General features: G+C 73.2%; 42 protein-coding genes and 2 pseudogenes. 8 read left to right on the top strand and 36 right to left on the bottom strand.

The features are described 5' to 3' along the window. Nucleotides 1-131 precede the first annotated feature (131 nt). A complete protein-coding gene (locus C3492_RS12365; protein WP_103811804.1) occupies nucleotides 132-1,856 on the bottom strand; it encodes an ATP-dependent DNA helicase RecQ in 1,725 nt (574 codons plus the stop codon). Nucleotides 1,857-2,044: 188 nt separating this feature from the next. After that, a complete protein-coding gene (locus C3492_RS12360; protein WP_374938339.1) occupies nucleotides 2,045-2,644 on the bottom strand; it encodes a hypothetical protein in 600 nt (199 codons plus the stop codon). 162 nt (nucleotides 2,645-2,806) lie between these two features. Here C3492_RS12360 and C3492_RS12355 point away from each other — a divergent pair. Further along, nucleotides 2,807-3,187, top strand: a pseudogene (locus tag C3492_RS12355) (MFS transporter); the annotation flags it as partial. A 161-nt stretch (nucleotides 3,188-3,348) separates the two neighbouring features. On the opposite strand, the gene C3492_RS12350 reads toward C3492_RS12355, so the two are convergent. Further along, nucleotides 3,349-4,818 carry an MFS transporter gene (locus C3492_RS12350; protein WP_181140329.1) on the bottom strand — a complete coding sequence of 490 codons (1,470 nt, stop codon included), beginning with the start codon at nucleotides 4,816-4,818 and terminating at the stop codon, nucleotides 3,349-3,351. Between the two features lie 179 nt (nucleotides 4,819-4,997). On the opposite strand from C3492_RS12350, the gene C3492_RS12345 reads away from it, so the two are divergent. Next, nucleotides 4,998-5,324 carry a helix-turn-helix transcriptional regulator gene (locus C3492_RS12345; protein ID WP_103811785.1) on the top strand — a complete coding sequence of 109 codons (327 nt, stop codon included), beginning with the start codon at nucleotides 4,998-5,000 and terminating at the stop codon, nucleotides 5,322-5,324. A gap of 26 nt (nucleotides 5,325-5,350) precedes the next feature. Here C3492_RS12345 and C3492_RS12340 read toward each other — a convergent pair whose 3' ends face one another. The 12 genes from C3492_RS12340 to C3492_RS12290 form a co-directional block, all read right to left on the bottom strand. Beyond that, entirely contained in the window at nucleotides 5,351-6,319 is a 969-nt protein-coding gene (locus tag C3492_RS12340; protein ID WP_258055649.1) for a Gfo/Idh/MocA family protein, read from the bottom strand. Nucleotides 6,320-6,330: 11 nt separating this feature from the next. Continuing rightward, complete coding sequence (locus C3492_RS12335) at nucleotides 6,331-6,831, bottom strand: flavin reductase family protein (protein ID WP_258055647.1); 501 nt, start codon at nucleotides 6,829-6,831, stop codon at nucleotides 6,331-6,333. Nucleotides 6,832-6,889: 58 nt separating this feature from the next. After that, nucleotides 6,890-7,801, bottom strand: coding sequence for a UTP--glucose-1-phosphate uridylyltransferase GalU (gene galU / locus C3492_RS12330; RefSeq protein WP_103811782.1), 912 nt, complete (start codon nucleotides 7,799-7,801; stop codon nucleotides 6,890-6,892). Then, nucleotides 7,798-9,309, bottom strand: a complete 1,512-nt coding sequence (locus C3492_RS12325; protein ID WP_103811781.1) for a trehalose-6-phosphate synthase — start codon at nucleotides 9,307-9,309, stop codon at nucleotides 7,798-7,800. The genes galU and C3492_RS12325 overlap by 4 nt, the downstream gene beginning before the upstream one ends. A gap of 88 nt (nucleotides 9,310-9,397) precedes the next feature. Next, nucleotides 9,398-10,459, bottom strand: coding sequence for a zinc-binding dehydrogenase (locus tag C3492_RS12320; RefSeq protein WP_229887068.1), 1,062 nt, complete (start codon nucleotides 10,457-10,459; stop codon nucleotides 9,398-9,400). 59 nt (nucleotides 10,460-10,518) lie between these two features. Next, a complete protein-coding gene (locus C3492_RS12315) occupies nucleotides 10,519-11,718 on the bottom strand; it encodes an acyl-CoA dehydrogenase family protein (protein ID WP_103811779.1) in 1,200 nt (399 codons plus the stop codon). 354 nt (nucleotides 11,719-12,072) lie between these two features. Then, nucleotides 12,073-12,219 carry an LxmA leader domain family RiPP gene (locus tag C3492_RS44570; protein ID WP_014675881.1) on the bottom strand — a complete coding sequence of 49 codons (147 nt, stop codon included), beginning with the start codon at nucleotides 12,217-12,219 and terminating at the stop codon, nucleotides 12,073-12,075. Nucleotides 12,220-12,357: 138 nt separating this feature from the next. Further along, complete coding sequence (locus C3492_RS12310; RefSeq protein WP_258055646.1) at nucleotides 12,358-13,389, bottom strand: T3SS effector HopA1 family protein; 1,032 nt, start codon at nucleotides 13,387-13,389, stop codon at nucleotides 12,358-12,360. Between the two features lie 265 nt (nucleotides 13,390-13,654). Continuing rightward, the gene (gene lxmK / locus C3492_RS12305; RefSeq protein WP_258055645.1) at nucleotides 13,655-14,806 is read right to left on the bottom strand and encodes a class V lanthionine synthetase subunit LxmK; all 1,152 of its coding nucleotides are present in this window, start codon (nucleotides 14,804-14,806) and stop codon (nucleotides 13,655-13,657) included. 7 nt (nucleotides 14,807-14,813) lie between these two features. After that, nucleotides 14,814-15,875 carry a ParB N-terminal domain-containing protein gene (locus C3492_RS12300; protein ID WP_103811778.1) on the bottom strand — a complete coding sequence of 354 codons (1,062 nt, stop codon included), beginning with the start codon at nucleotides 15,873-15,875 and terminating at the stop codon, nucleotides 14,814-14,816. A gap of 54 nt (nucleotides 15,876-15,929) precedes the next feature. After that, nucleotides 15,930-17,126: a transposase gene (locus C3492_RS12295; protein ID WP_258055644.1), complete on the bottom strand. Its 1,197-nt coding sequence runs from the start codon at nucleotides 17,124-17,126 to the stop codon at nucleotides 15,930-15,932. 151 nt (nucleotides 17,127-17,277) lie between these two features. Continuing rightward, on the bottom strand, nucleotides 17,278-18,252 hold the full coding sequence (locus C3492_RS12290) for an LLM class flavin-dependent oxidoreductase (protein WP_103811776.1): 975 nt from the start codon (nucleotides 18,250-18,252) through the stop codon (nucleotides 17,278-17,280). 267 nt (nucleotides 18,253-18,519) lie between these two features. Between C3492_RS12290 and C3492_RS12285 the strand changes: the two genes are divergently transcribed. Next, nucleotides 18,520-19,146, top strand: a complete 627-nt coding sequence (locus tag C3492_RS12285) for a TetR/AcrR family transcriptional regulator (protein ID WP_103811775.1) — start codon at nucleotides 18,520-18,522, stop codon at nucleotides 19,144-19,146. Here C3492_RS12285 and C3492_RS12280 read toward each other — a convergent pair. The 3 genes from C3492_RS12280 to C3492_RS12270 are packed head-to-tail and all read right to left on the bottom strand — an operon-like array spanning nucleotide 19,137 to nucleotide 22,451. Further along, a complete protein-coding gene (locus tag C3492_RS12280) occupies nucleotides 19,137-20,159 on the bottom strand; it encodes an HAD family phosphatase (protein WP_258055643.1) in 1,023 nt (340 codons plus the stop codon). The genes C3492_RS12285 and C3492_RS12280 overlap by 10 nt on opposite strands. Then, the gene (locus tag C3492_RS46635) at nucleotides 20,156-21,394 is read right to left on the bottom strand and encodes an oxidoreductase (RefSeq protein WP_308461141.1); all 1,239 of its coding nucleotides are present in this window, start codon (nucleotides 21,392-21,394) and stop codon (nucleotides 20,156-20,158) included. Before C3492_RS46635 ends, C3492_RS12280 begins: the two co-directional genes overlap by 4 nt. A 34-nt stretch (nucleotides 21,395-21,428) precedes the next feature. After that, nucleotides 21,429-22,451 carry a ScbA/BarX family gamma-butyrolactone biosynthesis protein gene (locus C3492_RS12270; protein WP_308461140.1) on the bottom strand — a complete coding sequence of 341 codons (1,023 nt, stop codon included), beginning with the start codon at nucleotides 22,449-22,451 and terminating at the stop codon, nucleotides 21,429-21,431. Nucleotides 22,452-22,594: 143 nt separating this feature from the next. Between C3492_RS12270 and C3492_RS12265 the strand changes: the two genes are divergently transcribed. Further along, a complete protein-coding gene (locus tag C3492_RS12265; RefSeq protein WP_103811772.1) occupies nucleotides 22,595-23,275 on the top strand; it encodes a ScbR family autoregulator-binding transcription factor in 681 nt (226 codons plus the stop codon). A gap of 69 nt (nucleotides 23,276-23,344) precedes the next feature. Here the strand turns inward: C3492_RS12265 and C3492_RS12260 are convergent, their stop codons facing one another. Next, nucleotides 23,345-23,938, bottom strand: a complete 594-nt coding sequence (locus C3492_RS12260) for an ABATE domain-containing protein (protein WP_103811771.1) — start codon at nucleotides 23,936-23,938, stop codon at nucleotides 23,345-23,347. 132 nt (nucleotides 23,939-24,070) lie between these two features. On the opposite strand from C3492_RS12260, the gene C3492_RS12255 reads away from it, so the two are divergent. After that, nucleotides 24,071-25,303 carry an MFS transporter gene (locus C3492_RS12255; protein WP_103811770.1) on the top strand — a complete coding sequence of 411 codons (1,233 nt, stop codon included), beginning with the start codon at nucleotides 24,071-24,073 and terminating at the stop codon, nucleotides 25,301-25,303. A 270-nt stretch (nucleotides 25,304-25,573) separates the two neighbouring features. Here the strand turns inward: C3492_RS12255 and C3492_RS45645 are convergent, their stop codons facing one another. The 8 genes from C3492_RS45645 to C3492_RS12205 form a co-directional block, all read right to left on the bottom strand. Continuing rightward, the gene (locus tag C3492_RS45645) at nucleotides 25,574-27,619 is read right to left on the bottom strand and encodes an SWIM zinc finger family protein (protein WP_258055642.1); all 2,046 of its coding nucleotides are present in this window, start codon (nucleotides 27,617-27,619) and stop codon (nucleotides 25,574-25,576) included. Nucleotides 27,620-28,436: 817 nt separating this feature from the next. Beyond that, on the bottom strand, nucleotides 28,437-31,292 hold the full coding sequence (locus tag C3492_RS12235) for a DEAD/DEAH box helicase (RefSeq protein WP_103811767.1): 2,856 nt from the start codon (nucleotides 31,290-31,292) through the stop codon (nucleotides 28,437-28,439). A 96-nt stretch (nucleotides 31,293-31,388) separates the two neighbouring features. Then, on the bottom strand, nucleotides 31,389-31,970 hold the full coding sequence (locus C3492_RS12230) for a sugar kinase (protein ID WP_103811766.1): 582 nt from the start codon (nucleotides 31,968-31,970) through the stop codon (nucleotides 31,389-31,391). Then, nucleotides 31,967-33,112, bottom strand: a complete 1,146-nt coding sequence (locus C3492_RS12225; RefSeq protein ID WP_014675863.1) for an ROK family glucokinase — start codon at nucleotides 33,110-33,112, stop codon at nucleotides 31,967-31,969. The genes C3492_RS12230 and C3492_RS12225 overlap by 4 nt, the downstream gene beginning before the upstream one ends. A 141-nt stretch (nucleotides 33,113-33,253) precedes the next feature. Beyond that, complete coding sequence (locus C3492_RS12220) at nucleotides 33,254-34,024, bottom strand: ATP-binding cassette domain-containing protein (protein WP_103811765.1); 771 nt, start codon at nucleotides 34,022-34,024, stop codon at nucleotides 33,254-33,256. Next, the gene (locus C3492_RS12215; protein ID WP_103811764.1) at nucleotides 34,021-35,064 is read right to left on the bottom strand and encodes an ABC transporter permease; all 1,044 of its coding nucleotides are present in this window, start codon (nucleotides 35,062-35,064) and stop codon (nucleotides 34,021-34,023) included. Before C3492_RS12215 ends, C3492_RS12220 begins: the two co-directional genes overlap by 4 nt. Further along, nucleotides 35,061-36,065, bottom strand: a complete 1,005-nt coding sequence (locus C3492_RS12210; RefSeq protein ID WP_103811763.1) for a sugar ABC transporter substrate-binding protein — start codon at nucleotides 36,063-36,065, stop codon at nucleotides 35,061-35,063. Before C3492_RS12210 ends, C3492_RS12215 begins: the two co-directional genes overlap by 4 nt. A gap of 163 nt (nucleotides 36,066-36,228) precedes the next feature. Beyond that, a complete protein-coding gene (locus C3492_RS12205; RefSeq protein WP_103811762.1) occupies nucleotides 36,229-36,966 on the bottom strand; it encodes a GntR family transcriptional regulator in 738 nt (245 codons plus the stop codon). Nucleotides 36,967-37,096: 130 nt separating this feature from the next. Between C3492_RS12205 and C3492_RS12200 the strand changes: the two genes are divergently transcribed. Beyond that, the gene (locus tag C3492_RS12200; protein WP_103811761.1) at nucleotides 37,097-38,113 is read left to right on the top strand and encodes a Gfo/Idh/MocA family oxidoreductase; all 1,017 of its coding nucleotides are present in this window, start codon (nucleotides 37,097-37,099) and stop codon (nucleotides 38,111-38,113) included. 217 nt (nucleotides 38,114-38,330) lie between these two features. Here C3492_RS12200 and C3492_RS12195 read toward each other — a convergent pair whose 3' ends face one another. The 4 genes from C3492_RS12195 to C3492_RS12180 all read right to left on the bottom strand — a co-directional run bounded on the left by C3492_RS12195 (nucleotide 38,331) and on the right by C3492_RS12180 (nucleotide 42,531). Further along, nucleotides 38,331-39,515, bottom strand: coding sequence for a cytochrome P450 (locus C3492_RS12195; RefSeq protein ID WP_181140328.1), 1,185 nt, complete (start codon nucleotides 39,513-39,515; stop codon nucleotides 38,331-38,333). A gap of 229 nt (nucleotides 39,516-39,744) precedes the next feature. Further along, nucleotides 39,745-40,323, bottom strand: coding sequence for a DinB family protein (locus C3492_RS12190; protein WP_103811759.1), 579 nt, complete (start codon nucleotides 40,321-40,323; stop codon nucleotides 39,745-39,747). 161 nt (nucleotides 40,324-40,484) lie between these two features. After that, the gene (locus C3492_RS12185; RefSeq protein ID WP_103811758.1) at nucleotides 40,485-41,168 is read right to left on the bottom strand and encodes a response regulator transcription factor; all 684 of its coding nucleotides are present in this window, start codon (nucleotides 41,166-41,168) and stop codon (nucleotides 40,485-40,487) included. Nucleotides 41,169-41,268: 100 nt separating this feature from the next. Continuing rightward, the gene (locus C3492_RS12180; RefSeq protein ID WP_258055641.1) at nucleotides 41,269-42,531 is read right to left on the bottom strand and encodes a sensor histidine kinase; all 1,263 of its coding nucleotides are present in this window, start codon (nucleotides 42,529-42,531) and stop codon (nucleotides 41,269-41,271) included. Between the two features lie 198 nt (nucleotides 42,532-42,729). Between C3492_RS12180 and C3492_RS12175 the strand changes: the two genes are divergently transcribed. Next, nucleotides 42,730-42,930 carry a hypothetical protein gene (locus C3492_RS12175; RefSeq protein WP_103811799.1) on the top strand — a complete coding sequence of 67 codons (201 nt, stop codon included), beginning with the start codon at nucleotides 42,730-42,732 and terminating at the stop codon, nucleotides 42,928-42,930. A gap of 105 nt (nucleotides 42,931-43,035) precedes the next feature. Next, nucleotides 43,036-43,422 carry a ribonuclease domain-containing protein gene (locus C3492_RS12170; protein WP_103811756.1) on the top strand — a complete coding sequence of 129 codons (387 nt, stop codon included), beginning with the start codon at nucleotides 43,036-43,038 and terminating at the stop codon, nucleotides 43,420-43,422. Between the two features lie 106 nt (nucleotides 43,423-43,528). Here C3492_RS12170 and C3492_RS12165 read toward each other — a convergent pair whose 3' ends face one another. From C3492_RS12165 to alc, 5 genes and pseudogenes are all read right to left on the bottom strand, one after another. Continuing rightward, the gene (locus C3492_RS12165; RefSeq protein ID WP_103811755.1) at nucleotides 43,529-45,904 is read right to left on the bottom strand and encodes an MFS transporter; all 2,376 of its coding nucleotides are present in this window, start codon (nucleotides 45,902-45,904) and stop codon (nucleotides 43,529-43,531) included. A 235-nt stretch (nucleotides 45,905-46,139) separates the two neighbouring features. Beyond that, nucleotides 46,140-46,837, bottom strand: a pseudogene (locus tag C3492_RS12160) (EamA family transporter). A 123-nt stretch (nucleotides 46,838-46,960) separates the two neighbouring features. After that, entirely contained in the window at nucleotides 46,961-47,602 is a 642-nt protein-coding gene (locus C3492_RS12155; RefSeq protein ID WP_103811754.1) for a dihydrofolate reductase family protein, read from the bottom strand. 136 nt (nucleotides 47,603-47,738) lie between these two features. Next, nucleotides 47,739-48,554 (bottom strand): AIM24 family protein, encoded by an 816-nt coding sequence (locus C3492_RS12150; RefSeq protein WP_103811753.1) that lies wholly within the window; start codon nucleotides 48,552-48,554, stop codon nucleotides 47,739-47,741. A gap of 163 nt (nucleotides 48,555-48,717) precedes the next feature. Further along, nucleotides 48,718-49,833 (bottom strand): allantoicase, encoded by a 1,116-nt coding sequence (gene alc / locus C3492_RS12145; protein ID WP_103811798.1) that lies wholly within the window; start codon nucleotides 49,831-49,833, stop codon nucleotides 48,718-48,720. Between the last annotated feature and the right edge of the window lie 29 nt (nucleotides 49,834-49,862).

Genomic DNA, 49,862 nt, shown 5'->3' with positions numbered 1-49,862 from the left:
GGCCACCACCGATGGGTTCCGGCCACTCGTGGACGCCCCCGGAGCGCGTGGTTCCCCCGTCCGGGCCACCCCGGTTGACAGCGTGACCGGCGGCCCGGGACTCCGGCCGGCTCCGGTCCCCGGCTCCGCTGTCAGGTCTCCGGCTGATCCTCGCCGGGCCGGCGCACGACGGTGAGCAGGTCGTCGTGGTCCGCCACGGCTTCCAGCGAGAGCGTGTGGTAGCCGGCTCGGTCGAACAGCACGGTGATGCGGTCCGGTTCCTCGCTGAGCACCGTGCCCTCGCCCCACTTCTCGTGCCGGACCTCGGTCCCGGTCGGGAAGGAGGCGGCGGTGGGGTGCGCGGGGCGCTGGTCGCGGCTCGCGCCGTGGTCGGCCTGGGCGGCGGCCCCTTCCTCGCAGGTGTCGCAGTTCCCGCACGGAGCCTCGTACGCCTCGCCGAAATAGCCGAGGAGGAAGTGCCGCCGGCAGCCGGTCGTCTCGGCGTAGGCCCGGGCCATGTCCACCCGCGACCGGTCCGTACGGCGGTGGGCCTCGGCCGCCCGTTCCGCTCGCTCCACCGCCCGGCCCGGTGACACGCCCTCGGCCGGGCGCACCGCACCGCCCTCCGCCGTGACGACCGCCCCGGCCTCCTGGAGGAGGTTGACCGCGGCGGTGACCCGGTTCCGGGACAGCCCCGTCTCCTTGCGCAGTTCCTCCAGGTCAAAGGGGTCCCCGCGACGCCGGTGGACTGCTTCGGCCACCCGGGACAGGACCGTGCGGCCGGGGGCCCTGCCCGCGAAATACGTCTGCATCCCGGTGTCCCGCGCCCGGTAGTGCAGCACCGCGAGCGCGGGCTGCCCGTCCCTGCCGCAGCGGCCGATCTCCTGGTAGTAGGCGTCCAGGGAGCCGGGCAGCGAGGCGTGCAGGACGTACCGCACGTTCTCCTTGTCGATGCCCATGCCGAACGCCGAGGTCGCCACGACGACGTCGGTCTCACCGGCCAGGAAGGCACGGTGGACGCGGTCGCGTTCGGCGGCGCGCAGTCCTGCGTGGTAGGCCTCGGCGGCCAGCCCGAGAGCGGCGAGTTCGCCCGCGTACCGCTCGCTGTCCTTCCGGGTCGCCGCGTAGACGATGCCGGGCTTGGGCTCGGCGGCGGCCCGCTCGACCACGGCCTGGCGACGCTCGTCCTCGTCGAGGAAGCGGCGGACCTCCAGCCGGATGTTCGGCCGGTCGAATCCGGTGACCATCAGCCGGGGCCGGCGCATGCCCAGGCGTTCGGTGATCTCCCGGCGCACGGGCGGGGCGGCGGTCGCGGTCAGGGCCAGCACGGGCGGTCTGCCCAGACGCTGCGCGGCCTGCTCCAGACGCAGGTAGTCGGGGCGGAAGTCGTGCCCCCACGAGGAGACGCACTGGGCCTCGTCCACCACGAACAGGGCCGGGCCCGCCCCGGCCAGGGTCTCCACGACGTCGTCCCGTGCGAGCTGCTCCGGGGCCAGATAGACGAGGCGGGCCCGGCCCGACCGTACGTCCTCCCAGGCCGCCTCGGTCTGCGCCGCACCCAGGTCCGAGTTGACCGCGACGGCACCCGGGGCGTCGTCGCCCTCGGGAAGACCCGCGATCTGGTCCCGCTGGAGCGCGAGCAACGGTGACACCACGACGACCGGGCCGGGCAGCAGCGCCGCCGGCACCTGGTAGACGGCCGACTTGCCGGAGCCCGTCGGCATGACGACCAGGGTGTCGTGGCCCTGCAGCACCCACTCCATGGCCGTCAGCTGCTCCGGCAGGAGGTGCTCCCAGCCGAAGACGTCCGCCGCCGTACGGCGCAGACGCCCGGCCCGGGCCCGGCCTTCCGTTTCCGGCCCCGCGTTCCTCACCATGCGCATCGCTCCCTGGGCTCCCTGGGCCCACCGGGTACCCGCCGGGCCTGGGCGAACCATCTCGTCAGGGCTGAGCGGGGCCGTCCGGGTGGGGGACGGCGACGGCGCACCGAGCGCGGGTCCGGGCGGCCCGGTCCGCCGGCCCGGCCAGGGTGGCGCGCGCACCTGCCGCTCCGCCTCGGTCGGGGTCAGCCGCTCACCGCGCTCGAACGCCTCCGCGAAGGCACGCGGACCCGGGCGTGGGCGGCGCCGAGGAGCAGGGCCGCGCAGGTGGCGCCGGACCGGCGTCCGTACAGGGCGGCCGTCCCGGCGAGCCCTTCCAGGGAGAGGGCGAGGGCGCGGGACTCGTCCAGGGAGCGGGCGATCCGCGGGCCGCGCAGGTGATGGGCGGCGGACCGGGCGGCATCGCCGCTGAGTTCGGCGAGGAAGCCGAGCTCGGCGTGCAGGAGGTGGTCACCGGCCGGAGAGGAGACGTCGGCGTGGGCGGCGCCGATGCGCAGCAGGTGCGTCTCGGCCGCGTCGATGTCGCCGGAGCGCCGCGCGCCGAGGGCAGGACCCATGTCGGCGTGGATCTCGCCGTACTTGTAGCCCTGTTCGACGGCGATCCGGCGGGCCTGCTCGTGCAGTTCGCGGGCGCGGTCGAAGTCGTGGGCGAACAGTGCCAGGCGGCCGAGCCCGGACAGCCGCGCCGACACCTCGGCCTCCAGGCACAACTCCCGGGCGATCTGGTGCCCTTCCTGCTGCCGGTGGGCCGCCCGCGCGTACTGCCCCTTGATCTCGGCGAGCACGGCGAGCGGCGAGACGGTCGGCAACTCACCCCAGCGGTCGCCCAGTTCGCGGAAGAGGGCACGGCTGCGCCGTCCGTCGCGGGCGACCGCGTCCAGGTCACCGCGGACCAGGGCGAGCGCCGCCCGCAGGCCGAGCGCGGCGGCGGTGCCCCACCGGTCGTCCGCCGCCTCGACATGGGGTTGACCATCGCCGGCACCCTGCTGCTGGCGGTGGCCGCGGCCGGGTTCGGGGTGCTGGGCGACGGTGGCGCGCCGGTGTACGTGGCCGCCGTGCTGTGGGGGCTCGGCTGGGGCGGGCTGCCTACCCTCTTGCAGACCGCCGTCGGCGACGCGGGCGGCGACCGGGCCGACGCGGCGCAGGCGATGCTGGTCACGCTCTGGAACGTGGCCATGGCCGGCGGCGGCGTGCTGGGAGGCGTCCTGCTGGACGCGGCCGGCAGCGGCTCGTTCCCCTGGACCCTGCTGGTGCTCCTGCTGCCCGTGCTCGCCGTGGTGCTCGCCGCGCGGGCCCATGGCTTCCCGTCCCGGCGGCGCGTGACGTGACCTTCGTACGGCGGTGACGGTGAGCGGCCTTCCGCGTGGACGACGGTACGGAGGGCTCGCGGAAAGGTGCCCCGGCGGCCGTGGCCGCCGGGGCACCTGAGCGTGTCGGCCGCCGTGCGCGTCCCGCGGGGGATGGTCGGACGCGTGGTGGCCGTGCGCGCTCACCGAACCGTGAGGACGGGATCCTCGACGGCCGCGGAGGCGGCCCGCGCCTTCTTGCCGGGCAGGCCGAGCGTGATGAGCAGGCCGATCACCATGCCGACCGCGGTGAGCAGGACGACGAGGAACTCGCCGTCGGCGGTGGCGGCCTTCAGGGCCTGGCCGGTCTTGCCCCCGGTGCCGGCGTCGGCGATGGCGGTGAGGACGGCCAGGCCGATGGCGTTGCCGATGTTGAGGGTCGTGGAGGCCATGCCGTTGGCGATGCCCTGCTCGTTGGCGGCGACTCCGGTGGAGGCGGCGATCCACATGGCGGTCCAGACGATGCCCTGGCCCACACCGGAGACGATCAGGCCGGGTACGGCCATCAGGTAGGTGGCGTCCGCGTCGAAGCCCCAGGCGAGGAGCGCGGTGCCCACGGCACCGACGAGGAAGCCGGCCAGCAGCGTGGGGCGGGTGCCCAGCCGGGTCGTCAGGCGCTCGCCTAGCTGGGTGCCGGTGGCGATGGCGACGGAGGGCACCAGGAAGGCGAGGCCGGTCTGGAGTGCGCTGAAGCCGTGGACGGACTGGAGCAGCACGGTCAGGAAGTACGGCAGGGTGCCGAAGGTGGCCATGTAGAGGAAGGTGACGGTGATGCCCACGCTGAGGCTGCGGTTGCGGAACAGACGGAACGGCATGAGCGGGTCCCGGCTGCGCGACTCGATGACGGCGAAGGCGATGAGGAAGACGACGGCGGCGACGAAGGAGCCGATGACCTCGGGCGCGGTCCAGCCGTTCTCCGGGCCCTCCACCAGGGCGAACACGAGCAGGGTGGCACCGGCGGTGACCGTGAGGGCACCGGGCAGGTCGAACCGGCGGCCCGCGGTGCGCGCCTCGTCGCGCGGGATGACGGTCAGTGCGGCGAGGGCGACGAGACCGGCCAGCGGCACGTTGACGAAGAAGACGGCGGGCCAGCCGAAGCTCTCGGTGAGGATGCCGCCCAGCAGCGCGCCGACGGTCAGACCGCTCGCGCCGGCCCCGCCCCACACGGCAAGTGCCCGGTTCCGCTTGGGCCCTTCCTCGAAGAGGGTGTTGATCAGGGACAGCGTGGACGGCAGCAGGAGCGCGCCGCCGATGCCCTGGACCGCTCGGGCGGCGATGATGACGGCCGGACTGCCGGCCAGCCCGCCGGCCAGGGACGACACGGCGTAGACGGTGAGTGCGAGGACGAAGATCCGGCGTCGCCCGAGCAGGTCCGCCGCCCGGCCGCCGAGCAGCAGGAAGCCGCCGGCGAAGACGACGTAGGCGCTGACGACCAGTTGCTGCGTCTGGCCGGGGAAGCCCAGGTCGTCGCCGATGTCGGGAAGGGCGACGAAGACGATGTTCAGGTCGAGCGAGAAGATCAGCTGCGCCAAGGCCAGCAGCGCCAGACTCCAGCCCAGTCGTCGCCCGTCCGGGCCCGCGTGGCCCGACTGCAGCGTGGGTGAAGTGGACATGAGAGGTCAGCCCCTTTGGGTCGTGGGCAGGGCAGCCCAACCAGTACGACTGTTCACATGCTTACGTACAATCGAACCGTCAGCAACCGGGGGGACGTGATCCAGCCATGACCCCGCGCGCCGGACAACGAGGGCCGCACGCCCAAGAGATGGTCATACTGTCGCGGTACAGTGGAACAATGATCGCCCACCACCCCGACCGTGATCAGATCCGCCTTGAGAACGTCCTCAGCGCCCTCGGCAACCCCATGCGCCTGACCGTTGTCCGCGTCCTCAGCGACGGCGAGGAGCACAACTGCGGCAGCATCCTGGACGGGGTCTCGAAGTCGTCGATGACCCACCACTGGCGCGTTCTGCGCGACGCCGGCGTCATCTGGCAGCGCCCCTCGGGCCGGGAGAACCTGCTGTCGCTGCGCCGCGCCGACCTCGACCACCGCTACCCCGGCCTCCTGGACGCGATCCTGGACGGCGCGCGCAGCGAGGCCGGCCTCCAGCGGCAGGGCTGACCGGCCCGCCCCGGCCCGGCCGGGGATCAGCGCCGGCGCCGGGCCACGCTCCCGATCTCCTCCAGCAGCGCGGCCGTACGCCGGATGTCGTCGTGGCCGGGGGGCCGCCAGGCCGGCCGGCCGCCGAGCCGGCGCAGGAACGCGGTGAGCGCCGCCCCGGCCCGGGGCGGGTCGTGCCGCCATGTCGTCGCGGTCCGTCCCGTCCGCAGCGTGACGCTGCCGCCGGCGACCCGGATCGTGCCGTACCGCGCCGCGAAGTGCGCGGAGAAGCCGGTGCGCGGACCGATCCAGCTCGCGTGCAGCGTGACGGGGACGCTGCCCCACCGCAGCACCGCGGTGCCGGCCGGTTCCAGCACAAGCCCCGGGCGGTGGCGCAGCTCCGCGTTGACGACGCCGATCGGCCGGCGGGGGGCCAGCCACAGCAGCAGGTCGATCAGATGGATGCCGAGGTCGCTCAGCGCTCCGGCCGCCCCGTGGCCGGGATCCAGCATCCAGGCCGCCTCCCCCGTGAACACGCCGTCGGTGAGACCGGCGTGCGCGAAGCACAGCCGTACGGCGGTGAGCGGCCCGACGACGTCCTGGCGCAGCAGCGCCCGCACCCGTCGCAGGCCGGGCGCGCAGCGCAGGAACATGGCGGTGGTCGTGGGCCCGCCGGCCGCCAGCAGCGGCAACAGACGGGCGGTCTGCCCGGCCGTCGCCGCCAGGGGCTTCTCGACCAGGGTCGGTACGCCGGCCCTGACGGTGTGGGGCAGCAGCTGGGCGTGCTGCGCGGTGGTGGAGGTGATGACGGCCGCGTCCGCGCACCGCAGCGCCTCCCGTACGGACGCGGCACCGAACGCCGGCCTGTCGCCGGTGTCCGGTGCCGCGGGGAGCACCACCGCCGAGACCCGGGGCTCGCGGGCCAGCAGGTCGTGGTAGTCACGGAAGTGCACGTGCGAGGTGCCGAGCAGGGCCACGTGGAGTGGTCTCGACGGGTCGCGGTCCCTTGGTGTCACGTCCGGCGGTGTCAGCGGGCGCCGACGGCGGTGGCCTCGGGAACGGGCCGGCCGAAGGATCGGTCGCTGTAGACCAGCGGGGCGCCGTCACCGGTGTGGATCGCCTCCACGCGGCCGATGAGGATGCTGTGGTCTCCCCCGTCGACGATGTCGTGCAGGGCGCAGGCGACGCGTGCCGCCGCGTCGCGCAGCCCGGGGAGGCCGAACTCGCAGGTCTCCATGTCGCCGTCGGCGAACCGGTCCACCCCGGAGCGGGCGAAGCGCAGGGCGACGTCGCTCTGGTCGGCGGCCAGGACGTTGACCAGAAACCGTTCGGCGGTCACGAAGGCGTGGTGGGTGCTGGCCTTCTTGTCCAGGCAGATCAGGACCAGCGGCGGCGTGAGGGACAGCGAGCTGAAGGAACTTCCGGTGAAACCCCACCGGTCGCCGGACGCGTCGACGGTCGTGGCGATCGTCACGGGAGCCGGAACGCGGGCCATGGCACGGGTGAAAAGGGAACGGTCGACGGTCATGGAGAACATCCGTTTCGCGGGGCCGGGGTGGCCGGCCGGGTGAGGGGGGTGGCCGGTTTCAGGGGCTCTTCGTCATCGACTCGGTGACGTACCGGTGGAGCCAGGTGCGGAACTCCTCGCCGAGGTCCTCGCGTTCGCACGCGAGCCGCACGATGGCGCGCAGGTAGTCACCGCGGTCACCGGTGTCGTAGCGGCGGCCCTTGAAGACGACGGCGTGGATCTGCTCGTCCCCGTCGGACAGCAGCCGTTGCAGCGAGTCGGTGAGCTGGATCTCGCCTCCCCGGCCGGGCGGGGTGTCGCGCAGGACGTCGAAGACGGCCGGGGACAGCACGTACCGGCCGATGACGGCGAGGTCACTGGGTGCCGTGCCGGGCCGCGGCTTCTCCACGAGGGAGGTCACCCGGACGACGTCGGAGTCCTCGGTGAGGTCGACCGCGGCGCAGCCGTAGAGGTGGATCTGGGCGGGGTCGACCTCCATCAAGGCGATGACGCTGCCGCCGTACTCGCTCTGGACCTCGGCCATCCGGGCGAGCAGGGGGTCGCGCGGGTCGATGAGGTCGTCCCCGAGCAGTACGGCGAAGGGTTCGTCCCCCACGTGCGGGGCGGCGCACAGGACGGCGTGGCCGAGACCCCTGGGCTCTCCCTGACGCACGTAGTGCAGGGCGGCGAGGTCGTTGGTGGCCCGCACCTTCTCCAGCCGGCCGTGGTCGCCCTTGGCCCGCAGGAGGCGTTCCAGCTCCTGGTTGCGGTCGAAGTGGTCCTCCAGCGCTCTCTTGCTGCGCCCGGTGACCATGAGGACGTCGGTCAGTCCGGCGGCCACGGCCTCCTCGACGACGTACTGGATGGCCGGCTTGTCGACGACGGGCAGCATCTCCTTGGGCGTGGCCTTCGTGGCGGGCAGGAACCGCGTTCCCATGCCTGCCGCGGGGATGACGGCCTTCCTCAGGGGGACGGGCGGTACGGGTGTCATGTCAGGGCCCATTCGGTGTCGGAGGCGAGCGGCGCGGGGCCGTCCGCCACGGGGGAGCCGGAAGCGCCGGTGCGGCCGTCGGAGAGGGCGGCGAGGAACGACCGCGCCCAGAACTCCACGTCATGGGTGAGGACTTGGCGGCGCAGTCCGCCCATACGGCGGCGCGCCTGCTGCGGGGACTGGGCCAGCGCCTCGGCGAGGGCGGTCTTGACCTCGTCCAGGTGGTGCGGGTTGACCAGGAACGCGCCGGTCAGCTCGGCCGCCGCGCCCGCGAACTCGCTGAGCACCAGGGCCCCGTCCTCGCGGTACCGGCAGGCGACGTACTCCTTGCAGACGAGGTTCATGCCGTCGCGCAGCGGGGTCACCAGCATGACGTCGGCCGCGCTGTAGAAGGCGGCGAGTTCCTCCCGGCTGACGGAGGTGTGCAGATAGTGGACGACCGGCCGGCCTACGCGGCTGAACTCGCCGTTGACCCGTCCCACGGCGCGCTCGACGTCCTCGCGCAACCGGACGTAGTGCTCGACGCGTTCGCGGCTGGGGATGGCGAGCTGGACGAAGGCGACCCGGTCGGGACGGATGCGCCCCTCGGAGAGCATCTCGTGGACCGCCCGGAGGCGGACGTCGATGCCCTTCGTGTAGTCCAGCCGGTCCACCCCGAGGATGATCTTCTCCGGGTCGCCCAGTTCCTCGCGGATCTGCCGGGCGCGCCGCTGGACGTCGGGCCGCCGGGCAAGCCGGTCGAGTTCGGCCGCGTCGATGGAGATGGGGAAGGCCCCGATGCGGACGTCACGGTCGCCCAGCCGGACCTCCTCCTGGCCGGAACCCGACGCGGGATGCGGTGCGGTGGGCAGGCCGGTGAGCCGGTGCGCGAGCCAGCGGAAGTTCTGGGCACCGCCGGGCCGGTGGAAGCCGATGAGGTCGGCGCCGAGCAGACCGCGTACGATCTCGGTCCGCCAGGGCAGCTGCATGAACAGTTCCACGGGCGGGAACGGGATGTGCAGGAAGAAGCCGATGCGCACGTCGGGGCGCAGTTCGCGCAGCATGGCCGGGACGAGCTGGAGCTGGTAGTCCTGGATCCACACGGTGGCTCCGGGGCCGCTGACCCGGCTCGCGGCCTCGGCGAAGGTGCGGTTGACCCGCACGTATGCCTCCCACCAGCCGCGGTGGTACTCGGGCGGCACGATCACGTCGTGGTACAGCGGCCAGAGGGTGCCGTTGGAGAAGCCCTCGTAGAAACCGCGGACGTCGTCGGCGGAGAGCCGCACGGGATGCAGGCGCAGGCCGTCGTCCGGGAGGTCGGGGAGGTCATGGGCGGTGGTCCCGGGCCATCCCACCCACACGCCCCGCCTTCCGCGCAGGAACGGTTCCAGGGCGTTGACGAGGCCTCCGGGGCTGTGCCGCCAGTGCGGGCGGCCGGCGGCGTCGCGTTCCAGGCTCACGGGCAGGCGGTTGGCCACCACCACGAGGCCGGCCCGCGCTCGCGGTGCCTGCGTGTCTTCGTCGTCCATCCGGAAGCTCCTTGTGCGACGGGCTGGGGCGGGGGCGCCGCGCCGGGTGCGCCGGCCGGTGGCCGCCGGCGGCACACCCGGCGGCGGGTCACTTGCGGAAGTCGACGATGGTCTTCAGGTCGGTGGTGAACCGGTAGTTCTCGAAGATGGCCACCAGACCGTCGTAGTCGTCGAAGGGGTGGACGGTGGACAGCAGCGCCTTGCCGTCGACGATGCCCCGGAGCAGCATCTGCATGGCCGCCGCGATGACGTTGGCGCTCTTGTGCATCGGGAAGTGGGTGACGTCGAAGGGCGCCGAGCGGATGTTGATGCCCTTGGCGAGCATGAGCCAGGTGTCGAACTTCTGCATCTCCTGGGACGCCCCGTACAGGACGTAGCGCCCCCCGGCCTTCATCTTGCGCATGGCGACCCGGCGCGGGTCCTTCTCCTCGTCCACGCCCTTCACGGTGGGCAGGGCGTCGAAGACGTAGTCGAAGGTCCCCTCCGGGACGGAGTCGATCAGCTCCTCCGGCAGGTAGGCCCGGTCGGAGAACTGACTCTCGGCGAAGGCGTTGCGGGCCGGGTTGGTGTCGACGGAGACGACCGTGTTGGCGGCGAGGAGCTTCTTGATCACGCTGCCCGCGATGATGCCGATGGGCCCGGTGCCCAGGATGAGCACCTTGTCACCGACCCGCGGCGGGTTGGACAGCACTGAGCGCATGGCACCGGTGACCGGTTCGATGAACGACGCCTCCAGATCGCCCATCTCCTCCGGTATCTTGACCGCCGCCGCCCGCCGGTCGTCGTTGAAGTTGCGGTCGGCGGCGAAGACGTCCTCCTTCACCTGACCGGAGAAGATGGGCCGCACGGTGCGGTACTCGGCGAAGCCGCCGAAGTCCGTCTGGCCCCAGTAGACGATGCGGTCCCCGACCTTCACGTCGACGGAGCCGCCGTCGAACTCGGGACCGATGTCGACCACTTCGCCCAGGTACTCGTGGCCCAGGATGACGGGATATTCGGACGGGAAGAGGTGTCCTTCGTAGAAGGAGATGTCGGTGGAGCAGATCGACACGCACCGCGTCTTCATCAACAGGCCGTCGACCGGGGCCGCGGGGACCGGGAGTTCGGCCAGAACGGTCTTGCGCGGGGCCAGGAGCTGCACTGCCTTCATCGATTCCACTGGTTTCCTCCGGGATGTGCCGGCATCGGATTCTTGGATACTTCGCGGGGTCAGCGGCGCTTCAGCAGTTCTCCGCCGAGGAGGTACTGGCCGGCCATTTCGTAGTGCGTGGACGACAGCGTGATGTGCTTGACCGCGGAATGCACGTCACGGAAACAGCGCTCCAGCCGGCTGGTGGCGTAGACGGAGGTGGCGCCCGCCAGGTTGTAGGCGATGTCGACCGCGGCCGAGGTGTTCTCCGCCACCGTCGCGGCGGTCAGGCGCACGAGCGCGGTCAGCGGCTTTCCACCCGTCTCACCGAATTCGCTGACGCGGGCGGCGGTGTCGGCGAGCAGCAGGCGCGTGGTGTGGACGAGCATTTCGGCGCGCGCCAGTTTCTCCTGGACGACATGACTGGTGGCCAGGGTGCTGCTGGCACCGGTCGCGGTCTTCCTGACGGCGAGTTCCTTGAACGCGCCGACCGCGTCCTGGGCGATTCCGAGCGCGGTGGAGGCGGAGGTGAACGGCCCGAAGTCGTCGTAGCTGATGGCGTACGCGCGCGATTCCCGGGCGGCCGGCGGGCGGGTCATCTCCGCGCCGTCGACGGTGTATTCCTGCGGGACGAAGACGTCCTGGACGGTGTAGTGGTTGCTGCCGGTTCCGCGCAGCCCGACGGTGTACCAGGTGTCCTTGAACTCGACCGACTTGCGCGGCATGAACAGCATGCGCAGTTCGGGGCCGCTGTCGGTACGGCGCACCTGTCCCCCCTCCGTGACGAAGGCGGCGCACACGAGCCAGTCGGCGTGGGCCGACCCGCTGGCGAACGCCCACTCGCCGCTGAGCCGGTATCCGCCCGGGACGGCCTCGGCGCGGCCGGACGGGTTGACGCCGCCCACGACGAGGCCGTCGTGGTCACGGAACAGCTCGGTGGAGGTGGCCTCGGGCAGGTAGTCGGCGAGCCGGCCGATGGCGCCCTGCACGCCCATCTGCCAGGCCACGGAGGCGTCCAGACGGGCGAGCGCCTGGATGACGGCGGAGCCGGTCCGGATGCTGACCTGCGAGCCGCCGAACCGCCGCGAGACCCACATCCGCGGGATCCCCGCGTCCCGCAGGGCCTCGAACACGGGCCGCGGGGTCACGCGCTCGCGGTCGGCCTGCTCGCGCGCCGCCTCGATGACCGGCGCGATCCGCTGGACCCGGTCCAGCCACGCTTGCGTCTCCTCGTCCGGCAAGACGGAAGGCAGCGCGTGCTCGACGCTGAATTCATTCATGAGATAGCTCCGTACTGTCCCGGAATGGGTTACGAGAGAAAACCGCAGGACATGAACTGCGCACTGCGAAGGAATGCGTCCACGTTGACGCTGGAACTGGAGAGCGTCGGCCTCACGGCGGGCAGCCTTGGCGCCGGGCAGCGGATCTTCCCTCCGAAAAGGGAATCCGAGGCTTCTTCGCTCACTCCGCGAACGGTGCTCCCACCTCGCGGCTTCGTTCTCCATTCTGGGAAGGACCGGTGCGCCGGGCAAGCCCCGCCGCCGCGAAGTTGCACGCCGCGAACGACAAAAAGAGCCCGGGAGAACTCGGTGAGTTCTCCCGGGCTCGGCGTCCGCGCCGTGCGGCGCGGTTCGTCAGTGCTGGCCGGTGAGGCTGAAGGTCGGGGTGATGGAGAATCCCGGGGTCTTGGCCTCGGTCGACGCCTCGACGGCGGCGGCGAGTTCCTCAAGGTCGGTGTAGGCGTCGAAACCAGTGGCCAGTTCGGCGGTCTCGTTCATCATGCTGCTACCTCCTGTTTGTTTTTCAGGGGCTCCGGCCGGAGATATTTCTTTTATAGCAAGCACGGATGTGACCACCAAGATGCATCTTGCACAGTCCGGCGCCTTTCCGGGTAACCGCCGTGTGAAATAAGCGCTACATCATGCGGTGAGATTGCGGGCCGGGTCGGAGGGATCGATGCGCGCCTCCGCCAGCCGGCGTGCGAGCAACACGTCGAGGCTTGTGCCGCGGCCCGTGGTGGCGTGCTCGACCAGGGCCTGGGCCATGACGTGACTGCGATGCTGTCCGAAGCTCATCCCCCGCATGCCCGGCCGTGTGTCGCCGGGCTCCGCCGCCGATGCCACGCCGGGCGCGTGCCGGCGGGCGAAGAGCGACGTCTCCTCGCCCAGCGCGGGATGCCCCGCCACCTCGCGGGCCACCAGGTCGAGCAGCGCCCGGTCCTCGGCCGCGAGGTACACGACGACGGCGTCGTACCGCGGGTACTGATGGGGAACGGAGGCCGCCTTGGCCCTGTAGGGCCGCCCGCCGGCCTCCAGCGCCCTCAGCACCCGCCCGAACAGCGCGGGAGCGGCGTCCGCGTCGCGGACGTGCAGATAGACGCGGAGCAGGGGCTGTTCGCGGGGCGGTGGTCCCTGCGAGCCGGTGACGAAGAAGAAGCCCGGGGAGACCGCCGGGTGCGCGGCCGGCCAGGCCAGCCTGACCGGCCGCCCGTCCTCCGCCGGCCCGGTCAGCCATGCGCCGGGCACCGCCACCGCCACGCCCCCTGTCCGCACCACGACTCGGCCACCGGCGCCGGAACCCGGTGCGCGGCTGCCGACCAGCTCCGCGTCCGAGGGGAAGGTGGTGTGCGGCACCTCACGGGCCAGAGCCTCTTCCAGTCGCGGGTCGCGCAGCCGCTGGGAAGGGGCCGACGACTCCGGCAGACCGGCGTGCAGGCTCGCGTAGAGGGCGTCGGCGAGCGCACCGGTCAACTGCCGCGCGTCCTCGGCGGTCACCCGCCGGCCTGCCAACTCGGCCTCGGTCGCCGTGGCATCGACCCGAACGTCGCGCAGAGCCGCCGACAGGGCCTCGGGCAGACGGGTGTCACCGGCCATACGGCCACCTCCGGACTCGGCCTCGGTGTCGAGGGGGACCCCGTGCGGAGTCTCGGACAGGCGCACGTCGTCGGTCATACGGCCACCTCCGAGCCGAAAGCGGTGACCGACACCCGGCGGCTCGGTGGCCGCGGCGTCGACAGGACGGCACGCGGACGAGGGCGGCCCGTCACACGGCCGCCTCCGAGCCGCGGCCGGTGAGGGGGCAACTCCGGCTCGACGGCCGTGGCATCGACAGGGACAGCGGGCAGACACGCGCCACCCGTCACACGGCCACCTCCCGACTCGGCCTCGGTGTCGCGACGAACCACACGCGGAGCCCCGGGCAGGCGGGCATCGTCGGTCATGCGGCCGCCTCCAGGCCCAGGGCCGCCGTGAAGCGTTCGGGGATGAGGAGGAGGCGTCGGCCGACTCCGGCGGCGGCGCGGTCGACCGCACCCAGCCGGGCGGACTGTGTGGCGCCGGCCAGCAGGCGGTCGTACATGTGCCAGCCTGCGTAGGCGGCGGCGCGTACCGCGAGGTCCCGGTCCGGAGCACCGTGGGACCACTCCCGTCCCGCGTCGACCGCCCGGTGCCGGGCGGTCAGGTAGCTCTGCCAGAAGGCGGTGATCTGCACCCGGGCCGCCGCGATCGCCTCGGTCAGCCGCGCGGTCATCTCCTCGTGGGTGGGTGCGGGCGCGCCCTCGCCGCGGATCACCCGGGTCAGCGAGCGGAACAGCCACTCCCCCGCGAGACTGCCGAGGTCGCGGGCCGGGTCGCCGAGGCAGAACTCCTCCCAGTCCGACAGGTACATCTCGCCCGCCGAGATCAGGAACTGGTCCAGGCGCAGGTCGGCGTGGACAGGCCGGGCGGCGGCCGTGGCCGAGGCGTCCCGCAGCCGGTCGAGGGCCTCGTGCAGCCGGGTGTCGCGTTGCAGCAGCGCCCACGCGTCCAGTTCCGCCCGCGTCGAGTTGAGGTACGTCTCCGCGGTGAGGGCGCGCAACGACTCGCGTGGGAAGAAGGACGCGGGTGCGGCGGGCAACGACGGATCCGGTGCCAGGTCGTGGACGTGGGCGACGAGTTCGCCGGCGCGCTCGCACCAGATCGTGGAGAAGCCGTCGTCGGTCTCGGCGACGTCACTGCCGGAGCGCGCGTCCTCCAGCAGTTCGAACGCCATGAGGCAGGCGGCCGGGTCCCAGCCCAGGCACGTCGGCCCGAGGTGGCGGGAGTGGTCACCGCCGCGCCGGGCCTGTTCGAAGGCGACGGCCCGCTCCAGCCGTCGGCCGGGTGCCCGCCCGGCGCCGTCGAGCCGTTTGACGAACAGTTTGATGCCGCGCGTGGTGGTGCCGGCCCAGTTGGCGTTCCGGCCGGGGTACGACGTCACGTCCGCCTCGCGCAGCCGGCCGAGCCCGAGCGCGTCCAGCAGCTCGTTCACCTGGGGGACGCGGGACAGTTCCAGGGCCCGCACGTGCCGGCGCGCACTCCGTGCGTGCGGCGTGGAGGGTGTGTTCGGCATGGAGAGCTCATCCTCTTTCTTCCAGGCGCCTGCTGAAGTCGAGCCACACCTGCGCGCATTCGCGTGCGGCGGCGGACAGTCCCGACAGGCTGTGGGGCGGGAGGCCCGCTATCAGCCGCTCGCTCTCCGCCTGCGACAGGAGCCGGTTGTCGAGCAGTTTCAGCAGCAGGCGCCCGGTCTGGGTGTGCCGCAGGGAGGGGTCCCGCATGAGGGCCGCGAGCGTCGGGCCGCTCGGCCGGCGCCCGGTCCGGTCCGGCGGCCCGGGAGGGTCGGCCTGCGCGGCTCCCCTTCCCGTCCGCCGGCGTAACCGGGGCGGAAGCGGGTCCTCGCTGCTCTGCAGTCGCCGGCGGACGTCGCGCGCGGTGCCGGGGGAGATTCCCGCGGCCTGTGCCACCTGCCGCAGGGAGGCGTCGGGGTGCCGTCGGAGGAAGGCCGCCGCGCGCTCCCGGCCGTCCGCCCCGTCGACCGGACGGGCCCGCCCGTCCCGGCCGATCCGGGTGTGCAACTGCTGTTCCCGGCCGGTTGCACACTTCTGCCGGAGCTTGCCGATCGTGGTCGCCGACAGGCCCGTGACATGGGCGACGGCACGGTCGGACCAGTGCGGGTGCGATTCGAGGACGCGTTCGGCGGCGGTCAGCCGCTCGGCCCTGGACAGCGGCAGCCCGTGCCGTACGTTCGAGGCCACCGCCAGGACGAAGGCGCCGTCGTCCGGTCCTTCGTAGAAGCGGGCCGGGACCGTGGTCTGCCCGCGCAGCCTGGCGGCGTGCACGCGGTGCGTCCCGTCGATGAGGCGCAGGGTCCCGGCGTGCACGATCACGGGTGGCAGTGGCGCGTCGCTCTCGGCGAGGGTGCGGACGTGGTCGTCGTCCTCCTGGACGCTGCGGGGCGAGTCCGCGGGGAGCAGGTCGCTGATGTCGACGGTGTGAACGGTCGGGGAGACCGCCGTGAGGACGGCGTGCTCCTCCGTCGTCGGCGCCTCGGTCGGTGGCGCCTCGGTCGGTGGCGCCTCGGTCGGTGGCGCGTGGTCGGGTGGAGGTCCGCCGGCGTTCGACGACTTCCGGTGGGCCATTGTCGTTCCTTCCCCCTGCCTTTCGGCTCGGACACGGCATCGGCGTGACGTCGTCTAGGACGTGAGTCGCAGCAGCGCCCCCCTGGGGGTCGGGTGGTGACCGTGCCGGCAGGTCCGGGGCGCGGTGCGGTGGAGGCGGCTGAAGACGTAGGCGGCCGCGGCCATCGTCATGTGGTGGTGCCAGCCCGGGTAGGAACGCCCTTCGAAGTCCTGGACGCCGAAGTCGTCGATGAGGTCGGCGATGGCGCAGTCGGTGGCCGTGACGGTCTCCGCCAGCGTCGGCACCTCGTGGATCCGGGTCGCCATGTTCGTCAGCCAGTACCGCCCGTCCCGGTGGAAGGGCGATGCGGGCTGCATGACGAGCCGGTGGGAGAGCGGGACGCGGTGCGGTCCTCCGGAGAGGTAGGCGGGTCCGGTGTGCAGCAGGAAGCGCCCCGAGCGGCGGTCGTCCGGGGGGACCGCCGACGCGAGGGCCGGCTGCCCCCGGCGGTGTGTCATGGCGGTGGCGGCCGACACGGGACGCCGGCCCAGGGCGGCCAGGTGCATCCGCTGGGCCGGGCCGACCTCGCACAGGAAGTCCTGCCCGTGCTCCGTCAGCGCGTCGACGACCAGGGCGGCGTCCGGCGTCTCGGTCAGGTCCAGCACCCAGGGCGCCTGGCCGCCGTCCGGCAGGGCCGGGACCCCGGTCACCAGTTCCCGTACGTGTTCGGCCAGGGTCCGCGCGGTCTCCGTGTCGGGCACGCGGGCCCGTCCGCGCCGTACGGTGTCGGTGCTCCAGGTGTCGTCCAGGAGCAGCCGCCAGTCCACGGGCAGGCTGCCGTACGACGTGACCGCGAACAGCCCTATGGCGACCTGGCAGTTGATGACGCGTCCGGCGCGCGGGTCGAAGCGCCGGTGGACGCCCACCGAGTGGTGGCCGCGCTTGCGGATGGTGATGGTGGCGATGCTCCATGCCCGTGGCCGGCCGTGTTCGGTGATGGCCCGTACCAGGGCCTGGCGCACCGGGGCCCAGTCCCAGGTACTGCCGTTGATGAACTGCTGGAGACCGTGCGCGGACGCCGTACGGGGACTGACCGCCTGAGCGAGGCCGCGCAGGGTCTTCCTGCCCGGCACGGTCAGCAGACCGTGGAGATAGGCCTGCGCCCACCTGCGCTGGTCGACGCGCGGGAGCGAGGCGAAGGTCTTGTTGACGAAGGCTGCGACGGCGGCGCTCTCCGGGATGGTCGGGTGCCCCTCGTACATCTCTAACATCCGGTGTTTCCCCCTTGTCACCCACCCACCGCAGCGGGTGCCGGCCGTCGGCCGGCCGGCCGCAGCCAAAAATACCTTCCCACAGGTAGTTTTCCCGGATGTAGGAACGACTTTGCGAATTCACGCCGTGACCAGGGAAGTTGTCGCCGGATCAGGACTGGAAAGCGGTTGTGACGGCGTGCAGGTCCTCCAGGGCCGCACGGGCACCCTCGGCGAGGAACACCCCGGTGACGTTGAGGATCACCTCGTCGACGCCCGCGGCCCGGTACTCGTGCAGTCGCGCCGCGATGTCCTTCGGATCACCACTCAGGTGGACGCCGTCGCCGACGAGCCGGCCGGCCGCCTCCCGGGGGCGGCCCGGGTCGACGTCCAGCCCGGCCCGGCGGAGCATGTCGGCGTAGTGGGCCGATCCCAGGTGGGCTCCTACGGCGGCGAAGGCGACCTGGTCCAGGTCGCGGCCCGGCCGTCGTACCGCGAGGTGCACGACGCTCGCCACCCGCGGCACGGGCCGGTCCGCCGCACGGGCCCCGGCACGCAGCGCGGGCATGATCCGGTCGGTGAGGTAGGGCAGCGGTGCCAGCCAGGTGATGGCCACGTCGGCGCAGGAGCCAGCGGTTCTCGCCATCCCGGGGCGGAGCACCCCGAGCCCCACCTCGACGCGCGGGGAAGGGAGTTCGGGCAGGGCGTAGCGGGTGGTGTGCGCGGCGCCACGGTGCTCGACGGCGTCCCCGTCCAGTAACCGCCGCATGACCGTCGCGTAATCGGCCATGGCCGTCAGCGGGCTGTGGTACGGCTCCGGCAGCAGGCGCTCTTGGAGGTCGAGCGAGCCCGGCCCGTACCCGGCGACGTACGGCGCCTTCGACAGCACGCTCACCGTGCGGGCCTCGACGGCGGCCTGGTAGGGGTGGCGCAGCGGCGCGAGGGAGACCGCGGTGCCGAGCGGGAGACCGGGCTGCCGGGCGGCGAGCGCGGCCAGCGCCATCTGGGACTCAAGGTGGAAGGACTGCCCCAGCCACAGCCGTCCGGAACCCAGGCGCCGGACGAAGGACGCGAAGGCCGCCATGCCGTCCAGGTCCCGGGGCGGCGCGGGGTAGAAGACGGACAGCCCCTTCGGTTCGGCGAGCATCGGGTCTCCTTGTCGCTGTGCCGGCGTCTCGGGTGCGGGCCGGCCCTGCCGCTGTATACCTGACGCGCGAGCGCGCGGATCCAGGGAGCGGGGAACCTGCCGAGATGGCGGTACGACTTCGCGAGGTCCGAGCCGGGCGCACAGGGCCGGGACGGGCCCCGGTGCCGGTTTCGGACAGCTCGCGCCCTTCCGCTTGTCGGCCCTGCCCCGCTGAGAAAAAATTCCGTAATGATGGTTTGTTCTTCGTTCCGATGCCGAAGGGGCGCTGTGGTCAAGCAGGACAGAGCACGAAGGACCCATGAGCTGCTGCTGGACGCGGCGGCCGCGGAGTTCGTCCGCCACGGCTATGTGGGGGCCAACCTGCAGCGCGTGGCCGAGGAGGCCAACCTGACCAAGGGGGCGCTGTACGCGCACTTCGCGTCGAAGCGCCTGCTGGCGAACGCGCTGATCGCGCCGTTCGAGGCCACCTGGCGCGAGCTGCTGGCGCAGGCCGGACGGACCGACCTGTCACCGGCGGAGCGGCTGCGCCTCATCACGGACGCGCTCGCCGGGCGGCTCCAGGCGGATCTCCGCTTCCGCGCCGGGTTCCACCTGGCCAGCGAGGACGCCCGCACCCACGGCCGGCTCCCCCGCTTCGCCCTGGACTTCAGCGGCTGCGTGCTGGGGCTGGCGGCCGAGGCCCAACGGCAGGGGCGGTCGGCGGGGTTGCAGGATCCCGAATGGCTCGGGCAGCTGCTGCTGGTCCTCATGTACGGCGTCTACTACACCACCCCCGCGTGCGGCACGGGCCGGTTCGGTGACGCGGTGTGCGCCCTGTGGCAGCAGGTCGTGCGCGGCGGCGAGGGCGCCGAGGCCGCTCCGCCCTCCCTGCCCGCCCTGTGCGGTCAGCGGTGACCGGGTCCCTGCCGGGCGGGCAGTCGGTGCGCGCCCGGCAGGGCCCGGATCAGCTCCGGGTCGTCCCCCACCACCACCGGGTGTCCCACCGCATCGAGCATCGGCAGGTCGCTGATGTGGTCGCCGTACGCGTGGCAGACGGCGGGCGAGACGTGCGGATAGCGGCGGAAGACCTCCTCCACGGCCCGCCGCTTGCCCGCGCCGATGACCGGATCACCGACCAGCTCCCCGGTGTAGCGGCCGTCGCGGATCTCGGGGCGGCTGCACAGCAGGTGGTCCGCTCCCACCTCTGACGCTATCGGCGCCAGCAGAGCGGGGAACGAACCGGAGACCAGCACCAGCAGGGAGCCCCGCGCGCGGTGCCGCAGCAGGGCGGCGCGGGTGGCCTCCAGGAAGAGCCGGTGGTCGCGCCGCCGGTCGGCCGCCCAGCGGTTCGCCGCCGCCTCGACGTCGGTCACCGCCTCGCCGCGCCACACCCGGTAGTAGAGCCGGTTGGCCTCCACGCGACCGCCGCCGGCGGCGAGCAGCCGTCCGACGGCGCGGCGCGTGTCCTCCGCGCGGTGTGCCCGGGGCCCGCCGAGGAAGTAGTGGTCCATGAAGTCGAACAGGCTCTTGCACGCGATCAGCGTCTCGTCGACGTCACTGAAGACGATGCTCGCCGGACGGCTCGCGGCCACGTCCGGGGAGGCGGCGGAGCGGGTGCCTGGGGACGCGGCGGAGCTGGTGGCCGGGGACGCGGCGCGGTGGGTGCCCGGGGAGGCGGCGCGGTGGGTGCCCGGGTACGCGGCGGAGCTGGTGCCCGGGGATGCGCGACGGGTGCCCGGGGACGCGAGGGAGCTGATGCCCGGGGACGCGAGGGAGCTGGTGTCGGTGGACGCGCGGCGCGTGCCCGGGTACGCGGCGGAGCTGGTGTCGGTGGACGCGACGGAGCTGGTGTCGGTGGACGCGCGGCGCGTGCCCGGGGACGCGGCGGAGCTGGTGGCCGGGGAGGCGGCGCGGTGGGTGCCCGTCATGGACGCTCACCGGCCGGCAGGCCCGCGGCATAGGCGGCGGCTGCCGCGTCGAGGCTCAGCGCGCCGTGCGTGGCGACCGTCCGTACGTCGTCCCAGCTGCGCCGGAACTCGCCGTCGAGGGCGTCCGGCGAGGAGGTCTCGCCCTGTGTGAGGGACGACACCGCGTCGGCCAGGCGCTGCGCGGAGACGGCCGCGTCCCGTTGGTTACGGGCCACCGCCCCCGGAGTGACGGGTGCGGAGTCGGCGCGGCGGGCGGCGGCGTCCAGCAGCAGTCCGACCGCGTCGATGTCCGCGCTGGCGCGGGCCAGGCCGAGGCGCCGGGGGGCCTGCTGTGGCGCCTCCAGCCCCGGCCGGACCTGGCGCGTCCACGCGCGCAGTGCCGCTCTGGCGGCGCCCAGGGCCGGGGCGCACATCAGGAGCTGACCGGCCAGATGGGCCGGGGCCGTGTGGCACCGCGCCCCGTCCCGGTCCTCGCGTGCCTCCAGCAGGGCGGACAGCGGCAGGCTCCGGTGCTCGGGCACGAACGTCTCGGTGAGCGTGACGCGGTGGCTGCCGGTGGCACGCAACCCGGCCGCGTCCCAGGTGTCGCTCACGGCGACCGCGTCGCCCGGCACGGCGAAGACCCGGGCCGGGCCCCCCTCGTCCTCCGGCGCGACCAGGAGCAGCCACGCGGCGTGGTGCACGCCGCTGACCACCGGCCAGCGGCCCTCGACCAGCCATCCCCGGGGCGCCTTCCGGGCCCGGCCGGACGACGGCCGTAGTCCCGCGGCGATCCGGGTGTCCGGACCCGCGCCCCACACCTCCCGCTGCGCCGGCGGCGGAAGGCGCGCGGCGAACCGGCCGTGCGTCGCCCAGAGCATGCCGCACCAGGCGGTGGACGCACAGCTCTCGGCCAACGCGGCGGTGGCGTGGAACAGTTCGCGGAACGTGCCGTCGCCGCCACCCCACCGGCCGGGAACGAAGTGCCGGGCGAACCCGGCCTCGTCCAGAGCGCGCAGCGTCTCCTCGTGGAGGCGGCGCCGGGTGTGCGCGTCCGGGGCCAGGCGCGCGGCCACGGCGGCGGCGCGCTCAAGTCCCTCCCGGCTCAGTCCGGTTGTCCGTACGACGTCCAACGCGGCGGTGGGCGCGAGGGGTTGCGGCGCCCCCGGGACGGCCGGCGCGTCACCGGGACGTCCGGAAGCAGTCGTCGACCGCGGTGTCGGTGTGTTGTCGCAGGTCTGCTGTTCGGTATGCATGGCGCTGCTTCCTGACGGGGGCGGCCGGACGGGGCTATCGAGGGCTGTCGGACGGCACGGGCGTCCCGGCGTGGTGCCAGCGCCCCGTGATCGCGGCGACGCCGCGGTCGTCCTGGGCAGCGTCGATGGCCAGGTGCCGGCCCCCGCGGGCGGTGGTGCGGTCGTCGGTGACCCTGAGCCGGACCGGCGAGTCCAGCTCCGCGAAGGCGAGGCAGTCGACGGTCAGGGAGGTGAGCTGGGAGGCGACGGCGGGCCGGCCTCCGCTCGCACCGTGGCCGCTGGTCACCACGTGGCCGAGCTGCCGCACCCCTTCCAGCAGGACCATCAGCGGGACATGATCCGTGGGATGGTCGAAGAGGACGGCGTGGTCGAGGTCGGCGTGGAGCTCCCATTCACCGGCCCGCCCGGTCGCGGCCAGCACGCTGTCCTTGCCGCGCAGCCGGCCGACCTGGGCGGCGGGCAGGGTGAGCACCCGGCACCGCTGCGCGGGAATCACCGTGCCGCTGCCGCCTGTTCGCCGTCTCAGCACGGAGTAACGGCGCTCGTCCAGGGCGACGACCTGGAGGCTCCCCCGGCCGATCTTGCGGTCGTCCACGATCAGTTCGGCCTCCAGCCGCATGCCGTGGCGGTGCGGCGGCCGGCTGTCCACCCACTCCCAGCGTGCTTCCAGCACGACGGGGAGCGGCTGCCCGGTGACCCGCAGCGCCTGCGGTTCCGTGATGTCCAGCTCCATGCGCCGGCCGACGAACCGCCGGTCCAGCGGTATCGCGTAGTGCCAGTGCGCGAGGTAGACGAGTGCCTGGCGGACGGTCTCGGCGGCGAGCAGCGGATCGCTGTGCCCGAGTACGTCAGGATGGTAGAGAGCGTGATCACGCGGCCACTGCGCGCCGACCAGGAAGCGGTCGTCACCGAGCGCCAGCGCGTCCGTGAGGAACACCTCCGCCACGGACGCCCGGTGCACCAGGTGGCGCGGAACGGTCCGTTGGAAGGTGAGTCGCCCCGCATGCCCGCCAGGGCGATTCCGTGCGCCTGCGTTACCCTGCTGCACCTCGCTCATGCATACTCCCCCGGTTGCGTCTGAGACGGCCGAACGGCCAACCCCCCACACCAAACCTACCTTTGGGAAGGTTTATTCCCTGGCAAAGAACGTCTCGCCGGCGCGCAAGCGGGAGAGGGACCCCTAGGCATTGGAGACGTCAGATGAAAGACCCCCACGACACGACCGCCGGCCACGGCCCGACGGCCCAACGCAAGGAGCTCAAGCAGGAGCGTGCCATCCGCTCGCGGGGGAACATCCTGCTGGCCGCGGCCCGGGCGTTCGCCGGGCGGGGCTACCCGGCCGTGACGATGCTCGATGTCGCCGAACTGTCGGGCATGACCAAGGGAGCGGTGTACTTCCACTTCACCAACAAGGAGGCACTGGCCCTCGCGGTGACCACCGAGTTCTACAAGCGGCTGCCCGCCATCTCCGACACCGTCGCCGAACTGGAGCTACCGCCGGTCGCGTCGGTGGCGGAACTGCTGCTGCGCACGGCGGCGGCGCTGCGGGACGAACCGATGATGAAGGCCGGGGCACGACTCCAGATAGAGCGGGGTCTGATCGACGTCGACCTGCCCATCCCGTTCCAGGACTACACCGCGCTGATCACGTCCTGGTTCCGCAGCGCGCTGGCCGCCGGGGAACTGGAGCACGAGACCCCGCCCGCGACGCTGGCCCGGGTGCTGGTCTCCGCGTTCTTCGGCGCCCAGCACATGTCCTGGGTCTTGCACGACCGGGAGGACATCATCGAGCGGACCGTGGAAGTGCTGCACGCGGTGGTCCCCTGCACCAGGGATCCGCGGCACGTCAGCCCGTTCCTGCTGGAGCAGACGTCCGCGTGAACCGCTGAGGAGTCAGGCGTACGCCGGTGCAGCCCGCGGAGTCAGCCGGAGACCGGTGCGATGCGGGGGTCAGCCGGAGGCCGGTGCCGTCCGCTCCCGTCTCGCGCGCTTCTTCTCCTGGTTGCCGCACGCGCCCATCGAGCACCAGCGGCGGCTTCCGGGGCGGGAGTTGTCGAGGAACAGGGCGCCGCAACGCGGACCACCGCAACGGCGTACGCGCCCCATCGCCGGGGAGGTGACGAGGTCCAGCGCGTCCCGCGCCACCAGGGACAGCACCGCAGCGACGACATCGTCGGCCTGCCGGCTCAGCCGGCCGGCCGCGTCGAGGCGCGGCACCGGTGTGGGCGCGGACGCCCATGCGTTGAGACGGGCGCGGACCTCCGCGGGCACCTGGACCGGGCCTGTGCCGCCCAGCCTGCCCGCCAGCAGGTCGTACAGCACCTCGCGCGCCTCGCGCGCACGGTTCACGTCCTCCTGGCGCACCGGCCGCGATCCCTCCGCCGGGGCGCAGGCGCAGCACTGTTCGGCCCACGCCAACAGCTCGTGCGGTGTGCGCAGTTCCTCCACCTCATCGGCGTCGCCGCGGTACCGCAGGGTGCGCAGGAAGTCGAGGCTGAGGCGCCCCGCGCCCTGCCGGAAGACGATCGAACCGGGCCTGTTCATACCGACAAGCCTACTGACGGCACCGGTTTGACTGGTACCTTGAGGAACCTGGGGAACCACTTAAACCGGTTCTAGCACCCTGTCGGTCTTCCGCTTCTCTCCTCACTTCCGCGTCTCCTCTTGGGGCTTCTCGTGTCCGTCACCTCCGCACCCGCCACCACCACGACCCGGTTACCCGGCCGGCTCCTGGCCCTGCTGTCCCTCACCTGCGGTGTCAGCGTCGCCAACATCTACTTCCCGCAGGCCCTCACCCCGCTCGTCGCCGACGACTTCCACATATCGTCCGGAGCGGCCGCGCTGATCGTGACGGCCGGTCAGTTCGGTTACGCGGCGGGCATCTTCCTCCTCGTCCCGCTCGGCGACCGCCTCCCCTGGCGCCGGCTGCTCGCCGTCCTCCTCTCCCTCACCGGGGCGGGCCTCCTCGTCGCCGGTACCGCGACGACACCGCTCGTCCTGACCGTCGCCAGCGTCCTGGTCGGGACGACCACCGTGGTACCGCAGATCATCATCCCGCTGGCCGCCGGTCTCGTCCCCGAGCACCGGCGCGGTACGGCGACCGGCATCCTGCTCAGCGGCCTCACCCTGGGCATCCTGCTCGCCCGGGCGTTCGGCGGCGGCCTGGGCGGCTGGCTGGGCTGGCGCGCGCCCTACCTCCTGGCCGGCGCCCTCGTCCTGATCCTCGCCGCCGTCGTGCCCAGTCTCGTCCCCGCCCACCGGCCGGCGGGCGCGCCCGCCTACCGCGACCTGCTGAAGGCACCCGCCGAGCTGCTGCGCACGGTCCCCGAACTGCGCCGCTCCTGCCTCTACCAGGCGTTGGTCTTCGCCGGATTCAGCGCCGCCTGGACGCTGGTACCCCTGCTCATGACCGGGCCCGCCTACCACCTCGGTACCGAGGCCGTCGGACTCGTCGCCCTGGTGGGGGCCGGCAGCGTCCTGTCGACCCCGTTCGCGGGCCGGCTCATCGACCGGCACGGGACCGACCGCATGAGCCTGTGGTGTCTGCTCGGCGCGCTGGCGGCCCCCGTCGTCCTGCTGCCTTCGTCGGTGGGCGGCGCGGCCGGTATGACGGCGCTGATCGCCGGGATGCTCGTGCTGGACGTCGCCCTCCAGTCCGGGCAGGTGGCCAACCAGACCCGCATCTTCACCGTGCGCCCCGATGCCAGGAGCCGGCTCAACACGACCTACATGACCTGTGTCTTCCTCGGCGGCAGCCTGGGGTCGTGGGCGGGCGTCACCCTGTACCGCCACTTCGGGTGGGCCACGGCCATGACCGCGGTCCTCCTGATCAACGCGGTCGCTCTGGGCCGGCATCTGCTGCATCTGACGTACGGCCGGCGTCGGAGGGCGGGGACCGCCGGCCCCTGAGACCGGGGTCGCGGTGCCGGAACGGCGGTGCTCCGCAGTCGGGTACGGCCTCCTGGCAACGCCCGTGAGACCGGCGGAGTGACGGTGCTCCGCGGCCGGGTACGGCCTCGCGGAACGGCCCCTGAGACCGGCGGGGATCGCTCAGACCGCGTCGTCCGGTCTGCCGGCGGGGACCAGCGGCCCTTGAGCCGAGGTCTCGGTGCCGGAGTGGCGGTGCTCCGCAGTCGGGTACGGCCTTGCGGAACGGCCCCTGAGACCGGCGGGGGTCGCTCAGACCGCGTCGTCCGGTCTGCCGAGCCCGGTCAGGGCGCCGACCGGGTCGAAGTCGGGGGTGCCGCGGGGCCACCAGTCGTCCTGGCCGGGGTCCGACTCATAGGCGTACCACAGGCCGTCGCGGCCCAGGCGGAGCTGGACGTGGCCGCGTGGGTGGGTGAGGCGGTTGCGCCAGGGCCGGAACGCCGGCAGGTCTGCGGCGAGCAGCAGCGGCCGGGCCCGGTCGAAGCGGCCGGCCGGCGGGTCCCACGGCTCCTCCAGCGCGGCCAGCCCCGCCGAGCCGCCCTGCCGCCAGGCCGCGACGGCACGCGCGAGATCGGCCGGGGTGCGCTGGGCGGCGTCGGCGAGTGTGGCGTACAGCGTGCGGGTGGCCGCAGTCAGCCCGGAACCGGGGCGGGCCGCGGCGAGCCGTACCGCGTCCTGCCACAGGGTCAGTTCGCCGACCGGGTCGCGTCCGGTGGCGAGCAGGGCATGGGCACGGGCGGCGGCGTCGGTCGCCAACTGGTCCAGCGCGAAGGGGTCGGGGCCGCCGGGCGCCGACGGGTACGCCGGGGGCTGCTCGGGGTGCGGGGGCACCGGCAACGGCGGTGGCGGCGGTGGGAGTTCGCGCGGAGCGAGGGCGTCGGCGGCACGGACTCCCGGCAGCGCCTGCGGCTGCCGTTCCCGGGCGGCACGTGCGGCTCGGGCGGCACTGCGCCGGGACAGCGCGTCGAGCAGTTCCTTCTCGCCCCGGCCGCGCAGCAGGAGCAGCACGAAGGGATCGGCGTCGAGCAGACGGGCCGTCTGGTAGCAGAGGGCGGCGGCGTGCTTGCAGGGGTGGCCGGAGTCCGGGCAGCTGCAACGGGGGGCGAGGTCGCCGGGGCCGGGCAGCAGGGGCACCCCGCAGTCGGCGAGCGACTGCGGCAACTCCTTGTCGAGCAGCGCCGCGATGTGCCCCGGCCGGTCGGCCGCCGCGTCCAGGAACCTCTCCCAGTCCTCGTCCTCCAGCGTCCGCAACCGCACCTGTACGCGGTACGGCCGGGGCCGGCTTCCGCGCACGTACGCCAGCACGAGTCCCGGGGTGACGGTGATCGCGTCCACATGCCCCTGGTCCGCGTACCCCCGCCCCCGCGCCAGCCGCTTCACGTCCAACGCGCCCTGCTCCAACGCCCCGACCCAGGCGTTGCCCCACCAGGTCCCGGCGAACGGCCCGTTCCCACCGGCGGTCTCACGCGGGGCGAACGCCGGGAAGGTACGGCGGAGTTCGGTGTCACGGTGCGGGGTGGCCATGGTCGTCGGTACGCGCGGTGCGGCGGGAGTGGGAGGAGTGCCGGTCGCGGGGCGCGCGGAGGGCTCGGCCGGGCCCGCCTGCACCGAGGCACCCCCCGCCGGCGTGGGCCGGGCGGCCGGGGTCCAGCGGGCGAACGGCCCGGCCGGGTCGGGGCGGGCGGGCATGTGTGCCGAAGGCTCGGGCGTGGGCGTCGGGGCGGACGGGGCCGAGGGGGTGGGTCGGGACGCCTCGGCGGGGGCACCGGGCACCCCCGTCGCGGAGGGCGCGGAGCCCCGCGGCTCGGAGGCGCGGTCCGGGAGTGCCGGGTCGGTCAACGGGTCCTCGGGGGTGGTGCCACCGGCTTCGCGTGAAGGGGCGGGGGCCGAGGACTCGGGTGCGGCAGCCGAAGGCTCTGCTGCGGAGGCAGGGGCCTGCGCGGCGGGGACCGGGTACGCAGGCTCGGACCCTGAGGGCGACGGCGCTGTCGCCGACGTCGACGGAGCCGGCCCGGTCGGCTCGGCCGAGGCGTCCTCCTCCGGTTCCTCGGCGGTCTCCTCCCACGTGGGCATGCGGAAGGCGGTCGCCAGGTACTGCCGCATGTCCCGCGCGGCCTTGGCCCTGGCGGCCGAGGTCCGCTGCCCCGGTGCGGGCGAGGTGCCCGGCGTGGCGGTGGCGGAACGTGCCGGTGTCCGCCGCTCACGCCGGGGTTCCGCCGTCTGCGCGCGCAGCGCTTCCGCTTCGCGCCGGGCCGCCCGCAGTGCCTCCCGAGCGATATCGCCGGGACGCCCGCCCATGGCACCGGCCGGTCCCGCACCCTCCGCACCCTCCGCACCCTCCGCACCCGCGTCAGCGGCACCAGCGTGAGCCGCGCCCGCTCCCCGCCCGGACCCCGCCCCAGGACGTGCGGCCTCCGCACGGTCCCCCTCCACCGCCGGGCCGTCGGCATCAGCCACCGCTGCCGGGCCGGCGGCCGTCGGCGGCACGCCCTGACCCCGACGCGTGGCAACGGCGGCCCTCAGAGCCGCGCGCGCCACATCGCCGGGCCTGCCCCCAGGAGCGCCGGCGAGCCCGGCCGGCCCCCCATCACCCGGCTCGCCCTCATCCCCGGACGGCACCGCATTACCCGGCTCGGCCCGGCCACCAGCACCAAGCGCACCGGACGGCAGGTCCCCCGACTCCCCCTCACCCCCGGACAGCACCGCATCACCCAACTCCCCCGGCCACCAGCACCAAACGCACCGGACGGCAGGTCCCCCGACTCCCCCTCACCCCCGGACAGCACCGCATCACCCAGCTCCCCCCGGCCACCAGCGTCAGGCACCGACTGCGGCATGCCCCCCGGCTCGCTCTCGCCACCGGACGGCACCCCGCCGCCAGGCCTCGACCCGCCATCCGAGGGCCCCGCCCCCGCCCCTGGCTCCGTTCCGTCCCCGCTCCCCGAGTGAGTCGTCTCCTCCACGGTGGAGTCGTGCGGCCCCGCGGCCGGCTCGGCAGACGTCTCCTGAGGGGTGTCCCGCGCCGGTCCTGCCGTGCGTGCCCGGTCGGCCTCGGCTCGCTCGCGGGCCGCGCGGAGGGCAAGGCGGGCGGCGTCGCCGGGGCGGGGCGGCGGCGTCATGGGATCCTCCGCAGGGAGACGAGGTCGGAGAGTTCGCGGTCGGTCAGCTCCGTGAGGGCCGCCTCGCCGGAGCCGAGGATCGCGTCGGCCAGGGCGCGCTTGGACGCGAGCATCTCGGCGATGCGGTCCTCCACCGTGCCCTCGGTGACCAGACGGTGGACCTGCACCGGCTGGGTCTGGCCGATGCGGTACGCGCGGTCGGTGGCCTGTTCCTCCACGGCCGGGTTCCACCAGCGGTCGAAGTGGATGACATGGCCGGCGCGGGTGAGGTTCAGGCCGGTGCCGGCGGCCTTCAGGGACAGCACCAGCACCGGTGTAGCGCCGTCCTGGAAGCGGTCGACCATGCGTTCGCGCTCCGGCACCGGTGTGCCGCCGTGCAGCAGGTCGACGGGGATCGCGCGGGCGGACAGGTGGGCGGTGAGGAGGCGGGCCATGCCGACGTACTGGGTGAAGACGAGCGCCGAGCCGTCCTCGGCGAGCAGGGTGTCCAGCAGCTCGTCCAGGAGGGCGAGTTTGCCGGAACGGGCGGCCAGGCGGTCGGGGCGCGGGTCCTCCTTCAGATAGAGCGCCGGGTGGTCGCAGATCTGCTTCAGGGCGCCGAGGAGCTTCAGCACCAGGCCGCGGCGGGCCATGCCCTGCGCCGTCTCGATGGCCAGCATCGACTCGCGCACCACCGCCTCGTACAGCGCGGCCTGTTCCCGGGTGAGCGGCACCGGGTGGTCCGTCTCCGTCTTGGGCGGCAGCTCGGGCACGATGCCGGGGTCGGACTTCTTGCGGCGCAGCAGGAAGGGGCGGACCAGTCGGGCCAGGCGCTGCACCGCTTCCTCGTCCTCCCCGTTCTCCACCGCCCGCGCGTGCCGCGCGCGGAAGGACTTCAGCGGGCCGAGGAGTCCGGGGGTGGTCCAGTCGAGCAGGGCCCACAGTTCGGAGAGGTTGTTCTCCACAGGGGTGCCGGTCAGCGCCACGCGCGCGGGGGACGGGATGGTGCGCAGCGCCTTGGCGGTGGCCGAGTAGGGGTTCTTCACGTGCTGGGCCTCGTCGGCGACGACCATGCCCCAGGGCTGTTCGGCGAGGAGGGCCGCGGTGGAGCGCATCGTGCCGTACGTGGTGAGGACGAAGCCGCCGTCCACGCCGTCCAGATTGCGTTCGGGGCCGTGGAAGCGGCGGACGGGGACGCCGGGCGCGAACCGGGTGATCTCCCGCTGCCAGTTGCCGAGGAGGCTGGCCGGGCAGACGACGAGGGTCGGCTCGGTGCGGGCCCGCTTCAGATGCAGGGCGATGAGGGTGACGGTCTTGCCGAGGCCCATGTCGTCGGCGAGGCAGCCGCCGAGGCCCAGGGAGGTCATCAGGTCGAGCCAGGCCAGGCCGCGGAGCTGGTAGTCGCGGAGGGTGGCGCGCAGGCCGGGGGGCGGGTCGGCGGGGCGCAGGCCGGCGGTGAGGCGGTCGCGGAGGGTGGCCAGCGCGCCGGCGGGAACGGCCTCGACGGTCTCGCCGTCGACCTCGGCGGTGCCGGTGAGGGCGACGGCGAGTGCGTCGACCGGGTCGAGGAGGCCGAGTTCGCGTGCGCGGGCCTTGCGGACGAGCGCGGGATCGACCAGTACCCAGCGGTCCCGCAGCCGTACCACCGGGCGGTGGGCCTCGGCGAGGGCGTCCATCTCGGCCTCGCTGAGCGGGTCGCCGCCGAGGGCGAGCTGCCAGCGGAACCGGAGCAGGTCCTCGCTCTCGAAGAAGCCGGTGCCGTCGGTCGCCGCGCCGGGCGCCGGGCGGACCACGGCGGTGGCGGTCAGGTCGTGGGCGAGGTCCCGGGGCCAGTGCACGGCGACCCCGGCGGCCGCGAGCCGGGAGGCGGCCACGCCGAGCAGCTCGCCCAGCTCCTCCTCGGACAGGGCGAGGACATCGGGGACGTCCTGCTCGGCGAGGCGGTCCAGGGGCGGCCACACCCGGGCGGCGCGTCGCACGGCGAGGGCCGCGTCGACGCGCGCGCGGGGCCCGAACGCCTCGTCCGCCTCGCCCGCCCACAGGGCCGCCGCGTCGGCCACCAGGGTGGGGTCGGCGAGGCTGTGCACCTGCACGACGGCCGCTCCGGCGGCGCGGGCGCCCTCGCTCGCGCCGGCGTCGAAGACGTCGTAGGCGGAGAGGTCCAGGCGGAGCGAGACGCGGACGCCCGCGTCCATCCCGGCGGCGACCTCGGCCGCCCACTCGTGCGCCGCGGGCAGGGTCTGGGGTTCACGGGCGGCGAAGGGCCGGCCGGCGGTGTACGGGGCGGCGGGGGTGCGCGGCAGGGTGTCGGCGACCGCGTCCAGGAAGGAGCGGATGAGGGCCTCGGGCTCGGGCAGCCGGAGGGCGCCCGGGCCGGGGAGGGGAACGGCGTGGCCCTCCGGGGGCAGGGCCGCGGCGATGGCGCGCAGGTGGGCGATGTCGTCGGGTTCCAGCGGGCCGGCCCGCCAGGCGTCGTGGCCCGCCGGGGTGAGGCCCGGCAGCAGCCGGCCGCGGGCGACGAGCCGCAGCGCGTGCAGGGCGGCCGCGCCCCAGCAGGCGGTGGCCGGGTGGGCGGCCGGGTCGCGCCGGGCGTCGACCAGCAGCGGCAGGGCCTCGGCGAGGGGCAGGGTCAGCGCGGGGACCTGCCGGCGGCGCACACCGGCGCCGTGCCGCCGCACGACCGTCAGCTCCTCGGGGTCACCCCCGCTCGCGGTGGGCAGCGGGTCGCCGGCGGGGTCCCAGAAGGCGAGGCGGCCCTGGCGCGGCAGGGGCGCGGGCAGGTAGACGGACGCGAGGCGCGCCGGCACCGGGTGCCCGGTCCCCGTGTCCCGGGGACCCCCCGCTCGCTCGGCCACCGCAGCCGTGCCGCTCATACGTCCTGCCACCTCCCGCCCGTGTGTCGGATCAGACGTCTTCGACTCTACGGGCGGGGTCTGACAATCGGCTCCGGAGGCGGGTGCCGGCCGTCGCTACGGGACCGTGCGGGAGACCACGAACACCATCGGATACTCCGGGTCGGACAGGTTGACGACCACGTCCTGGGTCGGCGCCGGGTTCTTCTGCTCGTGGGTGAGGCCCCACCAGGGGCCGCTGCCGCCGAAGGTCCAGCCGCTGACCTTGCGGTCGCGTTCGCCGATGGCGATGTCGTCCTTCTTCAGCTGGTCCCGGCGCACGCCCATGGCCTCAAGGAAGCTGTCCAGACCGGCGGGGTTGGTGCGGAACTGCACGTAGAGGCGGCTGGTCTTCCAGTTGTTCGTCTCGTAGTAGGCGACGTCGTCGGCGGGGTGCGGCACGGTCACCTGGTAGAGACGGCGCTGCACCTTCGACGGCCACCCCGGGGTGAGACCGGTCGCCGAGTACTTCGCCTCCTTGTCCTTGCCGCTGTCGCGGCTCTGGTTCGCGGAGATCACCAGGTAGCCGGCCGGGACGCCGATGAGGAGGACGATGATCAGCAGGGTGAGCGCCCGGCGCCTGGCCTTGTGGCGCGGGTCCTCGGCGGGCCGCTGTGGCTCGTCCGGCGGGCCGCCCTGGTGGGGCAGCGACGGTGTCATGCGGTGTCCCGGTCGCGGCGCGCCTGGGTGTACCGCTCGTAGCGCTCGTACCGCTCCACCCGGCGCCGCTTGGCCCGGCGGAACCGGCGGGCGACCAGCCGGGCCAGGTCGGCGGCGCCCACCATGCCCGCCTCGGGGCCGAGCTGGGCGCGGGTGATGCGGGCCTCGGGGCGGTAGCCGCGGCCGGTGAGGTGCCGCTTGAAGGCGTCCCGGGCCGGACCGATGAGCAGGTCGTCGGCGGCCGAGACGCCACCGCCGATCACGAAGCAGGACGGGTCGAGGGCGGCGGCGAGGTTGGCGATGCCGACGCCGAGCCACTGGCCGATGTCCTGGAGCAGCTCCACGCACATCGCGTCGCCCTCGCGGGCCAGCTCGGTGATCATCGGGCCGGTGATGTCGCCGATGTTGCCCTTGACGTGCTCGATGATGCCGTAGGCGACCGGCGAGTCGGCGGCGGCTAGCTCGCGCGCCTCGCGGACCAGCGCGTTGCCGGAGCTGTACTGCTCCCAGCAGCCGCGGTTGCCGCACGGGCAGCGGTGTCCGCCGGGAACGACCTGCATGTGGCCGAACTCGCCGGCGACGCCGAACTTGCCCCGCTTGACCTGGCCGTCCTCCAGGATGGCGCCGCCGATGCCGGTGCCGAGCGTGATCATGACCAGGTGGTCCTCGCCGCGGCCGGCGCCGAAGCGCCACTCCGCCCAGGCGGCCGTGTTGGCGTCGTTGTCCACCAGGACCGGTACGGAGAGCCGGCTGGCGAGGCGGTCGCGCAGCGGTTCGTTGCGCCAGGACAGGTGGGGGGCGAACAGGACGCGGTTGCGGTCGGCGTCGACCCAGCCGGCGGCGCCGATGCCGACCGCGTGCACGTCGTGCCGGTCGGACAGGTCCAGCACCAGCTCGACGATGGTGTCCTCGACGACCTTGGGGCTCTTGGACTTGTCCGGGGTCTCCGTGCGGAGCTTCTCCAGGATGTTGCCGTCGGCGTCCACGACGCCCGCCATGACCTTGGTGCCGCCGATGTCGATGCCGACGGTGGGGACACGGGGCGCGGTCAGGTGTGACCGGCGCTCGCGTGTGCCCACGGTGCGCAGGACGGGGGCTCGGCGGGAACCGATGGGGGCGGTGAGGTCGCGGTAGGTGCTCATCGGGCTCGATTGTGCCGCACGCTCACGCCGGGTGCCGCGCGGGGCCGGAGGACGGGGTGCGCGTCCGGCGCCGGGCGCGGGTGCGTCGTGGTGTGCCGCACCCACGCGGCGGAGCCGCACATCGGCACGGTCCCGCGCCCCTCAACTCCGTCGCAGTTCATGGCGGAGAGCGTCGAGGTCGGATCCCCCGGCCATCTGCTGGGTCAACTCGTCGAGCGTGATGTCGTTCCGTGTGTAGTGGCCCACCATGGTGCCGCGTCTCAACAACACGAAACGGTCGCCCACCAAGTAGGCGTGGTGCGGGTTGTGGGTGATCAAGACAACACCCAGGCCCTCGTCCCGTGCCGCCGCCACATATTTCAGGACCACACCGGACTGCTTGACTCCCAGTGCCGCCGTCGGCTCGTCCAGGACCAGCACCTTCGCGCCGAAGTGGACCGCCCTCGCGATGGCGACGCACTGGCGCTCGCCGCCCGACAGCGTGCCGATGGGCTGGTCGACGTCCCGGAGGTCGATGCCCATGCGGAGCAGTGCCTCGCGGGTGGTGCGGCGCATGAAGTCGGTGTCCAGGCGCTTGAAGGGGCCGGCGCCCTTGCGGGGCTCGGAGCCGAGGAAGAAGTTGCGCCAGACCGGCATGAGGGGGACGACGGCCAGGTCCTGGTAGACCGTGGCGATGCCCCGGTCCAGGGCCTCGCGCGGGGAGGAGAGGGTCGTCTCCTCGCCCTCGACGCGCAGGGTGCCGCCGTCGTGCTGGTGCAGGCCCGCGACGATCTTGATCAGGGTGGACTTGCCCGCGCCGTTGTCGCCGAGGACGCAGGTGATCTCACCCGCGTGGACCTCCAGCGAGACCCCTTCGAGGGCGCGGACGGTGCCGTAGTGCTTGCTGACGTCGGTCAGCTCGACGAGTGTCATGCGGTGGCCTCCGCGCGCTTGCGGACCCAGGCGTTGAGCAGGGTCGCGAGGAGCAGCATCGCTCCGAGGAAGAACTTGAACCAGTCGGGGTTCCACTCGGCGAAGACGATGCCCTTGCTGGTCATGCCGAACAGGAGCGCGCCGACGGCCGAGCCGACCGCGCTGCCGTGACCGCCGGTGATCAGACAGCCGCCGATGACGGCCGCGATGATGTAGATCAGCTCGTTGCCGACGCCCTCGCCGGACTGGACGGCGTCGAAGGAGAAGAGCAGGTGCTGGCCGGAGATCCAGGCACCGAACGCGACGCCCATGTAGAGGCCGATCTTGGTCCGGGCGACCGGGACGCCGACCGCGCGGGCCGCGTCCTCGTTGCCGCCGACGGCGAAGATCCAGTTGCCGGTGCGGGTGCGCAGCAGGATCCAGGAGGCGAGGGCGACCAGGCCCAGCCACCACAGGATGGTGACCTTGACCTCGACGCCGCCGACGCCGATCGTCGAGGCGAAGACGGCGTGGGCGCTGGTGAAGCCCTCCATGTCGGCGATGGTCTTGGTGGAGACCGTGCCGTCGATCAGCTTGGTGAAGCCGAGGTTCATGCCGGTCAGCATCAGGAAGGTGCCGAGCGTGATGATGAAGCTGGGCAGTTTGGTGCGGGTGAGCATGAAGCCGTTGAAGGCGCCGATGGCCAGCGTGACCAGCAGGGACACGCCCACGCCGACCCAGGTGTTCGCCGTCATCTGGTAGCTGAACATCGAGGAGACCAGCGCGGACGACGTCACCAGGACGCCTGCCGAGAGGTCGAACTCGCCGCCGATCATCAGCAGGGCCACGGGGACGGCCATGATCCCGATGGTCGAGGAGGCGTACAGGACCGTGCTGAGACTGGTGGCGCGCAGGAAGCCGTCGGCGGCGAACGCGAAGAAGACGAAGACGGCGAGGGCGCCGACGACCGAGCCCAGTTCCGGGCGGGCCAGCAGCTTCCGCAGCGGGGAGGTCTGCAAAATCCTTTCGTCGAGCAGTTTCTCGTCCGTGACCGCGCTCATCGGGTGCCCCGCTCGGTGTACTCCGCGAGGGCGGACGCCTGGTCCTTGGTGATGATCTGCGGGCCGGTCAGCACCGGACGGCCGCCGCCGAGCACGTCGCCGTTGTACTTGTACAGCCACAGCAGGTCGACCGCCTGGTAGCCCTGGAGGTACGGCTGCTGGTCCACGGCGAAGCCGAGGGTGCCGTTCTTCAGCGAGGCCGCCACCTTGGCGTTGAGGTCGAAGGTGTCGATCTCGGCCTTGCTGCCCGCGTCCGTCCGCGCCTTCACGGCGGTGTCGGCGTAGGGCGCGCCGAGGGTGACGACGGAGTCGATGGACTTGTCGGCCTGGAGCTTGGCCTCGATCGCGGACTGCACGTCGGGCATGTTGGTGCCGTTGACGTAGAGCTTGCGCAGCGTGCCGCGGAAGGTCTTGGCGACGCCGTCGCAGCGCTGCTCGTGCCCGACGTTGCCCTGCTCGTGCAGCACGCACAGGGCCTTCTTCTTCCCGCGCGCGTTCAGCTCGTCGCCGACGGCCTCGCCGGCGACGGTCTCGTCCTGGCCGATGTGGGTGAGGGCGCCGAAGGCCTTGGACTCCTCCGAGCCGGAGTTCACGGTGATCACCGGGATGCCGGCCTTCTCGGCACGGGCCACGGCGGCCTTCATGGCGTCCGGCTTGGCGAGGGTGACGATGATGCCGTCGACCTTCTTGTCCACGGCCGCGTCCACGAGCTGGGCCTGCTGCTGGGCCTCGTCGTCGTGCGAGTAGAGGAAGTTGATGTTGTCCTTGACGGCGGCCTGCTTCGCGCCGCTCTGCACGATGTCCCAGAAGGTGTCGCCGTCCCCCGAGTGGGTGATCATCGCGAAGGTCCAGCGCGGAGTGTTCACCGCCGCCCTGCCCTGGGCGGCGGCGGCCTTGCGGGCGTCCTCCGCCCGTTTGCCTCCGGTGCTGCTGCATCCCGCCAGGGACACGGAGAGTGCCCCCGCCAGCGCTATGCCTACCCAGGTCCGAAACCGTGCCACGAGGCCGTGCCCTTCTTGCCGTGTTCGTACAGACGCAAGGGGCCGTCGATCGCATCAGCGGCCCCAAACACTCCAGTATCGAACACGGGGAACACCCATGACATGACCGGGGAGCCCGCACGGGTCGCATTGTCCGGACATTGCGACGAAGGCGGTCGGCCGCTCAGGGGCGCACGAGGAGCTGGAACTCGAAGGAGTAGCGGCTCGGGCGGTAGGTGTGGTCGCCGAACTCCACCGCGCGGCCGGTGTCGTCGAAGGTGGTGCGCTGCATGGTGAGCAGCGGGGCGCCCTCGGCCTCGCCGAGCCGCTCGGCCTCGGTGGCCGTCGCGCCGCGGGCACCGATGGACTGGCGGGCGCTGTGCAGGGTGATCCCGGCGGCGCGCATCAGCCGGTACAGGCCGGTGGCCTCCAGCTGGTCCGTGTCCAGGTCGAGCAGGCCGGGCGGCAGGTGGTTGATCAGGTACGCCATCGGCTCGCCGTGCGCGAGGCGCAGCCGCTCGATGCGGTGCACGTCACCGCCCTCCGCGACGCCGAGCGCGGCGGCGACCGCGGCGGAGGCCGGGACGACCGTGTTGACCAGCACCTTCGTCGCGGGGCGCTGGCCGGCCGCCTCCAGGTCGTCGTAGAGGCTGCTCAGTTCCAGCGGGCGCTTGACCTGGCTGTGCACGACCTGGGTGCCCACACCCCGGCGCCGCACGAGGAGGCCCTTGTCGACGAGCGACTGGATGGCCTGGCGGACGGTCGGCCGGGACAGCCCGAGCCGCGCGGCCAGCTCGATCTCGTTGCCCAGCAGGCTGCCCGGGGTGAGGCTGCCGTGCTCGATGGCGGCCTCAAGCTGCTGGGAGAGCTGGAAGTACAGCGGCACCGGGGAGCTACGGTCCACACGGAGGTCGAGCGACACGGTCGGGTCCACATCTGGTTTCGGCACGGGCCCGAGCGTAACCCTGTGCCCGGTTGACGGGAAGTCGTGTAGTCCGGTTGTCCGGACATACGCATTGACAGCGCACGGGGTCGGCCCTCACTTTGTTTCCATGCGCATCGGGGTCATCGGTACGGGCCGCATCGGCACCCTTCACGCGAGGACGCTCAGCCGCCACCGCGAGGTCGGGTCCCTGATCCTGACGGACACGGACCCGGCGCGGGCGCAGACACTGGCGCACCGGCTGGGCGAGACGGCGGCGCCGGGCGTCGACGAGATCTTCCGGTGGGGCGTGGACGCGGTGGTGATCACCACGGCGACGGCGGCCCACGCCGAGCTCATCGGCCGGGCGGCCCGCTCGGGCCTGCCGGTCTTCTGCGAGAAGCCCATCGCGCTGGACCTGCCGGGCACGCTGCACGCGCTCGCCGAGGTGGAGACGGCCGGGACGGTGCTGCAGATGGGCTTCCAGCGGCGGTTCGACGCCGGTTACACCGGCGCCCGGGAGGCGGTCCGCGCGGGCCGGCTCGGCCGGCTGCACACCGTACGGGCCCTGACCTGCGACCAGGCCCCGCCGCCGGCGGAATGGCTGCCGCTGTCCGGCGGGCTGTTCCGGGACACGCTGATCCACGACTTCGACGTGCTGCGCTGGGTGACGGGCCGGGAGGTGACCGACGTGTACGCCGCCGGCTCCGACCGCGGCCCCGCGATGTTCCGGGAGGCCGGGGACGTCGACACGGGCGCGGCGCTGCTCACGCTGGACGACGGCACCCTGGCCACGGCTACGGCGACCCGGATGAACGGCGCCGGCTACGACGTCCGCATGGAGCTGGCCGGGGAGCGCGACACGGTGGTGGTGGGCCTGGACGACCGTACGCCCCTCGCCTCCACCGAGCCGACCGGTCCGCCGCCCGCGGACAAGCCGTGGGCGGGTTTCCTGGAGCGGTTCGGCCCCGCCTACGAGGCCGAACTGAACGCCTTCGTGGAGGTGGTGCGCGGCGAACGGCCCAACCCGTGCGACGGCCGCGAGGCACTGCAGGCCCTGCGTATCGCCGAGGCCTGCGAACGTTCCCGCCGCGAGCGGCGCCCGGTGGCACTGGCCGAGGTGCCGGGCGGAACGGGGACCCTGTAGGGCTGGTCGGTACGGCGCCGGGTCCGGGCGAGGGCGGCGGGGCGCGGCTCCCCGGTGGTGCCCGAGGGGCGCGCCACCGCGACCGGGGCGCGGACCCCGCCTCCGCGCGGCTGAACGTCGTACGTCGGCCCGGTGCCGGCCCGCCGCGCGGGTCGTCGGCCATGCCGACGACCCGGAACGCGGCCCTGCCGCGGCTGTGGCGTCCGGCCGCGCGCCGTCACCAGCGGACCGGCAGGCTTCTCACGCCTCGCATGAGCATGCCGGGCAGCCACTCCCCCGGCTCGCCGTCCAGGGTGAGGCCGGGAGCGCGGTCCAGGAGTGTGCCGAGCGCGATGCCGGCCTCCAGACGGGCCAGGGGTGCGCCCAGGCAGTAGTGGATGCCGTGGCCGAAGGCGAGGTGGCCCCGGGTGTCACGGCGGATGTCGAAGCGGTCGGGGTCGGCGAACCGGGCGCCGTCGCGCTGTGCGGCGGTGAGGCCGATCAGCACGTCGTCGCCCCGCCCGATGCTGGTGCCCGCGATCTCCAGCGGCTCGGCGGCGTACCGGTACGTCGCGTTCTCGACCGGGCCTTCCCAGCGCAGGGTCTCCTCCACCGCTCCGTCGAGGAGGGTCATGTCGGCGCGCAGGGCCGCCAGTTGGGCGGGATGGGTGAGCAGAGCGAGGACGGCGTTGCCGATGAGGTTGACCGTGGTCTCGTGGCCGGCGATGAGGAGCAGGTAGGCCATGCCTCGCAGCTCGTCCATCGAGAGCCGGTCGCCGTCCTCGGCGGTGGTGCGGATCAGGTCGCTGAGCAGATCGCCCGTGGGGCCCGCGCACCGCTTGTCCTCGATCAGCTCGGTGAGGTACTCGGCGAGGCGGACGGTCGCCGCGCGTTCGGAGTCCGCGTCGGTGGGCGCGACGACCTCGGTGGAGGTCTTCCGGAACTCCGCGCGGTCCATCTCGGGCACCCCGAGCAGCTCGCAGATGACCGTGATCGGCAGCGGGTAGGCGAGGGAGTCGATGAGGTCGGCGCGGCCGCGCGGCAGCATGTCGTCGAGCAGTTCGTCGGTGATCTGCTGGATCCTCGGGCGCAGTCGCTCGACCCTGCGCATGGTGAAGGCGCGTGCGACCAGGCCCCGCAGACGGGTGTGCTGCGGCGGGTCGGCGACGAGCAGGTACTTGCCGATGAGCTGCTCGTCCAGGGGCACGAAGCCCGTCCTGGCGCTGTCCTTCGCCAGCCGTTGGTCGGCGAGGGCGGCCCGCGCCTCCTCGTACCCCACCACCAGCCAGGTCTCCCAGGCTCCGCCCGGCATGGCGAGCCGGACCCGGTGGACGGGACCCCGCTCGCGCAGCCGCGCGTAGACTGGGTGCGGGTCCCGGCGGAGTGCGTCGCCGAACTCCGTCAGGTCGATCACTCGTTCCATGTCTCCCCCTGTGGACTGCCCGGAGGTCCCGGGCAGCGGCCGTCACCGGGACAACGCGCAGGGCGTCCGGATCGTGCCCGCCGGTCGGTACCCGCCGATCAGTGAAGCCGCGCCATCGTGAAGCAGCTGATCAGGGTGTGGTGGCGTGAGGGTCCACTGAAGCTCGCCACCACGGAGCATCCCGGAGTCCACGCAAGCAGCCGAAGCTCGATCGCCGGTCACCGGAAGGTCATGTGCGGCGCGGTACGGCTCCGTCCTGCCAGCGGTAGAGGTCGCGCAGCAGGGAGATCTCGGCGCCGTGGTGGATCAGCTCCCGGTTGACGTGGAGCACGATGCCCTCCATGGGAAACCGCTCGGGACCCACCGTGGGCGGATTCTCCAGGTCGGCGTCCGAGAGCTCGCGGACTCCCGCGTTCCATCTCCCGTACATCTCATCGAGCTGTTCCAGCGCCTCGTCAGCGGTCCCCGCGTAGGCGAATGTCCGGGAGTCGACGTCCTGGCCGCCGAAGTGCCATGCGACCCGGTAGCCCAGGCAGGAGACGATGATGTGCGCCAGCCGCCAGGCAATCGTGGTCACCGGCGCCGGCACCGGCACCGGGTGGGCGGACGCGGAGTCCGCGCAGTCCATCGTCCATTCACCCGAACCTGCCGACACCGGTGCGGCCGACGTGCCCCGAGGGCGGATGCTCCAGCAGCCGCGCACCGGCTCCCAGAAGTACTCCTCGTCGGCAAGACCGTGCAGCCGCGGCCGCAGGTTCTTGTGCCAGTGCCGGTCCAGCTGGTCCGCGAGCCGCTCGCTCCTTGTCATTTCCGCACACTACATACGACACATACGACGGAGACCTGGCTGCGCCCGTCGCCGGGAGTTGATGAGCCCTTCGGGGCCGCGCCGCAGCGAGCGGCTGTTCGACACTGGCGACCCGGCCGGCTGGGTCGGGTTCAATGACGTGTCGCCCCGTGCCCGCCCGTCTATGCCCCGTCGTCGGTGTCCTCCAACAGCCCCGCGTCATAGGCGAGCAGGGCGATCTGGACCCGGTTGTCCAGGCCGAGCTTGGCGAGGATGCGCGAGACGTGGGCCTTGACGGTGGCCACGCTGAGGAAGAGTTCGGCGGCGATCCGGGCGTTGGCGAGGCCGCGGCCGACGGCGACGGCGACCTCGCGTTCGCGGTCGTTGAGGACGGCGAGCCGGACACGCGCGCGGGTCCGCCGGGCGTCGGCGGCGGTACCGGCCGCGTGCCGCATCAACTGCCGGGTGACGGCGGGCGACAGCACCGGGTCGCCGGCCGCGACCCGGCGCACGGCGTCGACGATCTCGGCGGGCGGGGTGTCCTTGAGGACGAAGCCGGCGGCTCCGGCGCGCAGGGCGTGCAGCACCTGTTCGTCGGCGTGGAAGGTGGTGAGCACGACGACCTGCGGCGCGTCCGGCCGCGCACGCAGCCGTCGTGTCGCGGTGATCCCGTCCACCACCGGCATCCGGAGGTCCATCAGGACGACGTCCGGCCGGGCCCGCCGCGCCACTTCCTCGGCCTCCGCGCCGTCGGCGGCCTCCCCGACGATCTCGATGTCCTCGGCCCCGCCCACCATCAGCGCCAGACCGGCGCGTACGAGGGGGTCGTCGTCCACGAGGAGGAGTCTGATCGGCGTCGCAGTCATGGGGTCACGAAATCACGGGTGGGGAGGCGGGGCGGCGGGAACGGCCGGGAGCCGGGGGCACGCGTGCGCGTGCGTACGCCGGTGTACGACGCCGGCGCCCTCAGGCCCGCGGCCACGGCAGCCACCCGCGCACCACGAACCCCCCGTCCGGACGCGTGCCGTGTTCCAGGTGTCCGCCCGCGAGCGTGGCCCGTTCCCGCAGGCCGATCAGGCCCTGGCCGGAGCCGGGGACGGGTGGGACCTCGGCGGGTGGGGCGGGGTGGGCGACGGTGATCGTCAGGCCGTCGCCGGGCGAGCCGGTGAGGCGGAGGGTGACCTCGGTGCCCGGGGCGTGCTTGCGGGCGTTGGTCAGCGCCTCCTGGGCGATGCGGTAGGCGGTGCGGCCGACGGAGGCGGGGACGGTGGCCGGGTCGGTGACGCGGTGGTCGAGGGTGACCTTCATGCCTGCCTCGCGGCACTCGGCGACGAGGGTGTCCAGCGCGGCCAGCGTCGGCTGGGGACGACCGCCGGACGGTTCCTCGGACTCCCCGGTCCGCAGGACGCCGATGATCTCCCGCAAGTCCTGAAGGGCCTCGTGGGCGCTCTCCCGGATCACCCCGGCGGCCCGCGCCATCTCCTCGCGGGGCGCGTCCGGCCGGAACTCCAGGGCGCCCGCGTGCACGCTGAGCAGCGTGAGCCGGTGGGCGAGCACATCGTGCATCTCGCGGGCGATGGCCTCGCGGGCCAGCCGCTGCGCCTGCTCGGCGCGGAGCCGGGCCTCGGTCTCCGCCCGGTGCGCCCGGTCCCTGAGGCTCAGCATCAGCATCCGCTTGGAGCGGACGAACATGCCCCAGCCGGTGACGGACACGGTGAGCAGCGTGGTGAACGCGACGACGCCGGCGTAGGGCAGGTCGGGGTCGGGCCGTACCCAGTAGAACAGCGGGATGAGCGCGAGGTCGACGCCGCCGGTCCAGGCGACGTACCGGAAGGGCCGGTGTACGGCGAGCGTGAACAGGGCGACCATCGCGGCGCCGCCCGAGCTGTTGGACAGCAGGCCGACCGGGATCATCGCGACGGCGAGCCCGACGGGCCACCGGCGGCGCAGCCAGACGGCGCCGCAGGACAGGGCGCCCAGCGTCTGGTCGAGGACGGCGAGGGAGTGCGGCAGGCCGGGTTCCTCGGCGAGGCCCTGGGCGGCGGCCAGGCCGAGGACGACGGCCAGGAGGAAGCAGGAGAAGTCGACGACCCAGTCGCGTGCCGTGCGCCGCGGCCGTCGGCCGGGGGCCCCGGCGTCCGGGTCAAGCTCGTGGACGAGGGCGGAGGGGAACAACCACCGGCGGCCGGTGAACTCCCCTGGCGCCCGCGCCTGTTCGTCTTCGGTCACGGTCGCAATCTACGGCCGGATCGCGCCCTGCGGCCTTCCGCGCCCCGGATCACCGACCGAGCGACCGGGATCGTCGACCGAAGTCGCATCGACGTGGACTTCCGGATGCCGCCCGCCGGCGCGGGCACGGCCTTCGGACACGGGGCATCCGCCCTGTGGCCGATGCGTGGGTCCGGGCCGCGCGGCAAGAGTCGTGCTGTGAAACAGGTACTGGAATGCGTCGGATTCATCGCCCTGGTGCAGGGCGCGCTGGGCCTGGTGCACGAGTTCACCGACTGGCATGTGGGTCTCGTGCAGCGGATCGGCTTCCTCGACGGCTACGAGGTCTACGCGAGCGTCGCGCTCCTGTTGCTGGCGTTCGCCCTGTTCGCCGCGGCGGAGAGCGGGGGGTCCGACTGAGACTCCGGACACCGGGCCAACTGCGCGAGAACTCCTCGTACTTCACGGGAAATCCTTCAGGATTGTCATTGACATGCCACCTTCTACGCGCGTCATCATGAGGCCATGAGATTCCCCCCACGGATCACACGCATCGGTGCCGCAGCCGCTGTCCTGTCCGCCCTCCTCGTCGGCGGCACCGTCACCGCCACCCCGGCGGCCGCCACGGTCGGCAGCATCTGCCACAGCGACCTGCCCTCACAGGCGTACGACACGCTCGACCTGATCGAGCGGGGCGGGCCGTTCCCGTACGCGCAGGACGGGACCGTCTTCCAGAACCGGGAAGGCGTGCTGCCCGGCCGGCCGTCCGGCTACTACCACGAGTACACGGTGATCACGCCGGGCTCGTCCACGCGCGGCGCCCGACGCATCGTCACCGGCGACCGGTACCAGGAGGACTACTACACCTCCGACCACTACGCCACGTTCGACCTGGTCGACTTCGGCTGCTGAGGTCCGGCCCGGGCCCCTCGCCCCGCGTACTCCCCCACGGAGAACCCGGGCGCGGGGCGGAGCGGCCGGCACGGTCGCGCGGACCCCGTCCGTGCGACCGTCGGGACTACGCCTCCTTGTGGCTGAGCAGGATGTCGACTCCGGCCCGGCTGCCGTCCACGGTGACCTGCGTGGCCACCGGCGCGTACCCGGCGGCGATCACGGTGTACTGCTCACTGGCGAGGTCGGTGAAGGAGTAGCCGCCGTCGACGCTCGTGGTGCGCGTCCCGACGACGTTCCCGGCGGCGTCGATCAGGGTCACCCGGGCGTCCTCCAGCGGTCGTCCGTCCTGGGTGTGCACCGTCCCCCACAGGGTCGCCGCGGTGGACAGCCGGATGTCGCAGCGGGTGGTCTCGGCGGAGACGGTGGCCGGCACGGCGGCCGGGCGGTGACCGGGCGCGCTGACGCTGAGCGTGTAGTCGCCGGGCAGCAGGTCGCCGATCCGGTAGCCGCCGCCCGTACCGGTGGTCGCGGAAGCCGTCACGTCACCGTGCCGGTCGGTGGCCACCACCAGGGCGCCGGGAAGCACCTCCCCGTCCCCGCCGCGCACCGTGCCGGCCACGCCACCCGGGCTGGGCAGCACCACGAGGTCGTGGGAGACGGGCGTGCCGTCCAGGGTCAGCGTGGCGACCTGCGGCTGGTACCCGGACGCCGAGCCGATGAGGACCAGGCTGCCGCGCTCGGGAATGTCCACCGCGTACCAGCCGTCCTGCCCGGAGGTGGTGCGGGCGAGCTGGTGACCCGTCGCGTCCAGCACGGTGATCGCGGTACCGGGCACGGGTGCGCCCGCACCGTCCCGCACCTGTCCACGGATGGCCGCCGCACCGCCCGCACCGACGGCCGGGAGGGTGGCGGTGGCGGTCCGCCCGGCGGTCCCGGGCACGGTCTCTGCGGCGGCCGGGGCCACGGCGCCGGGTTCGGCCCCGGCGGCAGGGGTGGTCTCGGACCGGACCCGCCCCCCGGCGTCCTGTGCGGGCAGGCTCGCCCTCGTCCTGGCGCGGAACAGCAGCACGGTGACGAGCACGGCGAAGGCGAAGAAGCCGGCCGACCACCAGTAGGCGACGGTGTAGCTGTGCAGCGCCGCGTCGGCCTTGACCAGGGGGTCGGTCAGGTGGTGCTTCGCGTAGTCGGTGGCCGCGCTGGTGGCCAGCGTGTTCAGCAGCGCGGTGCTGATCGAGCCGCCCACCTGCTGGGTGGTGTTGACGGCCGCCGAGGCCACGCCCTGGTCACTCGCCCGCACCCCGAGGGTGGCGTAGCTCATGGCCGCGGGCATCGACATGCCGAGGCCGGCGCCCAGCAGCAGCAGCGGCGGCAGCACGTGCGGCGCGTAGCTGCTGTGCAGGTCGAGGCGGGTCAGCCAGACCATGCCGCCCACGGCCAGCAGCATGCCGACGGGTACGACGATCTTGGGCCCGATCCTCGGCACCAGCCAGTTGGTGGAGAGCTGTGCCATCACCATCAGCGCGCCGACCATCGGCAGGAAGGCCACGCCGTTCTTGACCGGCGAGTAGCCCAACGTCGACTGGAGGTAGTAGGTGAGGAAGAGGAAGACGCCGAACATCCCGGCGGAGGAGATGAGCACGGTCGACAGGGCGGCGGCGCGGTCCCGGTCGGCCAGGACGCGCAGGGGCAGGACGGGGTGCTTCGCACGGGCCTGCCAGAGGAAGAACGCCACCAGCAGCAGACCGCCCGCGGCGAGGAAGCCCCAGGTCATCCAGTTGTCCCAGTCGTGCGTCTCGGCGTTGGCGAAGCCGTAGACGACACCGAACAGACCGCCGGAGACCAGGACGGCGCCGAGGATGTCCAGCTTGGGCCGCTCGGCCGGGACGGAACGGCCGATGAGGACGACCGCGCCGATCAGCGCGGGAATCGCGATGACGTCGTTGACGTACAGCGTCCAGCGCCAGTTGAGGTACTCGGTGAGCAGGCCGCCGAGGACCAGGCCGACGGCGGCACCGGAGCCAGCGATGGCGCCGAATATGCCGAACGCCTTGGCGCGTTCCTTGGGTTCGGTGAACGTCGTGGTCAGCAGGGACAGCGCAGCCGGCGCGAGCAGGGCGCCGAACAGCCCCTGCACGGCGCGCGCGACGACCAGCATGGTGAAGCCGTTCGCGGCGCCGCCGACCGCGGAGGCGGCGGCGAAGCCGACGATGCCGATGATGAAGGTCGTCTTGCGGCCGAAGAGGTCGGCGAGCCGGCCGCCGAGCAGCAGCAGGCTGCCGAACGCCAGGGAGTAGGCGGTGACGATCCACTGCCGCCCGTTGTTGTCGAAGCCCAGGTCCTGCTGGGCGGAGGGCAGCGCGATGTTCACGATCGTGGCGTCGAGCACGACCATGAGCTGGGCGAGGCCGATCACGGCCAGCGCCCACCAGCGGTGCTTCGGCGGGGCATGGGTGTGGCCGGACGGCCCGGCCTGGACGGTGGCGACCGGGATGACTTCCACGATGGGACTCCCTGATGGTGCTCGGATTGCTCGGTTGTGCGTCAGCGCCGGCAGGACGACCGTGTCCCCGCCGCCATCGGTCCGAAACAGTTTCGTACTGCAAAGGTAGGCAATCGGGCAGCGAGACTCAAACGTTTCGATCGACCTCCGGAGGATGTGCGGCAGGTCACAGACCAGGGAATCGGTCAGTCTTTCGAGCCGCACGACCGACGTGCGCCATCCCCCCGCGCTCGGATCAGCCTCTCGCCCGGCGCCCCCACGCCGTCCCGGCGAGCACCAGCGCGCCGCCCACCAGGCCGAGCGCGCCGAGCCGGTCGCCGCCCAGCGCGATACCGGCGCCGGCGGCCCACAGCGGCTCGGTGCCGAGCAGCAGACCGACCCGCGAGGGAGAGGTGCGGCGTACGGCCCACATCTGCACGAAGAAGGCGAACACCGTGCACAGGGCCGACAGGAACAGCAGCCCCGCCCACTCCCGCGCGCCGAAGTCCGTCGCCGCGGTCCACGGCGCCGGTCCGCCCCCGGCGGCCGACAGCAGGGCGAAGACGACGACGGCGGAGCCGAGCTGGACCGTCGTCAGCGGCAGCGCGCCGGCGTCCTGTACGGCCCTGATCCGGGACATGGCCAGGACGTGCACGGGTGCACCACCCCGTACGTCTCCAGCAGGAAGACCCCGGCGAGGACCAGCCCGAGCAGGGCCGCGCCGCGCCACTGGGCGCCGGTGAGCGCGCGCAGGGCGCGGCGGCCGGCGAGGGCCAGGGCGGGAAGCGCGAGGGCGAACCGCAGCACCAGGACGGCGAGCACCGTCCGGGGAGTGGTGATCTCCTTCGCCGCGAGGTAGCTGGCGCCCCAGCAGACCGCGACGAGCAGCAGGGGCAGGTCGGTGTGCCAGGCCCGGCGGGGCGCGAGCGCGGCGGGCACGGCGAGCGAGGACATCGGTGCGGCTCTCCCGGTCTCCGGAAAAGGGGTGCGGAGACAACGGCGGCTCGCACGGGACGCGCTCACCGTACCGACGCGGACGATCTTCGGCCAGGCCCTTCGGCCCGGCTGTTCCCCGGGTCAGGCCGGCTCGGAACCGGCCTCCTCGGGGAGGTCGTACGTGCCGTACTCCGGGCTGCCCGCCAGGTCGTACGTCTGGATGGAGATGCCCGAGCCGGTGACATGGCCGGAGCGGTGGGTGAAGCGGGTGGGGAGCGTGCCTTCCGTGAACAGGCGGCGGCCGGCGCCGAGGACGACCGGGAACGTCAGCAGGTGCAGGGTGTCGACGAGCCGGAGGTCCAGCAGCGAGCGGACCAGGGCGCCGCTGCCGTGGATCTGGAGTTCGCCGTCCGTGCGCTCCTTCAGCGCGGTGACCTCCTTGGCGAGGTCGCCGGAGACGACGGTGGTGCCGGCCCAGCCGGGTGCCTGGAGGGTGGCGGAGACGACGTACTTCGGGAGCGCGTTGAGCTTGCCGGCGATCGGGTGGGCGGGGTCGGTCACCTTCGGCCAGTAGGAGGCGAAGATGTCGTACGTACGGCGGCCGAGCAGGAAGCCGGCCGCGCGGGCGAAGACCTCGGTGATGTACCTGCCGGAGTCGTCGTCGGCGAGCGGGAAGCTCCAGCCGCCCTGGTCGAAGCCGCCGGTGGTGTCCTCCTGAGGGCCGCCGGGTGCCTGGTGGACGCCGTCGAGGGTGACGAAGATCGTGGAGACGAGCTTGCCCATGGCGGGTGCCTTCTTCCGGGTGCGGGGTCTGCGGTCGACAGGTCAGACCCCGCGCCCACCCGCGACTCATCGGTCCGGCCGCGTGTCCCCGGGCCGTGACTCACCGGTCCGGCCGCCGGCCCGGGCAGAACCCGGCTCAGCCGGCGTGCGTGGAGAACAGTCCGCCGGTCGGGCCCTGCTTGTCGCCGCCCTGGGCCTTCTTCAGGGCGTTGGCGAGGCTCTCGATGGTGAGGGACTGGAGGATCACCCGGCCGTTGCCCTCCAGCGTGGCCAGGGACAGGCCCTCGCCGCCGAACACGGCGTTCATCAGGCCCTGGCGGTTGAGGCCGCCGACGCGCTGGACGCCGTACTGGATGCCCTCCTCGAAGGCGACCACACAGCCGGTGTCGACCTCGATGCGGCCGCCGAAGTCCGCCGGGTTCAGGTCGATGAAGTTGCCCGCGCCCGCGATGATCACCGTTCCGTGTCCGGTGAACTTCTCCAGGACGAAGCCCTCGCCGCCGCTCATGCCGGTGCGGCCGCCGGCGAAGGCGATGCCGAAGTCGACGGTGGACTCGGCGGCCACGAAGGCGTCCTTCTCGGCGAACCACGCGCGCGTGCCGTCCAGCTCCAGGGCGCGCATCTCGCCGGGCAGCACGCCCGCGAAGCCGACCGTGCCCTCGCCGCCCTGGGCGGTGAAGTACTGGAAGGCCAGCGACTCACCGGCGAGCATGCGCTGGCCGACCTGCATGGCGGTGCCCATGGCCTGGCGGAGCAGACCGCCCATGCCGCCGCCCGAGCCGCCCTGCTGCTGGCCGCCGCTGCCGGACGGGCCGGACAGCCGCGTCTCCATGGTCACGTTCGTGGTCTTGAACAGGAACTTCCCGGCCTCGCAGTACACGGTCTGGCCGGGGTGCAGGTTGACGACCGCCATCTGCATGGCGTTGCCGACGATCTCTTGCTTAAGGGTCACGTGGGGAGAACGCGAAGGGAGGAGGGAAGAGTTCCGGCAGCCCGGAACAGGGGTCCGCGCGGGTGACGCGCGGGAGACCCCGGTGCTGTCCGGCCGGGACGTCCCACGCGCGTGGACGGGCATCGGCGCGCACACGCGCGTGGGAAGGGCGTCAGCGCGGGGATCAGCCGCCCAGTTCCTGGTGGCGGGCGGCGAGGCCGCTCGCGCCCTGCTCGGTCAGGGAGCCGAACAGGCGCAGGCGGGAGATGCCGCCGTCGGGGAATATGTCGATCCGCGCGTGGGTGCCGACCGCCGGCTCGGGCAGGACGAAGCGGTGGTCGGTGTCCGGCTGGAGGCGGGTGCGGGGCAGGATCTCCCGCCACTCGCCGTCCTCCCCGTCCTTCACGGACACCGAGGCCCAGCCGGCGCTGTTGCCCTTCAGGTAAGCCGTGTCGATCTCGATCGCGCGGATCTGGGACCGGGCGACGAGCCGGTAGCGGATCCAGTCGTTGCCCTGGTCGCGGCGCCGGCGGGTCTCCCAGCCGTCGTCCATCTTGCGGGAGCGGCCCGGCTGGATGGTGTTGGTGGCCGGGGAGTAGAACAGGTCGGAGGCGTCCTCGACCCGGCCGCCGTTCTCCAGGGCGACCACGTCGAAGGTGCCGAGGACCGCCAGCCACTCGGGATCGGGGACCACCTCGCCGTACACGCGCAGGCGGGCGATGCCCCCGTCGGGGTGCTGGTTGACCCGCAGGTGCGTGAAGCGCTGCTCGACGGAGACGGCGAAGCCGTTCGCCGCGTGGCCGCCGACGGCGGTGCGCGGGACGATCGTCGTCCACTTCACGTCGTCGCCCAGCAGCTCCTCCGGGGACGGCGAGCCGGGTACGGACGCGGCCTCGACCGAGACGGCCTGCGGGTAGTTGCCGCGGAAGTGGGCGGTGTCGACGACGATCCCGCGGATCACACCGGGCGCGCCGAGGCGGACCAGCGCCCAGTCGTGGTCCTCGGCGGTCGGCCACGGGTGCTCGGCTGAGGCGCCGCGCCGGCGGCGGGTCTCCCAGCCGTCCATGATCTTGCCCTTGTGCCCGAAGTGCTCGGGGTCGAACTCGGCCCGCTCGGGCACCAGCAGGTTCTCCCGCTGGGCGAAGAACTCGTCGTTGGCGGCGATGACACCGGCGCCGAGCCGCCGGTCGGCGAGGTTGGCGTACCGGGTGAAGGGGAAGTCGGCGGTGCGGTAGTCCGCGTACGGGTCGCCGCCTCCGTAGGGGTTCGCGTCGCCGGTGAAGCTCTCAGTCGCCGTCACGGTGATCAGTGGGTCCTCTCTGCGGGTCG

Origin of the sequence: Streptomyces sp. Ru62, assembly GCF_002920615.1 — a bacterium.
In the GTDB taxonomy this organism is placed as follows: Bacteria; Actinomycetota; Actinomycetes; order Streptomycetales; family Streptomycetaceae; genus Streptomyces.
This window is presented reverse-complemented; position numbering and strand designations above follow the sequence as displayed.

What these genes read in the sequence shown, in the direction of transcription:
- C3492_RS12320 (WP_229887068.1), bottom strand. Translation starts at nt 10,459, where the DNA reads ATGAAGGCAGTGCAGCTCCTGGCCCCGCGCAAGACCGTTCTGGCCGAA.
- C3492_RS12260 (WP_103811771.1), bottom strand. Translation starts at nt 23,938, where the DNA reads ATGAACAGGCCCGGTTCGATCGTCTTCCGGCAGGGCGCGGGGCGCCTC.
- C3492_RS12295 (WP_258055644.1), bottom strand. Translation starts at nt 17,126, where the DNA reads ATGTTAGAGATGTACGAGGGGCACCCGACCATCCCGGAGAGCGCCGCC.
- C3492_RS12185 (WP_103811758.1), bottom strand. Translation starts at nt 41,168, where the DNA reads ATGACTGCGACGCCGATCAGACTCCTCCTCGTGGACGACGACCCCCTC.
- galU (WP_103811782.1), bottom strand. Translation starts at nt 7,801, where the DNA reads ATGACACCCGTACCGCCCGTCCCCCTGAGGAAGGCCGTCATCCCCGCG.
- C3492_RS12280 (WP_258055643.1), bottom strand. Translation starts at nt 20,159, where the DNA reads ATGACGGGCACCCACCGCGCCGCCTCCCCGGCCACCAGCTCCGCCGCG.
- C3492_RS12265 (WP_103811772.1), top strand. Translation starts at nt 22,595, where the DNA reads ATGAAAGACCCCCACGACACGACCGCCGGCCACGGCCCGACGGCCCAA.
- C3492_RS12195 (WP_181140328.1), bottom strand. Translation starts at nt 39,515, where the DNA reads ATGGAACGAGTGATCGACCTGACGGAGTTCGGCGACGCACTCCGCCGG.
- C3492_RS12315 (WP_103811779.1), bottom strand. Translation starts at nt 11,718, where the DNA reads ATGAATGAATTCAGCGTCGAGCACGCGCTGCCTTCCGTCTTGCCGGAC.
- C3492_RS12300 (WP_103811778.1), bottom strand. Translation starts at nt 15,875, where the DNA reads ATGGCCCACCGGAAGTCGTCGAACGCCGGCGGACCTCCACCCGACCAC.
- lxmK (WP_258055645.1), bottom strand. Translation starts at nt 14,806, where the DNA reads ATGCCGAACACACCCTCCACGCCGCACGCACGGAGTGCGCGCCGGCAC.
- C3492_RS12215 (WP_103811764.1), bottom strand. Translation starts at nt 35,064, where the DNA reads ATGAGCGCGGTCACGGACGAGAAACTGCTCGACGAAAGGATTTTGCAG.
- C3492_RS12365 (WP_103811804.1), bottom strand. Translation starts at nt 1,856, where the DNA reads ATGGTGAGGAACGCGGGGCCGGAAACGGAAGGCCGGGCCCGGGCCGGG.
- C3492_RS12225 (WP_014675863.1), bottom strand. Translation starts at nt 33,112, where the DNA reads ATGAGCACCTACCGCGACCTCACCGCCCCCATCGGTTCCCGCCGAGCC.
- C3492_RS12230 (WP_103811766.1), bottom strand. Translation starts at nt 31,970, where the DNA reads ATGACACCGTCGCTGCCCCACCAGGGCGGCCCGCCGGACGAGCCACAG.
- C3492_RS12190 (WP_103811759.1), bottom strand. Translation starts at nt 40,323, where the DNA reads ATGACAAGGAGCGAGCGGCTCGCGGACCAGCTGGACCGGCACTGGCAC.
- C3492_RS44570 (WP_014675881.1), bottom strand. Translation starts at nt 12,219, where the DNA reads ATGATGAACGAGACCGCCGAACTGGCCACTGGTTTCGACGCCTACACC.
- C3492_RS12350 (WP_181140329.1), bottom strand. Translation starts at nt 4,818, where the DNA reads ATGTCCACTTCACCCACGCTGCAGTCGGGCCACGCGGGCCCGGACGGG.
- C3492_RS12310 (WP_258055646.1), bottom strand. Translation starts at nt 13,389, where the DNA reads ATGACCGACGACGTGCGCCTGTCCGAGACTCCGCACGGGGTCCCCCTC.
- C3492_RS12235 (WP_103811767.1), bottom strand. Translation starts at nt 31,292, where the DNA reads ATGAGCGGCACGGCTGCGGTGGCCGAGCGAGCGGGGGGTCCCCGGGAC.
- C3492_RS12345 (WP_103811785.1), top strand. Translation starts at nt 4,998, where the DNA reads ATGATCGCCCACCACCCCGACCGTGATCAGATCCGCCTTGAGAACGTC.
- C3492_RS46635 (WP_308461141.1), bottom strand. Translation starts at nt 21,394, where the DNA reads ATGCATACCGAACAGCAGACCTGCGACAACACACCGACACCGCGGTCG.
- C3492_RS12155 (WP_103811754.1), bottom strand. Translation starts at nt 47,602, where the DNA reads ATGGGCAAGCTCGTCTCCACGATCTTCGTCACCCTCGACGGCGTCCAC.
- C3492_RS12270 (WP_308461140.1), bottom strand. Translation starts at nt 22,451, where the DNA reads ATGAGCGAGGTGCAGCAGGGTAACGCAGGCGCACGGAATCGCCCTGGC.
- C3492_RS12220 (WP_103811765.1), bottom strand. Translation starts at nt 34,024, where the DNA reads ATGACACTCGTCGAGCTGACCGACGTCAGCAAGCACTACGGCACCGTC.
- C3492_RS12200 (WP_103811761.1), top strand. Translation starts at nt 37,097, where the DNA reads ATGCGCATCGGGGTCATCGGTACGGGCCGCATCGGCACCCTTCACGCG.
- C3492_RS12335 (WP_258055647.1), bottom strand. Translation starts at nt 6,831, where the DNA reads ATGACCGTCGACCGTTCCCTTTTCACCCGTGCCATGGCCCGCGTTCCG.
- C3492_RS12170 (WP_103811756.1), top strand. Translation starts at nt 43,036, where the DNA reads ATGAGATTCCCCCCACGGATCACACGCATCGGTGCCGCAGCCGCTGTC.
- C3492_RS12325 (WP_103811781.1), bottom strand. Translation starts at nt 9,309, where the DNA reads ATGGACGACGAAGACACGCAGGCACCGCGAGCGCGGGCCGGCCTCGTG.
- C3492_RS45645 (WP_258055642.1), bottom strand. Translation starts at nt 27,619, where the DNA reads ATGGGCGGGCGTCCCGGCGATATCGCTCGGGAGGCACTGCGGGCGGCC.
- C3492_RS12290 (WP_103811776.1), bottom strand. Translation starts at nt 18,252, where the DNA reads ATGCTCGCCGAACCGAAGGGGCTGTCCGTCTTCTACCCCGCGCCGCCC.